55 protein-coding genes and 2 pseudogenes (1 of these 57 running past the window's edge) are annotated in these 55,508 nt (G+C 63.1%); 20 read left to right on the top strand and 37 right to left on the bottom strand.

The features are described 5' to 3' along the window. Positions 1–193 (top strand): annotated as a pseudogene (locus VF629_RS19060) (c-type cytochrome); the annotation flags it as partial. A 134-nt stretch (positions 194–327) separates the two neighbouring features. On the opposite strand, the gene VF629_RS19065 reads toward VF629_RS19060, so the two are convergent. Beyond that, positions 328–828 (bottom strand): hypothetical protein, encoded by a 501-nt coding sequence (locus tag VF629_RS19065; protein WP_331060095.1) that lies wholly within the window; start codon positions 826–828, stop codon positions 328–330. 158 nt (positions 829–986) lie between these two features. After that, positions 987–1,721 (bottom strand): phosphodiester glycosidase family protein, encoded by a 735-nt coding sequence (locus VF629_RS19070; RefSeq protein ID WP_331060096.1) that lies wholly within the window; start codon positions 1,719–1,721, stop codon positions 987–989. A 234-nt stretch (positions 1,722–1,955) separates the two neighbouring features. Here VF629_RS19070 and VF629_RS19075 point away from each other — a divergent pair, with 234 nt between their 5' ends. The 4 genes from VF629_RS19075 to VF629_RS19090 are packed head-to-tail and all read left to right on the top strand — an operon-like array spanning position 1,956 to position 5,429. After that, positions 1,956–2,288 (top strand): hypothetical protein, encoded by a 333-nt coding sequence (locus tag VF629_RS19075; protein WP_331060097.1) that lies wholly within the window; start codon positions 1,956–1,958, stop codon positions 2,286–2,288. 3 nt (positions 2,289–2,291) lie between these two features. Then, a complete protein-coding gene (locus VF629_RS19080) occupies positions 2,292–3,497 on the top strand; it encodes an ABC transporter permease (protein WP_331060098.1) in 1,206 nt (401 codons plus the stop codon). Between the two features lie 48 nt (positions 3,498–3,545). Further along, the gene (locus VF629_RS19085; protein ID WP_331060099.1) at positions 3,546–4,853 is read left to right on the top strand and encodes a PP2C family protein-serine/threonine phosphatase; all 1,308 of its coding nucleotides are present in this window, start codon (positions 3,546–3,548) and stop codon (positions 4,851–4,853) included. Between the two features lie 6 nt (positions 4,854–4,859). After that, the gene (locus VF629_RS19090) at positions 4,860–5,429 is read left to right on the top strand and encodes a DinB family protein (RefSeq protein ID WP_331060100.1); all 570 of its coding nucleotides are present in this window, start codon (positions 4,860–4,862) and stop codon (positions 5,427–5,429) included. Here the strand turns inward: VF629_RS19090 and VF629_RS19095 are convergent. Next, positions 5,426–6,901: an O-antigen ligase family protein gene (locus tag VF629_RS19095; RefSeq protein WP_331060101.1), complete on the bottom strand. Its 1,476-nt coding sequence runs from the start codon at positions 6,899–6,901 to the stop codon at positions 5,426–5,428. The two genes, VF629_RS19090 and VF629_RS19095, sit on opposite strands and share 4 nt — an antisense overlap. Continuing rightward, positions 6,898–7,980, bottom strand: coding sequence for a hypothetical protein (locus tag VF629_RS19100; protein WP_331060102.1), 1,083 nt, complete (start codon positions 7,978–7,980; stop codon positions 6,898–6,900). Before VF629_RS19100 ends, VF629_RS19095 begins: the two co-directional genes overlap by 4 nt. Before the next feature lie 129 nt (positions 7,981–8,109). Between VF629_RS19100 and VF629_RS19105 the strand changes: the two genes are divergently transcribed. From VF629_RS19105 to VF629_RS19125, 5 genes are all read left to right on the top strand, one after another. Then, positions 8,110–9,591 carry an oligosaccharide flippase family protein gene (locus tag VF629_RS19105; protein ID WP_331060103.1) on the top strand — a complete coding sequence of 494 codons (1,482 nt, stop codon included), beginning with the start codon at positions 8,110–8,112 and terminating at the stop codon, positions 9,589–9,591. A 116-nt stretch (positions 9,592–9,707) separates the two neighbouring features. After that, on the top strand, positions 9,708–10,892 hold the full coding sequence (locus VF629_RS19110) for a glycosyltransferase family 1 protein (RefSeq protein WP_331060104.1): 1,185 nt from the start codon (positions 9,708–9,710) through the stop codon (positions 10,890–10,892). 257 nt (positions 10,893–11,149) lie between these two features. Next, positions 11,150–11,695: a hypothetical protein gene (locus VF629_RS19115; protein WP_331060105.1), complete on the top strand. Its 546-nt coding sequence runs from the start codon at positions 11,150–11,152 to the stop codon at positions 11,693–11,695. Between the two features lie 5 nt (positions 11,696–11,700). Beyond that, positions 11,701–12,372, top strand: coding sequence for a polysaccharide deacetylase family protein (locus VF629_RS19120; protein ID WP_331060106.1), 672 nt, complete (start codon positions 11,701–11,703; stop codon positions 12,370–12,372). Next, a complete protein-coding gene (locus VF629_RS19125) occupies positions 12,369–13,475 on the top strand; it encodes a glycosyltransferase (RefSeq protein WP_331060107.1) in 1,107 nt (368 codons plus the stop codon). Before VF629_RS19120 ends, VF629_RS19125 begins: the two co-directional genes overlap by 4 nt. A gap of 101 nt (positions 13,476–13,576) precedes the next feature. Here the strand turns inward: VF629_RS19125 and VF629_RS19130 are convergent, their stop codons facing one another. Both VF629_RS19130 and VF629_RS19135 read right to left on the bottom strand, forming a co-directional pair. Then, positions 13,577–15,064, bottom strand: a complete 1,488-nt coding sequence (locus VF629_RS19130) for a POTRA domain-containing protein (RefSeq protein ID WP_331060108.1) — start codon at positions 15,062–15,064, stop codon at positions 13,577–13,579. Then, complete coding sequence (locus tag VF629_RS19135; protein WP_331060109.1) at positions 15,057–15,443, bottom strand: BlaI/MecI/CopY family transcriptional regulator; 387 nt, start codon at positions 15,441–15,443, stop codon at positions 15,057–15,059. Before VF629_RS19135 ends, VF629_RS19130 begins: the two co-directional genes overlap by 8 nt. Before the next feature lie 152 nt (positions 15,444–15,595). Between VF629_RS19135 and VF629_RS19140 the strand changes: the two genes are divergently transcribed. After that, entirely contained in the window at positions 15,596–16,363 is a 768-nt protein-coding gene (locus VF629_RS19140; RefSeq protein WP_331060110.1) for a TatD family hydrolase, read from the top strand. Positions 16,364–16,379: 16 nt separating this feature from the next. Here VF629_RS19140 and VF629_RS19145 read toward each other — a convergent pair whose 3' ends face one another. The 6 genes from VF629_RS19145 to VF629_RS19170 all read right to left on the bottom strand — a co-directional run bounded on the left by VF629_RS19145 (position 16,380) and on the right by VF629_RS19170 (position 21,810). Then, positions 16,380–16,739 (bottom strand): hypothetical protein, encoded by a 360-nt coding sequence (locus VF629_RS19145; RefSeq protein ID WP_331060111.1) that lies wholly within the window; start codon positions 16,737–16,739, stop codon positions 16,380–16,382. 60 nt (positions 16,740–16,799) lie between these two features. Beyond that, positions 16,800–16,982 (bottom strand): hypothetical protein, encoded by a 183-nt coding sequence (locus VF629_RS19150; RefSeq protein ID WP_331060112.1) that lies wholly within the window; start codon positions 16,980–16,982, stop codon positions 16,800–16,802. Next, a complete protein-coding gene (locus VF629_RS19155) occupies positions 16,957–17,307 on the bottom strand; it encodes a hypothetical protein (protein WP_331060113.1) in 351 nt (116 codons plus the stop codon). Before VF629_RS19155 ends, VF629_RS19150 begins: the two co-directional genes overlap by 26 nt. A gap of 146 nt (positions 17,308–17,453) precedes the next feature. Then, a complete protein-coding gene (locus tag VF629_RS19160) occupies positions 17,454–18,356 on the bottom strand; it encodes a HAMP domain-containing sensor histidine kinase (RefSeq protein WP_331060114.1) in 903 nt (300 codons plus the stop codon). Between the two features lie 250 nt (positions 18,357–18,606). Then, complete coding sequence (locus VF629_RS19165) at positions 18,607–19,287, bottom strand: response regulator transcription factor (RefSeq protein WP_331060115.1); 681 nt, start codon at positions 19,285–19,287, stop codon at positions 18,607–18,609. A 141-nt stretch (positions 19,288–19,428) separates the two neighbouring features. Then, the gene (locus VF629_RS19170; protein WP_331060116.1) at positions 19,429–21,810 is read right to left on the bottom strand and encodes a SulP family inorganic anion transporter; all 2,382 of its coding nucleotides are present in this window, start codon (positions 21,808–21,810) and stop codon (positions 19,429–19,431) included. 950 nt (positions 21,811–22,760) lie between these two features. Between VF629_RS19170 and VF629_RS19175 the strand changes: the two genes are divergently transcribed. Then, on the top strand, positions 22,761–25,016 hold the full coding sequence (locus tag VF629_RS19175) for a TonB-dependent receptor (RefSeq protein ID WP_331060117.1): 2,256 nt from the start codon (positions 22,761–22,763) through the stop codon (positions 25,014–25,016). Between the two features lie 86 nt (positions 25,017–25,102). Here VF629_RS19175 and VF629_RS19180 read toward each other — a convergent pair whose 3' ends face one another. Both VF629_RS19180 and VF629_RS19185 read right to left on the bottom strand, forming a co-directional pair. Next, positions 25,103–25,798 carry a LytTR family DNA-binding domain-containing protein gene (locus VF629_RS19180; RefSeq protein WP_331060118.1) on the bottom strand — a complete coding sequence of 232 codons (696 nt, stop codon included), beginning with the start codon at positions 25,796–25,798 and terminating at the stop codon, positions 25,103–25,105. Continuing rightward, positions 25,795–27,450, bottom strand: a complete 1,656-nt coding sequence (locus VF629_RS19185) for a histidine kinase (protein WP_331060119.1) — start codon at positions 27,448–27,450, stop codon at positions 25,795–25,797. Before VF629_RS19185 ends, VF629_RS19180 begins: the two co-directional genes overlap by 4 nt. 137 nt (positions 27,451–27,587) lie before the next feature. On the opposite strand from VF629_RS19185, the gene VF629_RS19190 reads away from it, so the two are divergent. Next, complete coding sequence (locus VF629_RS19190) at positions 27,588–29,987, top strand: TonB-dependent receptor domain-containing protein (RefSeq protein ID WP_331060120.1); 2,400 nt, start codon at positions 27,588–27,590, stop codon at positions 29,985–29,987. Positions 29,988–30,022: 35 nt separating this feature from the next. Here VF629_RS19190 and VF629_RS19195 read toward each other — a convergent pair whose 3' ends face one another. The 9 genes and pseudogenes from VF629_RS19195 to tssD (VF629_RS19235) all read right to left on the bottom strand — a co-directional run bounded on the left by VF629_RS19195 (position 30,023) and on the right by tssD (VF629_RS19235) (position 35,585). Beyond that, the gene (locus VF629_RS19195; RefSeq protein ID WP_331060121.1) at positions 30,023–30,721 is read right to left on the bottom strand and encodes an outer membrane beta-barrel protein; all 699 of its coding nucleotides are present in this window, start codon (positions 30,719–30,721) and stop codon (positions 30,023–30,025) included. A gap of 81 nt (positions 30,722–30,802) precedes the next feature. Next, a pseudogene (gene tssD, locus VF629_RS19200) lies at positions 30,803–31,147 on the bottom strand (type VI secretion system tube protein TssD); the annotation flags it as partial. 47 nt (positions 31,148–31,194) lie between these two features. Then, positions 31,195–31,686, bottom strand: coding sequence for a hypothetical protein (locus tag VF629_RS19205; RefSeq protein ID WP_331060122.1), 492 nt, complete (start codon positions 31,684–31,686; stop codon positions 31,195–31,197). Between the two features lie 23 nt (positions 31,687–31,709). After that, positions 31,710–32,246, bottom strand: a complete 537-nt coding sequence (locus tag VF629_RS19210; RefSeq protein WP_331060123.1) for a hypothetical protein — start codon at positions 32,244–32,246, stop codon at positions 31,710–31,712. Between the two features lie 95 nt (positions 32,247–32,341). Continuing rightward, positions 32,342–33,082 (bottom strand): PoNe immunity protein domain-containing protein, encoded by a 741-nt coding sequence (locus VF629_RS19215; protein WP_331060124.1) that lies wholly within the window; start codon positions 33,080–33,082, stop codon positions 32,342–32,344. Between the two features lie 2 nt (positions 33,083–33,084). After that, positions 33,085–33,282, bottom strand: coding sequence for a hypothetical protein (locus tag VF629_RS19220; protein WP_331060125.1), 198 nt, complete (start codon positions 33,280–33,282; stop codon positions 33,085–33,087). 19 nt (positions 33,283–33,301) lie between these two features. Beyond that, positions 33,302–33,799 carry a hypothetical protein gene (locus tag VF629_RS19225; protein WP_331060126.1) on the bottom strand — a complete coding sequence of 166 codons (498 nt, stop codon included), beginning with the start codon at positions 33,797–33,799 and terminating at the stop codon, positions 33,302–33,304. Positions 33,800–33,900: 101 nt separating this feature from the next. After that, positions 33,901–34,413, bottom strand: a complete 513-nt coding sequence (locus tag VF629_RS19230; protein ID WP_331060127.1) for an SMI1/KNR4 family protein — start codon at positions 34,411–34,413, stop codon at positions 33,901–33,903. 5 nt (positions 34,414–34,418) lie between these two features. Beyond that, positions 34,419–35,585 (bottom strand): type VI secretion system tube protein TssD, encoded by a 1,167-nt coding sequence (gene tssD / locus VF629_RS19235; RefSeq protein WP_331060128.1) that lies wholly within the window; start codon positions 35,583–35,585, stop codon positions 34,419–34,421. A 276-nt stretch (positions 35,586–35,861) separates the two neighbouring features. On the opposite strand from tssD (VF629_RS19235), the gene VF629_RS19240 reads away from it, so the two are divergent. The 3 genes from VF629_RS19240 to VF629_RS19250 all read left to right on the top strand — a co-directional run bounded on the left by VF629_RS19240 (position 35,862) and on the right by VF629_RS19250 (position 38,752). Further along, entirely contained in the window at positions 35,862–36,560 is a 699-nt protein-coding gene (locus VF629_RS19240; protein WP_331060129.1) for a hypothetical protein, read from the top strand. Positions 36,561–36,645: 85 nt separating this feature from the next. Further along, a complete protein-coding gene (locus tag VF629_RS19245; RefSeq protein ID WP_331060130.1) occupies positions 36,646–37,791 on the top strand; it encodes a sensor histidine kinase in 1,146 nt (381 codons plus the stop codon). Positions 37,792–37,945: 154 nt separating this feature from the next. Then, positions 37,946–38,752 (top strand): LytTR family DNA-binding domain-containing protein, encoded by an 807-nt coding sequence (locus tag VF629_RS19250; protein ID WP_331060131.1) that lies wholly within the window; start codon positions 37,946–37,948, stop codon positions 38,750–38,752. Positions 38,753–39,005: 253 nt separating this feature from the next. Here the strand turns inward: VF629_RS19250 and VF629_RS19255 are convergent, their stop codons facing one another. From VF629_RS19255 to VF629_RS19280, 6 genes are read right to left on the bottom strand one after another with little or no spacing between them, the layout of a single operon-like run. Then, positions 39,006–39,590, bottom strand: a complete 585-nt coding sequence (locus VF629_RS19255; RefSeq protein ID WP_331060132.1) for a Uma2 family endonuclease — start codon at positions 39,588–39,590, stop codon at positions 39,006–39,008. 36 nt (positions 39,591–39,626) lie between these two features. Then, a complete protein-coding gene (locus VF629_RS19260) occupies positions 39,627–40,445 on the bottom strand; it encodes a LytTR family DNA-binding domain-containing protein (RefSeq protein WP_331060133.1) in 819 nt (272 codons plus the stop codon). Between the two features lie 17 nt (positions 40,446–40,462). Then, a complete protein-coding gene (locus VF629_RS19265) occupies positions 40,463–40,930 on the bottom strand; it encodes a DoxX family protein (protein WP_331060134.1) in 468 nt (155 codons plus the stop codon). A gap of 19 nt (positions 40,931–40,949) precedes the next feature. Continuing rightward, complete coding sequence (locus tag VF629_RS19270; RefSeq protein ID WP_331060135.1) at positions 40,950–41,966, bottom strand: sensor histidine kinase; 1,017 nt, start codon at positions 41,964–41,966, stop codon at positions 40,950–40,952. Between the two features lie 19 nt (positions 41,967–41,985). Then, positions 41,986–42,828 (bottom strand): hypothetical protein, encoded by an 843-nt coding sequence (locus VF629_RS19275; protein ID WP_331060136.1) that lies wholly within the window; start codon positions 42,826–42,828, stop codon positions 41,986–41,988. 25 nt (positions 42,829–42,853) lie between these two features. Next, the gene (locus VF629_RS19280; RefSeq protein ID WP_331060137.1) at positions 42,854–43,297 is read right to left on the bottom strand and encodes an ABA4-like family protein; all 444 of its coding nucleotides are present in this window, start codon (positions 43,295–43,297) and stop codon (positions 42,854–42,856) included. 184 nt (positions 43,298–43,481) lie between these two features. Between VF629_RS19280 and VF629_RS19285 the strand changes: the two genes are divergently transcribed. After that, a complete protein-coding gene (locus VF629_RS19285) occupies positions 43,482–44,939 on the top strand; it encodes a TlpA disulfide reductase family protein (RefSeq protein WP_331060138.1) in 1,458 nt (485 codons plus the stop codon). 72 nt (positions 44,940–45,011) lie between these two features. Continuing rightward, entirely contained in the window at positions 45,012–45,713 is a 702-nt protein-coding gene (locus VF629_RS19290; RefSeq protein ID WP_331060139.1) for a hypothetical protein, read from the top strand. A gap of 60 nt (positions 45,714–45,773) precedes the next feature. On the opposite strand, the gene VF629_RS19295 is transcribed toward VF629_RS19290, so the two are convergent. The 3 genes from VF629_RS19295 to VF629_RS19305 all read right to left on the bottom strand — a co-directional run bounded on the left by VF629_RS19295 (position 45,774) and on the right by VF629_RS19305 (position 49,249). After that, complete coding sequence (locus VF629_RS19295; protein ID WP_331060140.1) at positions 45,774–46,889, bottom strand: AMP-binding protein; 1,116 nt, start codon at positions 46,887–46,889, stop codon at positions 45,774–45,776. 74 nt (positions 46,890–46,963) lie between these two features. Then, on the bottom strand, positions 46,964–48,721 hold the full coding sequence (locus VF629_RS19300) for a DUF885 domain-containing protein (RefSeq protein ID WP_331060141.1): 1,758 nt from the start codon (positions 48,719–48,721) through the stop codon (positions 46,964–46,966). Between the two features lie 78 nt (positions 48,722–48,799). Further along, positions 48,800–49,249: a hypothetical protein gene (locus VF629_RS19305; protein WP_331060142.1), complete on the bottom strand. Its 450-nt coding sequence runs from the start codon at positions 49,247–49,249 to the stop codon at positions 48,800–48,802. 195 nt (positions 49,250–49,444) lie between these two features. Between VF629_RS19305 and VF629_RS19310 the strand changes: the two genes are divergently transcribed. After that, on the top strand, positions 49,445–49,633 hold the full coding sequence (locus tag VF629_RS19310; protein ID WP_331060143.1) for a hypothetical protein: 189 nt from the start codon (positions 49,445–49,447) through the stop codon (positions 49,631–49,633). 54 nt (positions 49,634–49,687) lie between these two features. Here VF629_RS19310 and VF629_RS19315 read toward each other — a convergent pair whose 3' ends face one another. From VF629_RS19315 to VF629_RS19335, 5 genes are all read right to left on the bottom strand, one after another. Continuing rightward, entirely contained in the window at positions 49,688–50,098 is a 411-nt protein-coding gene (locus tag VF629_RS19315) for a DUF2809 domain-containing protein (protein WP_331060144.1), read from the bottom strand. Positions 50,099–50,387: 289 nt separating this feature from the next. Beyond that, a complete protein-coding gene (gene menB, locus VF629_RS19320; RefSeq protein WP_331060145.1) occupies positions 50,388–51,212 on the bottom strand; it encodes a 1,4-dihydroxy-2-naphthoyl-CoA synthase in 825 nt (274 codons plus the stop codon). A gap of 112 nt (positions 51,213–51,324) precedes the next feature. Then, positions 51,325–53,091, bottom strand: a complete 1,767-nt coding sequence (gene menD / locus VF629_RS19325; RefSeq protein WP_331060146.1) for a 2-succinyl-5-enolpyruvyl-6-hydroxy-3-cyclohexene-1-carboxylic-acid synthase — start codon at positions 53,089–53,091, stop codon at positions 51,325–51,327. 158 nt (positions 53,092–53,249) lie between these two features. Next, positions 53,250–54,491: a chorismate-binding protein gene (locus tag VF629_RS19330; RefSeq protein ID WP_331060147.1), complete on the bottom strand. Its 1,242-nt coding sequence runs from the start codon at positions 54,489–54,491 to the stop codon at positions 53,250–53,252. Continuing rightward, on the bottom strand, positions 54,491–54,925 hold the full coding sequence (locus tag VF629_RS19335; protein ID WP_331060148.1) for a hotdog fold thioesterase: 435 nt from the start codon (positions 54,923–54,925) through the stop codon (positions 54,491–54,493). Before VF629_RS19335 ends, VF629_RS19330 begins: the two co-directional genes overlap by 1 nt. Before the next feature lie 163 nt (positions 54,926–55,088). Between VF629_RS19335 and VF629_RS19340 the strand changes: the two genes are divergently transcribed. After that, positions 55,089–55,508 carry the 5' portion of a histidine phosphatase family protein gene (locus VF629_RS19340; RefSeq protein ID WP_331060149.1) on the top strand. It continues 204 nt past the right edge of the window, so only the first 420 of its 624 coding nucleotides appear in the window; its start codon is at positions 55,089–55,091; the stop codon falls past the right edge of the window.

A 55,508-nucleotide genomic window follows, 5' to 3' on the forward strand; every position in this document is an offset into this window, starting at 1 on the left:
GTGGCTGCTGCCGTGGATAAAGAACTCGAGCAAGGTGGTGGCCAGCGGGGACGAGTACGCCGTGGCCATCTACAACAAGTACAACAAGCAGCAGATGCCCTCCTTCGCCCTCTCCGACCAGGAGGTCAATTCCATCCTGGCCTACATCAAGTCCGGAGAGGGGCAGGTGGCAGCCACTGTTGCCGCGCGCTGATGCTGGTAAAAATGCCGAAATCGCCAGCCAGCCATGATTTCTGCGCCGAAAACCTGTGCAGGAGTTGGCGCAGAAACCCCGCTGACGACTGCTCCGGTAAATGAGTGCGTCAGATAGAGTTCCCGCAATACCGGTTACGCCGCGGCAGCCGTCATCATGGTGAGGTAGTAGTTGGCGCAATGAACGGCCGTTAGCAGCAGCAGCTCTTTGCGGTCCAGCTGCTCAAAGGCATCCGATGCCGTGAGCTGGTAATCGAAATTCAGCCGGGTCCATTTGAAGTCGGGTTCAATGCTCAGCAGTTCGGTTTCTTCCCGATGCACGAGCACAAAGGTGCTTTTCAGCAGCCCTTTGTGCTTGAGAATGTAATACTCCTCTGCGCCACCGAAAAGGCTGCGAATCAGGATTTGCCCCTTCCAGTTCATCTTGAAATCAAGCAGCACCTGCTCCTGGTCTTTGACTTCGATGGTGGTGCCCCAGAAGCCTTTGGGGTGTACCGCGTACCGGCAATGGTCTGCTAAAATAATTTCGGCCTTGAAAGAAAACCAGCTTTCGTACTCCAGCAAGCCTATTTCGGCGCCGGCCTGTGTCAGCTTAAAATGCTTCGTGTCGAGCGATGTTGCCTGGTACTGTTTCATGAAATGACCGCGCAAAAGAGAGGAATTTGACCGGTGGCTGCTTTCCGGCGATTTACGGGCAACGACCGGCCTAAATGTAGTCCAGTGGTTGAAATTGCCCGGGCGGGCCCGCCGTTGAGGGCCTGGCCCCGAGGCCGCTGCCGTGCCACCGGTTGGCGCTATTGCGGCGGCGCGGTAACGCCGATTATCACCCCAAAGTCACCGTCGGGCTGGAGTTGGCCGGGAGCGGGTTCGTACGTTCGCGATACAAAACCGTCGAGGTAGAGGGCCTGCCGACAGCCGGCTTTTTTGAAATAATCGGCGAAGTCATAGAAGCTGATTTTCTTCCGCGACATGGCCAGCAGCACGCGGCCATCGGGCAGGATGCCCACCCCGTTACGGATTTGCACATTGGCCGAGCCGGCGCGGAAGGCGGGGTGGATGCGGCCGTCAATCACCAGCATGGGGCCCGATTGGGTGGCGTAGGTCACGCGGCCGTCGTTGCGGAATGCCGCCGTTTGGCAAACGTGGGCGCTGGTGTCGGCCGTGAGGTAGAACACGCCGTTGGGCTTCAGGTAGAAGTTGCCCGGGCCGGAGGCGGTATCCAGGGGCACCACGGTTTTCTTTGCTTCAATGTAAAGCCCCTGCGGCGCGAAGCTGGGGTCAAACATGCCCGCGTTCATGGCAAAAACGAGCTTTTGGCCGCGGGCATCCAGCCATTTTTTCAGCCCTTGCAGGCTTCCAAACCGCTGGTTGCGCTCGTCTTTCCAGTAGAGTCTGAGGGGCGTGCGGCGCAGGTCGACGCGGCAACTGACGAAATCCGAACGGCTGACAAGAGCCCGCCCGACCACGAAGAGCACCAACAGCAGCGAAACAGTTGATGCTAGTGAAGACAGGACAATACGCTTGTTCATATAATACTATTCTGTAGCGCGACCGTGCCCGGCAGGGACTTTGTAGTTCGCGTCCTCGCGTCGTTAAAGCCGTTCGGCCGTCGTTCGGGTGTCCGCCGGGGACGCGAACTACAAAGTCCCTGCCGGGCACGGTCGCGCTACTGCTCGGCTTGATACGTGCACGGACCTGAAAGTCTATTTGGAAGACAAGGAAAAAGGCCGCTGCTGTTGCCAAGAGCCGGGATACCTGTAGCCATGATGCCTCCTTTGGGCAGCCAAGCCCGCCGCCAGGCTTACATTTGCCCAACGACCTATTTGCCCCTGTTTCCCGTGACTGACCCCGAATTCGACCTGCTCGACGAGCTGTACTTCGTCACCCCGTTTCGCACGCTGCTGCAGAAAACCGGACTGCCCGCGCCCGAGCTCGAAGCGCAGCTGCGCAACTTGCTGGAGCAGGGGCTCATCCGCAGCTACTGGCCCGACGCCGACACCGAGCTGGCCTACGAAACCACCTCGTTTGGCGCCATCGCCCGCGACGCTTCCTACCTGGCCTCCAAAGAGGGCCTTTTGCAGCACAACACCCGCTAAGGAGTGGCGACGGTAGTTTCGCCGGCGGCACCGGCCGCACCCCCCAGCGCCCGCGCGGTGGCCCGGCCGCCGGGCTACTACGTGCGCCAGCGCCTGTGGCAAAACCGCCCCGCCGTGGCCGGCCTGGCCTTCATTGCCCTGTGCACGCTGGTGGCCCTGCTCGGCTACTGGGTTCTGCCCGACAACTCGCCCAACGCCAACCACGGCTTCGTGCAGATTCAGAAGGAGCGGCCCGGGCTGCGCGTGCTGCTGCTGCGCCAGCCCCTGCCCGACTCGGCCCGCGACAACCAGGCCGCCGACAACCTGTTTGCCACCTGGCTGCACGGCCGCGAGCCCGACGTGCAGGAAACCCCCATCGGCGGCTACGAATTTTCGGGCGACTCCATCATTCTGAAGCCCCTGGGCGAACACTCGGCCGAGGCCGGCCGGCTGCGGCGCCTGGCGCTGGCCGACGTGGTGGGCCGGGCCGGTCCTCGGGCCGAATTGCAGCAAGAAGTCCAAGCAAGCCATTTAATCAAGCGCAACTACGTGCTGGGCACCGACAAAGCCGGCCGCGACGAGCTAAGCCGGCTGCTGCTGGGCACGCGCATTTCCCTGGGCATTGGGCTGGTGGCGGTGCTTATTTCGCTGGTGCTGGGCATGGCCATCGGGGCCGTGGCCGGCTTTTTTGGCGGGTGGGTCGACTCGCTGCTGCTCGGGCTGATGACCGTGGTGTGGAGCATCCCGGGCATCATGCTGGTCATTGCCATTTCGCTGGCCCTCGACAGCAAAGGCGTGTGGGTCAGCTTCGTGGCCGTGGGCCTCACCATGTGGGTCGACGTGGCCCGCGTGGTGCGCGGCCAAATGCTCAGCCTGCGCTCGGCCACGTTTGTGGAAGCCGGGCGAGTGCTGGGGCTGCCCACGTGGCGGCTCATTGCCCAGCATTTGCTGCCCAACATGCGCGGGCCGCTCATTGTGCTGGCCACCAGCAATTTTGCGTCGGCCATTTTGCTGGAAGCGGGCCTCAGCTTTTTGGGGTTGGGCGTGCAGCCGCCGGCGCCCAGCTGGGGCCTGATGGTGAAAGAAGGCTACGACCTGCTGGGCACCGAGGCCGGCCTGTGGCTCACGCTGTTGCCGGGCGCAGCCATTTCGCTGCTGGTGCTGAGCTTTAACCTCCTCGGCAACGGCTTGCGCGACGCCTACGACCCGAAAACGCCCGTTGCCGCTTAAATTTGTAGCCCCGCGCGCGTTTTCGCGCGCGTTGCTTACCTTGCTCTCATGCTCTCCGCCGTTCCCCATTCTTCTGCTGAGCTCTCGGGCTCCTCTGCTGAGAACCTGGCTGCGCTGCACGCCGACCAGCTAAAGCAGCTGCGCCGGCAGCTGCTGCTCAAGCAGTTCGAGCTGGATACGGTTCTGGGCGTGGCCCACGACATGACGGCCCGCGACCACACCGTGGAGGAGCTGTACCACATGCTGCGCCTCACCTTGCAGGGCCAGCGCAACGTGGTGCAGCTGCTGCTTTTTGCCCGCGAAGGCGAAGAGTTTCGGGTGCGGTTGGCGCTGGGCTGCGAGATGGCCGAAGCCGAAAAATTAACCCTTACGCCTTACCTCACCGAGGGCAATGCCACCCAGCCCCAAGCCGTTGAGGACCTGCACCTGAGCGAGGCCTGGGACCGGTACGAGTTGCTCATTCCCATCCTGCGCCAGCAGCAGGTAGCGGCCTACATTTTCGTGGGCGGCCTGCGCTCCGACTTCGACCGGCAGCAGCTCATTCCCTTCCTCAGCTCCCTGGCCAATACCCTGATAGGGGCCGTGGAAAACCGCCGCCTGCAAGCCCAGCGCGTGGCCGACGCGGCGGTGCGCAAGGAAATTGAAATTGCCCAGGAAGTGCAGGCCATGCTCTTCCCGCGCAAGCTGCCCAACGACTGCCACCTGGCCATCGAGCGCAGCTACGTGCCCCACACCGAAATCGGCGGCGACTACTACGACGTGGTCGAAATCGACGCCGACCGCCTGCTGCTGTGCGTGGCCGACGTGAGCGGCAAGGGCGTGCCCGCCTCGCTGTTGATGTCCAACTTCCAGGCCGGGCTGCGCACGCTGCTGCGCCAGGGCGTGGAGCTGGCCACCATCGTGCCCGAGCTCAACCACTTGCTATTTCGCAACTCGGGCGGCGAGAAGTTCATCACCGCCTTTCTGGGCATTTACGACCGCCGCACGCGCTGCCTGCACTACGTGAACGCCGGCCACAACGACCCGCTCCTCATCGCCGACGACGGCGCCGTGCAAACCCTGAAGCACGGCACCGTGATGCTGGGCATCATGGAAGAGCTGCCGCTGCTGCACGTGGGCGAAGTCCAGATTGCGCCGCATTCGCTGCTGCTGCTCTACACCGACGGCCTCACCGAAGTATTTGATGCCCAGAATAATGAGTTCGGTGAAGCTGGCGTGCTGGAGGTGCTGCACCGCAACCGCTACCTGCCCCTTCCCAAGCTGCACCAGGAATTGCTCAGCAGCATCAACGACTTCAGTGCCCACGACGCGCAGTTTGCCGACGACGTGACCATTCTGAGCTGCCGGTTTAAGTAGGCAGTCATGCATCCTGCCATCCTCGTCCCAGAAATCGAGCAAACCCTCGTTTCGGCTTTCGACCAGCTGGCCGATTGGTTTGCTGCGCCGGCGCCTTTGCGCGCCCACCGGCCAAGCAGTGGCGGCTGGAGCATCGACGAGATACTTGAGCACGTCGCCCTTACCAACCATTTCCTGCTCATCCTCATCGAGAAAGGCGCGGCCAAAGCCCTCAAAAACGCCCACAACCTGGATTTAGCGACCGAGTTAGCTGCCCAGCAGTTTGACCGGACCAAGCTTGAGCAAATCGGTCAGCACCGCTCGTTTCCTTGGGTACGCCCCGAACACATGGAGCCCACGGGGGCAAAAACCAGTGCGGAAGTCGCCGCCACGCTTCGGGAGCAGTTGCAGCAATGCCGGCAGGTGCTGCGCCGCCTGCCCAATGGCGAAGGCGTGTTGTACCGCACCACCATGTCGGTAAACGCGCTTGGCAAAATCGACGTGTATGAATTCGTGTACTTTCTCGCGAAGCATGCCGAGCGCCACCTGACGCAAATAGAGAAAGCAGCTGCTGAATACCAGAACGGTAGTCGCTAAGCGGCTTGTTGTTCCGCTTCCACAAGCCAAGTTTTGGCCCGTACCAATAAAGCCAGGCACACGAAAAACACCGGGCCAATCTTGTCCACTTCCACCAACTCATTCAATGTGAGGTGGAACACGATGATGACCAGCGACAGCGCCGCTGCCAGCACCACGCGCCGGACCTCGGGGTAGCGGCGGGAGCGGTGGTACAGGCGTTCGGATTGAAGCAGCGCCGTGGTGATGAGGATGACGAACAGCAGGAACCCCGGAATGCCCTGCTCGGCCAATTGCAGCAGGAAGTAGTTGTGCGTCGTCGATTTCTCGGGGTTGTCGCTGACGTAGGTGCGGAAGCTTTTCAGCGTGTAGCGCTTGTATTCGGGGTAGAACGTGGCCGGTCCGCTGCCCACCAGGGGCTTTTCGGCTATCATGCGGGCCGCCGCTATCCAGCGGTACACCCGCTCCATGCCCGACACGTCCTGCAGCTTGTAGGTGGCCTCCAGGTGTTTTTCGAAGTTCTGGCCGTTGAAAACGGTGCGCTCGTAGTTCGGCGCGTATTCCATGAAATTATCGTTGCTCGCAAAATAGCTCACCGTGTAAATGGTGCTGGCCGCCGTAGCCAGGAGCACCACGCGGGTCAGGCGCAGGCGCATGACCACGTAAAACAGCCCGGCGAGGGGAAGCGAGAGGATGGACGCCCGCGTGTAGGAAGTGAGCAGCCCGAACAGTAAAATGGCCAGCCCAACCCGCCAGGCCAGGCGAACGCCCGCCTTCTGGGTTGCCTGCGCCGCCAGCCAGCCAAACGGAATCAGCAGCGCCAGCATGGTGGCGTAGATGACGTGGTTGCGGAAGAAGGGGTGCAGGGCCCAGTTGATGTGCTCGAAGGAGAAGCCCTTGGTGGCGTGGCGCACGGCCACGTAAAACACGCTCAAGCAGGCGCCTGCCGCATACAGTGCCGCAAAGCGCCAGGCGTGCTCGGGCCGCCGCACAATGAGCAGCGTGCCCAGCAAAAACGGCGTGATGTACCAGAATTTGGCCAGCAGGTATTTCACCGACTTCAGCAGGTCGACCGAAAAAGTGGCATCTACGGCCGTCCACAGCAGCATGAGGCCGAGCACCACCACCAGCGGGTGCAGCCACTCGCGCCGCGGCAAGCGGCCGGTGCCCAGCAGCAGCGCCCCGCCCACGCAGGCCGTGAGCGCCAGCATCAGCGGCTCGGAGGGTACGTCCATGCTCAGCCCGCCAAACAGGCCAATTTCCTCCGTGAAGGGAAGCAGGAAAAACAGCAGGTAGTAGAGCCAGCGCCATTCCACCACGGCCACCAGCAGGCCCACCGCCAGCAAGCCCGGCAGCAGCAAGGCCGGCTGCTTGGCCAGCGCCGCCGCCGCACCTCCCGCCACCAGCACGCCCACAAACCCCATGAAGAGGAGTTGGGCGCTGTCGAAGGAGTGACGCAGCCGGTGCCAGAGGTGGATTACGGACGGGTTCACGCGGCCTGCATGGCGCGGGGCCGGTTGTAGCGGTACAATTCCAGCAGCGTGATAACCACCACCGACAGGGCAAACGTCAGCAGCACCGAACCCAGCACCAGCAGCGTGCGCACCGGCTTGGTTTTGCGCGTAGCCGGGTAGGCTTTCTGCACCAGATAGATGCTCGAAATGCGCCCTTTGATGCTGAGTTCCGCGGTTTCGTAGGCCGCGCGGGCCGCGATGAGGCGGCCTTGCAAGTCGGCCACGCGGGTCGTGAACATGCTCAGCGAGTCGGTGCCGCGCACGTAGTCTTCTAGGTTGATGAGGTTGCCGCCGTCGGCCTTGGTCAGGCCGCGGAGGCTGCGCCGCAGGCCGGCCACATCGCCGCCGCTGGCCTCAGCTTTGCGCAGGGCGGCCTCGGTTTCGATGAGCTGTTTCACCATGTAGCGGCCTTGCATTTCGAGGCCAAAAATGCCGTAGCGGTTGCGGGCCCCCACCAACTCCTGCCGGCTGCGCTCGAAACTGGTGCTCAGGTACTCGTAGCGCTGGCGGTACAAGTCGAGCACGGTGCGGCGGTTTTCCAGGGTCAGCTGCTGGTTCACCGAGTCGATGACGTGCACCATGGCGTTGGCCACGGCGGCGGCCAGGTTCTTGTCCTCGTCCAGGAAGGAAAGCTCGATGGCGTCGCGCTCGTTGTGCACAATGCCCAGGTTGCCGCTGAACTCGCTCAGCACGAAATTGTCGGTGGCGTCGTCGCCCGGCTTGCCCGCCTTGTAGTGTTTGTAGAGGTCAAACTTGCGGATAATCAGCTCGGCCACGGGCTGCGACTCGCCAATGGTAATGGCGCGGTCCAGGTCTTCGGCCCGGCCGCCCAACTCTAGCTTGTTGTTGTTCTGGGGGTTGATGTCCAGCAGCCGGTCGGGGTCGGCCGTTTGGGGGTTGGTGGGAATGAAAATGGCGGTCGACCGGTATACGTTGGGCAGCAGCAGCGCCACCACGATGCTCACAACGGCGGCCAGCGCCACCGCCCCGGCCACGAAGTATTTCCAGCGGTTGATAATGGGCCCCAGGCCCACCAGCGAGAAAGAAGGTGCAGACATACAGAGAAGAAGGCCACCCGTTCTGCCTGCTAAAATGTGGGGTGGGAGGCGGGCAGGTGGCAAGCAAAGATAGCCGGAAAATGGGCCGGCGCGGCCTCTTGTGTGGTTGCCCCGGCACGGTGCGTAGCTTTGCCGTTCCGGCGCCGGGCGCCGGTTTATGGTTCTGCTTTTAGCTCCCTCGTCGGCATCAAACGGTTTTTTGGCAATATCAGCTTCGTCGTCCTGCTCAACCTGCTGGTAAAACCCGGCTGGGTGGTGGTTGAAAACCTGGTGCAGGACCGGCTCGGGCACGCCACCTTTGGCCTCATCACGGCGCTGTCGGCCCTCACGCTGGTGGTGGCTTCCCTTGCCGACCTCGGCCTCACGCCCTACTCGGTGCAGCGCGTGGCCGCCGAGCCGAGCTTCTTGGCCGAAACGTTTCCCACGCTGCTGCCGCTGCGGGGCCTGCTCAATTTTGTGGCGCTGCCCGCCATGCTGGCCGTAGGCTGGGCGGTGGGCTACCGCGGCTCCGAGCTGCTGCTGCTCCTGGCCGTGGGCGGGGCCCTGCTGCTGACGCAGTACGGGCAGTTTTTACGCGGGACCCTGCAAGCCCACCAGAAGTTTAATGCCGACGCGGTGCTCTCCGTGGTCGAGAAATTTCTGCTGCTCGGAGCCGTGGTGGTGCTTCTGCCGATAGGCCTCACCCTGCCCAATTACGTGGGCGCCCGGCTGGGCGCGGCGGCTTTTACCACCGTCATCCTCTACGGCCTGATGACGCGTCTGTTTGGGCGGGTGAAGTACCGCTGGCAGGGCCCGGTGGCGCGCAACGCGCTGCGCGCCAGCCTGCCATTTGCCTTCATGACCCTGCTCTACGGCGTGAACGAGCGCATCGACATGGTCATGCTCGAACGCCTGGCCTCGCCCACCGAAGCGGGGTATTATTCCGGCGCCTACCGCTGGGTCGACGCAGTGATGATGTACGCTTGGACGGTGCTGCCGTTGTTTTTCGCCAAGTTCGCCAGCGTGCCGCGCGACGCGGTCGCCCAGCGCGAACTGCTCCGGTTCGGGCAACGGATAGTCACGCTGCCCATGCTGTTCATCGTGGCCTTCGTGCTGTTTCGGGGCGAGGTGCTGTTCTGGCAGTTCAGCCACAGCACGCCCACCGAAGTAGCGCGCATGACCGTGTGCGTGAAGATTCTGTTTGTCAACGTACTGGTGCACGCTTTTTTCGCCATCTACAGCACCTTGCTCACCAGCACCACCCACGAGCGGGCCGTGAGCTGGCTGGTGGCCGGCAGCATTGCCCTCAACGTGGGGCTGAACCTGATTTTTCTGCCGCGCTTCGGGGCCGTGGCGGCGTCGCTCGACACGCTGCTCTGCGCCGTGGCGGTGTCGGTGGGCTACCTGGTGCTGGTGGCGCGGCGCACCGGCGTGGGGGTGCCGGGGCGGCTGCTGGCCCGCCTGCTGCTGGCTTTTGGGCTGCTGTGCGGCACGTGGTTTATGCTGCAATTCAGCCTCTACCTCGCGTGGTGGCTGGAAGCCGGCCTGATGGCCGTGGTGTTTGGCCTGATTGTGCTCGGCACGGGCTTGGTGCAGCAGAAAGAAATTTTGAGCTTAACGGGCAGGAAGTGAGTCGTACCGGAACGTCATGTCGAGCGCAGCCGAGACATCTCGCGTGATTGACTAATTAGTTTTCCGAGCGAGATGTCTCGGCTGCGCTCGACATGACTGACGTTCTATTTTCGTTTATGCCCCCACCTGCACCACTCCACGTCGCCGTCAACACCCGTTTCCTGCTGCCGGGCGCTCATTTGGAGGGCATTGGTCGCTTCAGCTACGAAACGCTGAGCCGGCTGGTGGCGCAGCACCCGGAAGTGACGTTCCACTTTTTATTCGACCGCGCCTACGACGGGCGTTACCTGTTCGGGGCCAACGTGGTGCCGCACGTGCTGCTGCCGCCGGCGCGGCACCCGTTCCTGTTCGTGGCGTGGTTCGAGGGGGCGGTGGCGTGGTGGCTGGCCCGGCATCGGCCCGCGGCTTTCCTGAGCATGGATGGGTTTACCACCCTGGCCACGGCGGTGCCGCGCGTGACGGTATTTCATGACCTCGCTTTTGAGCATTTTCCGCTCGATGTGGAGCTGCTGCGGCGCAAGTATTACCATTTTTTTATGCCGCGCTTCGCCCGGGCGTCCGCCCGCGTGGTGGCCGTGTCGGAAGCCACCAAGGCCGACATCGTGCAGACCTATGGCCTTGCCCCGGACAAAATCAGCGTGGCCTACAACGCCCCTGCGGAGATATTTCGGCTCCAGCCCGAAGATGTCCAGCAGGAAACGCGGCGGCGGTTCAGCCAGGACAATCCGTATTTTCTATTCGTGGGGGCCCTGCAGCCGCGCAAAAACCTGGGTAATCTGCTGCGCGCTTTCGACGCGTTCAAGGTTGCGGAAGGGCCCGCCGTGGCCGCCGCCCAGCTGCTCATCGTGGGCCGCAAGGCCTGGAAAGCCGGCCCCATTCTGGACGCCTACCAGCAGATGCAGCACCAAGCGGCGGTGCACTTCACCGGCCGCGTGACCGACGACGAGCTGGCGACCCTGTATGCCGCGGCCCTGGCTACAGTGTATGTACCTTACTTCGAAGGCTTTGGTATTCCCATCGTGGAAGCCCAGGCCAGCGGCTGCCCGGTGCTCACGTCCGGCGTAAGCTCGATGCCGGAAGTGGCGGGCCCGGACGGAGCGCTGCTCGTGGACCCGCATGACGCCGCAAGCATCGCGGCGGGGCTGGCGCGGCTGTGGAACGACGAAGCCCTACGCCGCCAACTAGTCGAGCAAGGCCGGGCCAACCTGAGCCGCTTCTCCTGGGCCCGCAGCGCCGAGGTTTTGTGGGAGGCACTGCGGAAGGCAATGAGGAATGAGGATGCTTCGCTCAATGAAGAATGAGGAATGAAGAAGGAGGAATGGCGGCTGGCGCGCGTCTGCGACGCGTAACGACTGGGTTCGAGCCTCTGGCTCGCCGCGTGAACGAGGCCCGAACGGCGCGACCGGGGGCGTTGCAAACGCCGGCCCAATCAGCACGCGTCGCAGCCGCGCGCCAGCCGCCATTCCTCCTTCTTCATTCCTCGTTCTTCATTGAGCGAAGCATCCTCATTCCTCATTGTTAATTAAGCGCAGCGCCGCCGTTACTTTTGCCAGACCCTATGGCACGCTCGCACCCCTACAATTTCGCCCACGTATTGCTGCCGCAGCTGGCCTGGCGCCGCCCGGGCTCGGTGCGCCGCGAACTGAGCGACCCGTACCTGGCGCGCGAGCTGCTGCTGTACGTGTGGGAAAAAGCCGCCGAAAACCTGCCCGCGAAGGAGAAAGTGCCGCCCGCCGGCCTGCGCCTGAGCTGGCACGAAGTGGCCGGCCGGGCCGCCGCGCTGCTGCATTTGCCGCCGCCCCAGGCCACCATGGAGGCTCATTTTTCGGCCCTGGTGTACGAAGAAACCGACGAGCCCGCCGCGACCGAAGCCGAGGAAATCCGGCCCCGCTACTTCACGCTGGAAGCTACGTTGGGCCTGAGCGGCCCGGCCGGTACCCCCACCGTGGTGGGCGAATGGGCCGGCGAAGTGCACCGCCACCTGCTGCCCGGCCCGGCCGGCGGCCAGCCCAGCACCCTCGAAGGCTTTCTGAAGGCCTTGGCCGCAGTCTTGGGCCCCTTGCCCGACACCCACGCGCCGGTAATGCGCGTGGTGCGCTCCTAAAGACGATGAGGGCCCGGTTCGACGCCGCTTTGCTCACGCGCCCGCCGCGGCTGCTGCACTCCCTGCTTCCCGGCTGCGAGTGGACGGGCCCCGCCGCCACGCCCACCGGCACGCCCGTGGTCTACCTCACCTTCGACGACGGCCCCATCCCCGAAGAAACCCCCTGGGTACTGGAGCAATTGGCTAGTTTCGATGCCAAGGCCACCTTCTTCTGCGTGGGCGACAACCTGGTGCGCCACCCCGACATCGCCCGGGCAACCCTCGCGGCCGGGCACCGCTTGGGCAACCACACCCAGCACCACCGCAGCGCCTGGGCCAGCCCCAGGGCTACGTACCTCGAGGATGTGGCCGCTTGTGAGGCCCAGCTGCGGCAGGTAGGAGTAGGGGAGGCGGGTGCCAACCAGTTGCTTTTTCGGCCGCCCCACGGGCGCCTGACGTGGCCCTTGCTGCGCGCCCTGCGCCCGCAGTACCGCGTGGCCATGTGGTCGGTGCTCACGCGCGACTACGACCCGGACCTCAGCCCCGAGCTTTGCTTGCGGTTTGCCTTGGATGCCATTCGGGGGGGCGACATTGTTGTTTTCCATGACAGCCTAAAGGCCAGCCCGCGGCTGCGGTTCGTGTTGCCGCGCGTGCTGGCGCATTTGGCGGAGCAGGGCTTTCAATTTTCCACGCTATGAGTGCCGGCTTGTGGCTGTTTTTGGGGCTGTGGCTGCTGGGCATGGCCTACGCTACCTGGTGCTTCGTCACCCGGCGGGGGGCCATTCCGCCGGGCCCGCTGCCCGCGTCGCTGCCCCGCGTGAGCGTGCTCATTGCGGCGCGCGACGAAGAAATGGCGCTTCCGCGTTGCCTGGCCAGCCTGCGCGCCCTGCACTACCCCCCCGAACTGCTGGAAATACTGGTGGGCGACGACGCCAGCACCGACCGCACGGCCGCCGTCGCCGCCGCCGCCATGCAGGGCTTTGCGGGCCAGTTTCGGGTAGTTCCCATCACGGAGAATCTGGGGGCCGCGCGGGGCAAGGCCAACGTGCTGGCCCATTTGGCACGGCAGGCCACCACCGACTTTTTCTTCATCACCGACGCCGACATCAGCCTTCCGCCCACCTGGATAACGGGCCTGCTGGCCCATGCCGCCCCTGGCGTGGGCACAGTCACGGGCATTACGGCGGTGCAGGGGCCCGCGGTGTTTCATCAGCTGCAGGGCATCGACTGGCTGCTCTCGCTAGCCATGGTGCAGGTGGTGAGCGACTTGGGCCGCCCCGTGACGGCCATGGGCAACAACATGCTCGTAACGCGAGCCGCCTACGAGGCCACCGGCGGTTACGAGGCCCTGCCGTTTTCCGTGACCGAAGATTTTGCCCTGTTCCAGGCCGTTTTGGCCCGCGGCTACAGCTTTCGGCAAGTATTTAACACCGCTGTTCAGGCCGACTCATTGCCCATCCCGACGTGGGCGGCCCTGATGAAGCAGCGTCGCCGCTGGCTGCGCGGCGTGGAGTCGCTGCCGCTGCGCCTGCGTTTGGAGTTGCTGTTTTTCAGCAGCTTTTGGCCGGCTCTGCTGGCCCTGGCGTGGGTAGCGGGGCCCGGCGCGGCGCTGGCGGTGTGGGCCGGCAAAGTGCTGGTGCAAGGCGCCCTGGCCGAAGCCGCGCACCGACGCGCCGGGCTGCGCCTGCGCTGGCTGTTGCTGCCGCTGTTCGAGCTCTACACCATCGGGATGACCGTGGCCTTGGTCGGTTTCCGGCTGTTTGGCGGGGGAGTGGTGTGGAAGGGGCGGCGCTACGCTTGAAGTGCCGTGCCTGATTGCCACACAAAACTCGCCCGGCTCACCCGGCCTGAAGTAAGCGGGCGAGCCGGGCGAGCGGCGGGTAGAAATGGGGGCAGTTTGGATTACGGCTTGACTTTTTCTACCAGTGCCAACTCGATATCCACCAGGTCCGTCGGCATGTTGGGGCGCATGATGGGCTTGGGAGTAATGAGGATGTTGGCGGGGTCGAATTCGCCCTGTTGGGCTAGCAGGCGCTGTGATTCCATCAGCTGAGCCCGACTGAAGACATCGCCGGAGCGCAGGGGCAGAAGCTTGAGCAAGGCGCTGGACGACGTTTTCTTATTGCCCAGGATGGAAATGGTGCCCACTTGCGCTTTGCGTCCTTCGTTGATGGCAAACGCCAGGTCGGTGGTGCCGTCGGCCTGCCGGGTAGCGCTGGGCGTTACCGAGAAGAATAAATAGCCGTTGTTCATGTACCGCGAGGCAACGTCGCGCCCATCGGGGGCATAGTTCAGCCGCTGGGCCACGGCCGCCGAATCATAAGCGTCGCCGGATTTGAGCCCCAATACTTCGTTGAGTTCCGCCGTCGATAAGTAGGTGTTGCCCTGCCAGCTGACGCGGCCAATCCGACCCGCGGGGGCAGTGGAGCTGCTTGGGGCTGTGGTTGCTGCAGCAACGGTGGATTCCTCCGGTTCTGACGAACCGGCGCAGGCCGTCGCCAGCCAGGCAAAAGCGAACACGGGCAAAACGAGGAGAAAGCGAAGCTTTTGCATGGGCGTGGAGGTTGGTTGAGTGAGCATTCGGATGCGCATAAAAATCTGCTTGTTGGAAAAAGCATGAACCAAGGCAAATGCCGGCTGCTGCGCCGCCAGCTTTATCAGCAGCTCGCCGTAGGCAGCGGGGCTGCTTTGGGTGCGGGCCACGGCTTCATCGGCCAAGAATTCGTGCACGGCTTTGAGCTGCCGGCCGAAGTAGGGCACCAGGCCGTTGCACCAGAACAGCACGCCCAGCGCCTCCACAAAAAGCAGGTCCAGCGTGTGGCGCTGGCGCACGTGCACCTGCTCGTGCAGCAGCAGTTGCTGGCGCTCGGCAGCGCTCAAGGCCTCGTGGCGAGGCGATAGAAACACGCGCCGCCCGAAAGAAAACGCGGGCAGCCCCGGCTCCGGCAAATGCACCACGGCAAAGCGACCGTACTCGGTTTGGGGGTTGGTTCGGGCCAAGGCGATTAGCCGGCGAAGGTTGCGGGCCAGGGCAAATGCCTTGTAGAGTGCCCCCAGCGCGTACACGGCGGCCAGGCCCAGCACGAGCAGCGCGGCCACGTCGGGGCCCGCCGTTGCGGTGCGGTGGCCGCCAGCAGCGAGGCCCCCTTGCCAGTTGAGCTGGAACGGCAGCGCTGGCCCCGCCGGTCCCACGGCGCCGGTGGCCAGAAAATCGGCCAGGCCGGGAAAGTCCACGAAAGGCAGGGCCGCGCTCGCCGCCAGCGCCCCCAGCAGGTACGCCCGGTTCCAGGCGAAGTAGGTGAGGCCGGCCAGCAACAGGCGGTAAGTCAAGGCAAACACCGCCAGGCAGAAGCTGGCCTCGGCGAGGTACAGGAGCAAAGCGCTAAGCATCGGCGTCGGGCTTGGAAGTGGTTGCCGAATCGTGGAGCAGGTCCAGCAGCTGTTGCTTCTCGCGTTGGCTCAGGGTTTCTTCCACCATGAAGGACACCAGGGCCGTGGGCGAATTGTCGAAATACTGCGTGAGCATGCGCTTGAGGCTGGCCGCCCGGTACTCCGTTTTGCTGATGAGCGGGAAGTACTCGTAGGTCTTGCCATAGGCCTTGAACCCCACGTAGCCCTTGCGCTCCAGGATGCGCACCACCGAAGACACGGTGTTGTAGGGGGGCTTGGGCTCGTCGGGCAACTGCTCGATGACGTCTTTTACGAAAGCCTTCTTTAGCTTCCACAGCGCCTGCATGATGCGCTCCTCAGTCTTGGTCAATTCTTCCATGTACCAAATGTATAACTGATAAATCAGTTTCAAAACTTATTCATCAGTTTTGAAACGTATAAATGCGTTATGCCTTGATTTTGGCCTGGGAAAGAGGTTTTGTTGCTGAAAATTGTTGTTCGACCTTCCCGGGTCCCGACCTTTGCCGCACCATGCACCTCACCGATTCGCACGCCCACCTCTACTCCGAACAGTTCAAACCCGACCGGCTCGACGCGCTGCGCCGGGCCCAGGAAGCCGGGGTGCGCACCATTGTGATGCCCAACGTCGACCATTCCACCATCGACGCCATGCTGGAGCTGGAAGCGCAGGCCCCGGAAACCTGCTTCGCGATGATGGGCCTGCACCCGTGCTCGGTCACGCGCAGCTTCGAGCAGGACCTGTACGAAGTGGAAACCTGGCTGGGGCGCCGGCCCTGGGCTGCGGTGGGCGAGGCCGGCCTCGACTTGTATTGGGACAAAACCCTGCTGGCCGAGCAGCAAGCGGCGCTCAGGATTCAGCTGCGACTGGCCAAGAAGCACCAGCTGCCCATCGTGCTGCACACCCGCGAGGCCTTTGCCGAAACCGTGGCGCTGGTGGAGGAGGCCCAAGACGGCACCTTGCGCGGAGTGTTCCACTGCTTCTCGGGCACGCCCGAGGAGGCCGAGCAGGTCATCAAGCTGGGCTTTTTGCTGGGCATCGGGGGCGTGGCCACGTTCAAGAACGGCGGCGCCGACAAAGTCCTGCCCGGCATTGGCCTCGAGCACCTGCTCCTGGAAACCGACTGCCCGTACCTGGCGCCGGCGCCGCACCGCGGCAAGCGCAACGAGCCGGCTTACCTGCCGCTGGTGTTGCGCCGCGTGGCGTCGTTGCTGGGCCAGCCCGAGGCCGAAGTGGCCGCCGCCACCACCCGCAACGCCGCGGCCTTGTTCAACCTGTAGCAGGGTTGCTGCGCGGCTACGCCCTCACCACCTCCCGCTCCAGGCGGTTGAGCAAGGTTTCTATTTGGGTGGCGTAGCCGTTGATTTGGTCCAGGCCGGCGCGCGACTCCTCGATTTGACCGTGCGCGTAGCGGGTTGCCAGGCCCTGCCCGGTTTGCAGCATTTGGGCGAGCACGCGCTCAATTTCGCGCACCTCGGGGTAGGCGGCGTGCGTGAGCTTCACGGTGGTCTGCAGCCATTGCCCCAGGGGGTTGTCGCGCAGGGAGAACAGCTCCGGCTCGGCTTCGCGAACTCCGTAGAGCACCGAGCGCAGCCGCGACTTGAACAGCACCTGCTTCACGCGGGCCTGCTGAAAGTCGAAAGAGGTGAGAGGCATGCGAAGGGGAGCGGAGTAGAAAAAATAGCAGCCGGAAACAGCGGAAGCGAGCCGAAAATCTTACGCCGAAGCGTCGGCAGAACCCGGCAGGCCTTCCAGGGCTTTACGTGCCATCACCAATTCGGTGACCTCAAAGGCGAGCACCATGACGCCGGCGGGCTGGCCGCCCGCCTGGAATTGCCGGCAGATGAAATTGAAGTAGGTGCCGCGCAGCGCGCTACTGGCGTCGCGCTCCAGCTTCATGTTTCATTCGTTGCCGTAGAAAGTTTCTCCGGTCTGGTACACCTTGTCGAGTCAGGTCGTAGCGGATGACGGGCATGGCGTGGGGCGCCAGGTGGCGGCGCACGTGCTCGTGCGAAGCGGCAATGATGTCGCCCTGGTTCTGGTCGACCGACGGGTAGGCTTCGAACAAGGTGCGGCCGATGACTTCCTCCCGCGACTTCAGCGAGACGGCCACGTGGCTGTCGGTGTTGTCGGGAATGGTGGCGTCGGGCGCCATAAGGAGAAAACTGTCCGGCAGCGAGCGAAACAAGCGCTGGTAATCAACAGTCGAATCTGGGGGAGTCATGGTTGGGCGGGCAATCGTGAAACGAGAGTGAGCCGTCGAGCATGAGCGCCAGATGAAGACCGGCGTACGCGCAGACAATGCTACCGCCCGCCCGCTGCGTCCGGGCCCTGCGCCTGCCTATTTGCTCCGAACCGTAAGTTGCTGCACTATGGCCGTAAGGGCAGCGAAAGCAGTACGCAAGTGCCTGTGGGAGAAGTGGAAGCCACCGCCACTTCGCCGGAGTGCAAGTGCGCCACTCGCCGTGCCAACGCCAGGCCCAGGCCGTTGCCGGGCTCGTGGCGTGCGTTTTCTCCCCGAAAAAAAGGCTCAAAAACGTGCGGCGCATCCGCGGGTGTAATGCCCCTTCCCTGGTCGGCCACGCGGAGCTGGGCCCAAGGGCCTTCGGCGCTCAAGCGCGCTTGCACCTGCTTGTTTGCTGAAAACTTGCACCCGTTTTCGAGCAGCTGCAGGCAAGCTTGCGTCAGCAAGTCGGCGTCGCCCAGCACGGTAAGCGGGCTGTCCAGCTCTTCCAGCTCGGGGCCGAGCAGGACCTGAACCCGGTAGGTGGGCTGCTGCGCCTGCAGCGCGTGGCAGGCCTGGAAAAGCACTTCCTGCAGGTCCACTGCTTGCCGCGAAAGCTGGTAATGGTCGGCGTTGAGCTGGGCCAGCAGCTGCAAGTCGTTCGACAGCCGGTTGAGGCGCGCCATGTCTTCGCGCACCGAGTGCCAGGCCTGCTCGTGCTCGGCCACGCTGCGGGGCCGCAGCAGCAGCACGTCAACCTGCCCGTAGATGATGGCCAGCGGCGTGCGGAGCTTGTGCCAGGCCTCGGTCACAAAGCGGCGCTGCTGCTCGGACCCGGTTTGCAGCCGTTCAAGCAGTTGGTTTGCGCTACGGGCGAGGGCCGCGGCTTCGGCGGCGTGCGCTGGCACGGGCACCCTCGTGCCCAGCGCGGCGGGGCTAATGGCAGCCAGGGCCCGCGCCAGGTGGGCCACTTGCTGCCGCGCCCGGCGGCGCTGCCACCACGCGGCGGCCCCGACGAGGGCGGCGCCGGCCACAACTCCCACAAGCACCGAAATCAAGTAGTTAGTCCAGATAGGCCGTCATGCAGCGCGCCGCGAACCGAAGGTCGGCGTAGCCAAGCACCTCGCGTGCAGTAGGTAGTGGGTAATCAGCGAGTGGCGGCACGCGAGATGGTTCGCGGCGCGCTGCATGACCTTTTTGTCTCTTGTGCAGATGCGTCTTGCGTAGCCAGTTATTAAAGATGCATTGCCTCGTTAAAGACAGCGCCTGCTCTTATTCCTGAATGTCTCCCCTGCCGCCTCAGCCGGCGCGCTCTTCCAGCACGTAGCCGACGCCGTTGAGGGTGTGGATGAGCTTGGGGGAGAAGTGCTTGTCAATCTTCTTGCGGAGGTAGTTCACGTACACGTCCACCACGTTGGTGCCCGTGTCGAACGAGAGGTCCCAGACCTGGCCCACGATTTCGGCACGGGTCAGGGCCCGGCCTTGGTTGCTCATGAAGTATTCCAGGAGCGAGAGTTCGCGCACCGTGAGCTCGATGCGCTGGTCGCCGCGCTTCACAAGCTTGCTGGTGCTGTTCAGCTCTAGGTCGGCCACCTTCAGCACCCGGTCGTCGGTCACCACGGCGTAGCGGCGGTTCAGGGCCCGCAAGCGCGCCACCAGCTCTTTGAGCTCGAAGGGTTTGACGAGGTAATCGTCGGCGCCGGCTTCAAACCCCATCAGCTTGTGGTGCGTCGAGGCCAAGGCGGTGAGCATGATGATGGGCAGCCGCTCGTAGCGCGCCCGGATGAGGGCGCACAGCTCGAAACCGTTCATCTCGGGCAGGTTCACGTCGAGGATGACCGCCGAGTAGCTGGCCGTGGCCAGCAACTGCTGGGCCGAGGTGGCGTCGAGGGCTATGGTGGCTTTGATGCCGTGCTCTTCCAGTCCGTTTTTTAGAAAGGAAATAACATTCAGCTCATCTTCTACCAGTAGTATGTTCATCTTCATCCCGGGGGGCTAAGGGTGGCGTGCGGACTTGCGCACCACCGGTTAAACACTTTTCATCGGTGGGAATATTGGGAAGGAAGGACGAGGTACTGTCAGGTATAACCCGCGCCAGGGCAGCAGGTTTGGCGACAGTGCTTACGGCACGCCGATGGTGCCGTCGTTGTCGAAGGGTGGAATGGCGATGACCGAGCCGAAGCCGGGGCCGCCGCCCGCGTTCATCGAGTAGATGGAGGGCGCCTGGTGCAGCTGGCCGGGCAGCTTGCGCAGGCCGTCGGGGGCTACCTGGTAGCGGAAAATGGTGTCGTACTCTTCAAAATCCTTGCGCACGTCCACTTCCAGGTCGCGAATGATGCCGCCGTGGATGTCGTACACCCAGCCGTGCAGGTGCAGCGGCTGGCCGCGGCGGTAGGCCTGCTGCACGGTGCTGGTCTGGTGCAGGTTGTAGACCTGCTCGATGACGTTGAGCTCCACCAGGCGGCGGTAGCGCTCGGCTTCGGTTTCGAGGTTGCCGAGCTCGTGTTGGTGGCGCTGCATCACCTCGCGCACGTTGTTCAGCCAGCTGGTCACCACGCCGGCGTCGGCGTTCTGCATGGCGGTTTTTACGCCGCGGCAGCCGTAGTGCCCGCACACAATGATGTGCCGGACCTGCAGGGTTTCGATGGCGTAGTGCAGCACCGACAGCAGGTTGAGGTCGGTGCTCACCACGAGGTTGGCCACGTTGCGGTGCACGAATACTTTGCCCGGCGCGGTGCCGGTTATCTCGCTCACCGACACGTGGTTGTCGGAGCAGCCAATGAACAGGAACTTGGGGGCCTGCTCGGCCGTGGTTTCGAAGAAGCGGGGGTTGCGGCGCAGCTTTTCGGCCACCCAGTTGCGGTTGTTGTCGAAGAGCTTGTAATAGGCTTCAAAGTCGGCCTCCTTGCCGCTCACGTGGGGCTGCTGGGCCACGGTCTGGGCGTAGTCGTCGCCGCGGCGCGTAAAAATCAGCTCGATGTTGCGCTGGCGGGCCGTTTCGCGGAAGTTCTCGATGGCCGTGACCACGTCGCGGTCGATGAAAGCCGAGCTGGTGCCGTCAATTTCCACCGTGGAATCGGCCGGCACGTCTTTCAGCACCGACAGGATGCTGGCTTTGTTCAGAAACGAGACGTGCTCGCCCAGGCTAATGCGGGTGTGCTCCTGGCCCTGCACCGTGTAGCGCTGCGCGAAGTGGGCGTTGCGGTGCGTTTCGCGCAGCACGAAGAACAGGCCGGCCACGGCGCCGATGCCGATGCCAATGAGCAAGTCGGTGAGCAGAATGGCCATGATGGTGACCACGAAGGGGATGAACTCGTGCCAGCCGGCCTCGTAGGTCTCTTTGAAGATGGTGACCTTGGCCAGCTTGTAGCCCGTGATGAGCAGAATGGCTGCCAGGGCCGCCCACGGAATGAGGTTGAGCAGGCTGGGCAGCAGCACCACGCTCAGCAGCAGGAAGCTGCCGTGCATGAGGGCCGCCAGCTTGGTGCGGCCGCCGGCGTTGATGCTAACCGAGCTGCGCACGATAACCGACGTCACGGGCAGGCCGCCGAGCAGGCCGCTCACCACGTTGCCCACGCCCTGGGCCTTGAGCTCGCGGTTGGTGGGCGTTTTGCGCTGCAGCGGGTCGAGCTTGTCGGTGGCTTCTACGGACAGCAGGGCTTCCACGCTGGCTACCAGCGCAATGGCCAGGGCCGAGGTGTAGACTTTGCTGTTGGTGAGCTGCGAAAAATCGGGCAGGGTGAAGAGGCCGGCAAACTCTTCGGCGCTCTGCGGCACGGGCAGCTGCACCAAGTGCGAGCCGCTCAGGGCCCAGGCCGGGTTGAGGGCGCGCACCAGCTCGTTGAGCCCGATGCCCAGGACCACGGCTATCAGGGCCGCGGGTACTTTCGACAGCACGGGGTGCGACTTGGCAAAGGGCCGTTCCCAGGCCAGCAGCACGGTGAGGCTGGCCAGCGCAATGCCCACGGCCGTGGCGTTTACCTCGCGAATGGCGTGGTCGAGCAGGGCCACGATGTTGCCCCCGTCCCACGGGAACAGCGCCAACGATTCTACGGTGTCGCCGTCGTACCCCAGCAAGTGGGGCAATTGCTTCATAATCAGAATAATGCCGATGGCGGCCAGCATGCCTTTGATGACCGACGAGGGGAAAAAGCTGCTGATGAAGCCGGCCTTGAACACACCCAGCAGCACCTGCATCACGCCGGCCACGCAAATAGCCAACTGCACCGCCTTAAAGGAGCCCAGGGTGCTGATGCTGCTCACCACTACTAGAATCAGGCCGGCTTCGGGACCGGAGATGCTGACGGCCGAGCGGCTCAGCACGCCTATCACCAGCCCGCCGACGATGCCCGCGATGATGCCGGCAAACAGCGGCGCCCCCGAGGCCAGCGCAATGCCCAGGCACAGCGGCACGGCCACCAGGAAAGAAACCAAGCCGCCTTGCAGGTCGCTTTTGAAGTAAGAAAAATCCCACTCGCGGGGAGTGATGGGTGCAGGGTTCATAGGCTTAAGCAAAGGCATGAGGATTCCGGCGCTGCCCAAAAGCAGCGAAGTACCGGGGGACCGTGAGGTGAGGTGGGGCCGTGGCGTGTATGCCGGCCGAAGGAGGGAAGGGGGCTTCTAGCGGGGTTTCGTTAGCAAGTCAAGCTTCTAAAGCGGATAATGAGCTTTCTACGACAAAGTTATCGGGGCCGTCTAGCGGCGGAATTAAAGCCGAATTATAAGTTTATTAGAACGCCGTTAAAGAATTATTAAAAAATATTAAGAAGCTCTAATATGGGTTAAAAAGCGGTTAAAATTAAAACAAAGCCGCATTTTCAGCTTCAATGGGTGTTCGATTGCGGCAGTTTAGGCCGGTGTCCTTTCTCAGCTTCGGGTTGAGCTTTTTCAGCTTCGGGTTCGGGAGCCACTCGGCAAGGTGGGTTTCGCAATCCGCTTTACTGGGCACGTGTCGGGTGGAAAGTGGACGCGCTCCCTGGAACTGGACAGGCCAGCTTGCGCTATTCCGGGCTGATGGTCTGCCAAGTGTCAAGGTCCTGTCGAGCGCAGCCGAAACAGCACGCGTCTGGGAGTAATACAATCTGCGCTCTTGTGTTGAGCGAGGCTTCTTCTCAAGCCAGCACGAATCGTTCAGTGGGAAGGAGATGCTTGGCTCCGCTGGCCTGCGGCTCGCTGCGCGGACGCCAGATGAGCAGGACAGACGCCGCGGGCAGTGCCTTGGCGCCACTCGACAGCACTCTGCTCTAACCTGACAGTTAAACTGAGTAGGTACAAACCTCGCTTCGATAAGAGGCAATCTTGGCATTGCCGAGGCACCTATGCTGAGCGAGGGGCGGCCGGTAATCCCGCCAGGCCCACGGTTCATCCGGAGCATTCGACGCTTCGGGAACACAAAGTTGAGGCGGGATGGGGCCGGCCGACACCTTTGGACCACTACTTAACTGCTGGTCCCGATGAAAACTCTGCTACTCCCGCTGCTCCTGATGCTGAGCACCGCCCGCCTCACCGCCCAGGCGCAAACCGCGCCGACCGAAACCCACCAACCCACGACTTCGCCAACCCAGCTCTCGGGTACGGTGCGCGACGGCAGCGGCCAGCCGCTGCCGGGGGTGAACGTGTTTCTGAAAAGCACCTTCGACGGGGCCAGCACCGACTCGCTGGGGCGGTTTCAATTCAGCACCGCGCAGGCCGGCAGCTTGCCGCTGGTGGTCGCCTTCATCGGCTACGAGCCCTTGGAGCTGCCCGTGACCCTCGGCCAGGGCGCCGTGGCGCTGCCCAACATCAAGTTGAAGGCCAGCCGCGCCGCCCTGGGCGACGTGGTGGTGACGGCCGGCGCCTTCGAGGCCAGCGACGAAAAGCGCAGCAGCGTGCTCAAGCCCCTGGACATCCTGACCACGGCCGGCGCCCTGGCCGACGTGGCCGGCGCCCTCAACACCCTGCCCGGCACCAGCCGCAACGGCGAGGAAGGCAAGCTGTTTGTGCGCGGCGGCGCGGCCGGCGAAACCAAGCAGTTTCTGGACGGCGTGCCCCTGCAAAGCCCGTATTCGGCCAACGTGGGCGGCTCGCCGGCCCGGGGGCGGTTTGCACCCACCTTGTTCAAGGGCACCGTTTTCAGCACCGGCGGCTACTCGGCCGAGTACGGGCAGGCGTTGTCGGCGGCGGTTATCCTGAACTCGACCGACCTGGCGCCGGAAACCCAAACGGGCATCACGCTGCTGTCGCTGGGCCAGGTGGGCCTGTCGCGAACCCAGCGTTGGGAGCGCGCCTCGGTGGCCGTGACCGGCGACTACATGAACATGCGGCCCTACTTCGGGGTGATTCCGCAGCAGCTGCTCACGGCCCACGAGACGATGAACAGCTCCGTGGCCTACCGGCAGCGCACCGGCGAGGGCGGCATGTTTAAGGTCTACGGCGCGGTGAACCGCTCGACCACCGGCGTGCGCACGCCGGCCGTGGGCTGGGAAAACGGCCAGCCGGTGGACCTGCGCAACACCAACGCTTACCTGAACACCAGCTTCCGCAGCCACCTGCGCGGCGGCTGGAGCGTAAACACGGGCCTGGCCGCCACCCGCGACGTTCAGAACTTGGACCTGGGCGTGCAAGGCGGAGCCCCAACCGTCAACAAAGTGGCCGACGTGGAGCAGTCGGTAGTGGGCCGGGTGGTGCTCACCAACGACTCGGTCGGCACGTACTGGAACCTGAAAATGGGCGCCGAGGGCCTGGGCCAGCACGTATCCCAGCAAGCGCAGCTGAGCACCGAAGGCCAGGAAACCGACCTGCCCCGCCGCGCTTTCGAGGAACAGCGCGCCGCCGGCTTTGCCGAGGCCAACATTTCCTTTACTAGCAAGCTGGCCGGCCGGGTAGGGGCCCGCACCGAATATTCGGCCCTGCTCAGCCGCTGGAACGCCGCCCCCCGCCTGGCCCTGGCCTACCAGCTCAACGAAGACAACCAGGTGTCGGCCGCCTACGGCCACTTCTACCAAACCCCCGCCAACGACCTGCTGCTCTCCGGGCAGTACAGCAAGGCCCTGCGCTTCGAGCGGGCCGACCACTACCTGCTCACCTACCAGCGCGTCACCAGCCTCCGCACGCTGCGGGTGGAGGGCTACTATAAGGACTACCGCAATCTGCTGCGCTTCGACGCCGCCCAGCCCTACCGCCCGGGCTCGTACCAGAGCACCGGCAGTGGCTACGCCCGTGGCCTGGACGCGTTCTTCCGCGACCGCAAGACAGTGCCCAAGCTCGACTACTGGGTGAGCTACGGCCTGCTCGACACCAAGCGCCAGCAGCGCACCGACCCAACCCTGGCCATGCCCACCTTCGCCTCGCGGCACAACGTGTCGGTAGTGGGAAAATACTGGTTCAGCAAGCTGCACACGCTGGTGGGCGCTACCTTCAACTACAGCAGCCCGCGCCTTTCGTACGACCCCAGCTTCCAGGCCATCCGCACGCCCAACTACCAAGAGTTTAGCATGAACCTGAGCTACGTGACCACCATCCGGAAGAACTACACCATCGTGCACGTGTCGTGCTCCAACCTGCTGGGCCGCAACAACGTGTTCGGCTACCGCTACGGCGCGGCGCCCAGCGACCAGGGTACTTACGAGCGAGTGAGCGTGATGCCCTCGGCCCCGCGCATGCTGTTCGTGGTGCTGATGATTTCGATTAACAAAGCCCGCCCGGCCGACACGAGCGTGGCGCCGGAGTAGGGGCGGGGCCATCCCCGGTCTTCCACCTGCTATCCCAGGTGGAAGACCGGGGAGCCCCGAAACTTGGCCTAGCCGTGACGAAGCTGCTACAGCAACCGGCCTCTAAGCTCCTTGTACCGTGCCCTGCCAATGGGAACAAGCTCGCCATTCTTCAGCTGAAGCTGGTACTTGCCGCCTTCCTGCACCAGGATTTTCTGGGCTTGGGCAATGGGCACGAGATAGGACTTGTGGATGCGCTCAAAGGAGCTGGGCAGCAGCTGCTCCAGCTTTTCCAGCGACTTGTCGTGGAGCTCCCGCTGGCCGTTCTGCAGGTGCAGCTCCGTGTAGATGCCCGCGCCCTTGATGTAGCGCAAGTCGTTGATGTCGATGAGGATAATGTTGCCCTGCTTCTTCACGGCCAGGAATTTCAGTCCGCTTTCGGGCTTTCGTAAGGTTGCCGATACCCGGGCAAAGGCCTGGTTCAGGCGTTCCTCGGCAAAGGGCTTGGGCACAAAATCGAGCACGCCGTGGGCAAAAGCGGTGATGGCCTTGTCGGCGTAGGCGGAGATGATGATGGTGTGGAAGGCGCCGGCGCTGACGCTTTCCAGCAGGCCAAAGCCGTCGCGGCCGTTCAGGTTCAGGTCGAGCAGGAGCAGGTCGGGCGGGGCGGTTTCCAGCGCGTGCAGGCCCTGGGTTATTGAGTCGCAGGTGGTCAGGTCCAACTCCGAGCCGAAGAAGGCCCGGGTCAGGCGTTCGATGCGGCGGGCAATGCGCGCTTCGTCTTCAACGATGACTATTCTCATGGCGCGTGGGCGATGGTGATGCAGGTGAGCCAGCCCTCCGGCACGGCGGCCGAGTGGAGCTCCCAGCCGTTGCCGTAGCTTTCTTTCAGGCGGGCCGCGATGTAGCTAAAGCCCGTGCCACCGCCCACTTTGCGGCCTTTTTCCTCGGGCCGGGCCGGGGCGCAGGTCAGCAGGCGGTAGTGCTTGTGCTTGCCGGAGCGCTCGAAGCTGAGGTGGAAGCGGATGCGGCCGTCGGCCGGGGGCAGGCTGTGGGTGATGCCGTTTTCGAGCACGGTGTGAAAGATGGCGGGCGGCACCAGGTCGGTGGGGTCGATGCCCGAGTGTTCGAGCTCGTAGCTGATTTCCTTGCGGAACTGCATCACCTGCAGGTGCTGCCGGCACAGCTCCAGCTCCTGGCTCACCGGAATGAGGGTGGCCTCGGCCATCTCGTTGAGCAAGTCAAACTCCTTGGCCAGCGCCTGAATGAAGACCGCGCCCTGGGAGGGAGATTCCTCGACCCAGTCCAGCATGGAGGTGAGGGTGTTCTTGATGAAGTGGGGCTGGATGTTCTTCTTGAGCAGCTCCAGCTTCAGCCGGGCCGAGAGCAGCAGCGCGGCCTCGCGTTCGTGGTCCAGGGCCCGCACCCGGCTGGTGTGCAGGTAAAGCATGCACAGCACGATGATGGTGTAGGTAATGAACAATGTGTAGTCGTAGTGCAAAAAGAAGCTGCTCACGGCGCTGGCCAGCAGCCCGGCCAGTACCAAGGCGCTGCCCTTGGCCCGGCGCCGCAGGGCCAGCCCCACCACGAGCAGGGCCGCCACCCACATGGTCCAGCTCAGGCGCTCCGCCGTGAGGTCGTACTCGGTGTAATAGGCAATGGAAATGGCGACGAGCACTGCCAGCAGCCCGCCGATGAACAAGCCCTTGCGCCGCAGCTCAAACTGGATGGCAAAATACAGGGGCACCAGCAGGGCAATGGCAAACGTGAGCCAGCCAATGATTTCCAGGCGCACGTTGAAATGGCTGTAGGGAATTTCCAGGTACACCCGGGCGTACTCGGCCATCAGCAGCGCGAAGCAGAGCAGGCAGATGACGCTGAAAACCAGCGTGCCGGGTTCTCGCCGGCGGCTGTTGCCGAACAGAAACGCGTAATACAGGGCCGCCGTGAGCAAGGCGCCCGCCATCAGGTTGACGAAGGCCGTGGCGATGAGCGGCTCGCGCAACAGCCGCGGGTAGCTCCGCAGCTCCACCCCGACAAAGTGCAGGTCGTCGCGCAAATAGGCCTGCGTGGCCCGGAGGGCCAGTTGATGCAAGCCCGGCCCGGCCAAGGAATCGGGTACCAGATGGTAGCTGATTTCGGTGCCGGGCACTTCGGGCCGCGCGGAGGAGCCCAGCTGCCCGTTTCGGCTAATGAGCGTGCCGTCCCAGTACACCTCGAACGCGCCGAAGGCCCGGAGCTGCAAGCCCAAGGGCTGCGTGGTGTCGCACTGCATCAACATTACTTTGCGGCGCACCCAGAACACGCCGCGGTGGGTGGTGTCGCGGGCGGCGTGCCAGCCAGCATCGTTGTACTGCCGAGTGGCCCAGCGCGGGTCGTCGCCGGTGCGGTAAAGCACGTCATCCAAATCGTACAACGTATCGCTGGGCCGACAAGACGCCATTGCGAGCAGCAAAAGCAGAAAGGAAAAGAGCCGGTACATGACCCTAAAGGTAGGACCACCAGCGCCGGGCCAAGTGCCGTTCGCGAGGCCGTGGAGCCGTTGGCATGTATTTGCTAAAGAGCGCGCTGAGGCCCCCGTAACCTTGGGCCATGAAATCATGGATTTACCTCTGTTTGTCAGTGCTGCTGAGCCACGGGGCCGCAGCCCAGCAACCCGCCCCTGGCCCGGGCGGCACCGTGAGCGGCAAGGTGCAGGACCGGGCGTCCGGCGCACCGGTGCCCTACGCCACCGTCAACGTGAAGGACGCGGCTGCCCAGCTGGTGGGCGGCGGCATCAGCGACGAGCAGGGCGGCTTTCGCCTGGAGGGAATTCCGGCGGGCGAGCTCGTCATTGAGTTCCGGTTTATGGGCTACCAAACCGTGAGCCAGCCGCTGGTGGTGGGCGCGGCCGGCAGCAAGCTCGACGTGGGCACGGTGCTGCTCCAGCCCGATGCCACCCAGCTGGACGAAGTGACGGTGACCGGCGAAAAGCCCGGCATCAGCCTGCAGTTCGACAAGAAGGTGTTCGAGGTAGGCAAGGACGTGATGTCGCAAAGCGGCTTGGCCAACGACGTGCTGGGCGGGGTGCCGTCGGTGGCGGTGAGCCCGACCGGGGCCATCAGCCTGCGCGGCAATTCCAACGTGACCGTCCTCATCAACGGCCGGCGCTCCGGCCTGACGCAAACCAACAGCCTGGACCAGATTCCGGCCGGGCAGATTGAACGGGTGGAGGTCATCACCAACCCCTCGTCGCGCTACGACGCCGCGGGCACCGCCGGCATCATTAACGTCATCCTGAAAAAGAACAAAACGGCAGGCCTGGGAGGGCAGCTGCGGGCCGTGGGCGGCCTGCCCAACGACACCCGCCTGAACGCGGGACTCACGTACAAGTCCGAGAAAGTCAACGTGTTTGCCAACGCGGGCCTGCGCTTTTCCGACTACCTCGGCCGCTACCGCACCAGCCAAATTACCGGCTTGAACGGCCGCGCCGCCACCCTGGACCAGCGGCAACTGGATAACCGGCACGACGACAGCCGCGTGCTCTACGCGGGGGCCGACTATTACCTCAACGAGCGCAACACCCTCACGGCCGCCTTCTTCAAAGACGAAACCCGCGACCGCGACAAAACGGCACTGCAGTACGACTACGCCCGCCCGGGAGGGCCGCCAGATAGCACCTTACTGCGCAACGGAAACTCGCGGGAAAATCGCAGCTACAACCAGCTGGAATTCAACTACACCCGGCTTTTTGCGCAGGACGGCCGTAAATACACGGTGGACGTGCAGTACGATTTCTGGAACAGCGGCAAAGACTGGGACTTGGCCACGCGCCGCCTCTACCCCGACGCGGCCACGCTCCCCGGCATCCGCACGCGCTCGGTGGGGGGCAGCCGGGACCTGCTGGTGCAAACCGATTTGGTGCAGCCCCTCAACGAGCGGGCCACGCTGGAGTTTGGCCTGAAAGCCGAAAGCCGGCAAGTGACCAGCGACTTTCTGGCCGAAGAGCAGCAGGGCGCGGCCTGGGCGGTGTTCCGGGACATCGACAACCAACTGCAGTACGACGAGCTGATTAGCAGCGGCTATGCGCAGTTTGGCAGCAAGTGGAGCAAGCTGTCGTACCTGCTGGGGTTGCGGGCCGAGCTGACTCGCATCACCATCGCCGACCGCGAGGGCGCCTACAACAACAAAAAGAACTACAACCGCCTCTTTCCCACGCTGAACCTGAGCTACCAACTCCGCGAGGGCCTGACCAGCCAGCTCAATTACAGCCGGCGCATCAACCGCCCCTCGCTGTGGTCGCTCTTCCCCTTCAACGAGCTCACCGACCTGAACGCGCAGTCCGTGGGCAATCCCGACCTGAACCCGTCCTACGGCGACGCCCTGGAGTGGGGCCTGTTGCGGAATTGGGCTAAAGTGACCTTCAACCCGTCGGTGTACTACCAGCGCACTACCGGCTTTATTCAACCTTATACCTACCGCGACCCTACGGGCACGTTCATCAGCACGCCGGTCAACCTGAGCCGCGAAACCCGCCGGGGCCTGGAGCTGTCGGTGCTCTACAACCCGGCGAAGTGGCTGAATTTCAATGCCGAATTGAACGCCTTCAGCTTTAGCCAGCAGGGCCAGTACCGGGAGCAGAACTTCGACTTCGCCGGCCAAACCGTGACCGGGCGTTTCAGCACGCAGCTCAATTTGCCGGCAAATCTCCGCGTGCAAGTGCGGTACAACTTCACCGGCGCCCGAGACAACGCCCAAACCCGCACCCGCGCCATTCATTACGCGGACATCGGCCTGAGCAAAAGATGTTTGCACGACAAAGCCACCCTGGCACTCGACGGGTCCAACATCTTCAACTCGAACCAGATTCGCACCCAGACCCTCGGCGAAAACTACGTGTTCAACCAGGTGAGCAACCGCAACGCGGCCCGCTACCGGCTGAGCTTCACGTACCGCTTCAACCTGAAAGACGGGCAAACCATTCGGCAGGCCAAAGGCAGCAACCGGGAATAATGTGGCGCCGCTTTTGCGGCTACCGCCTCGTGCGTTTAGCGCGTGCCAAACCGGTAGCGCAGGCCCAGCGCGAGGCTGGAGGTAAGGCCCTCGGTGCGGTTGGAAGGGCTGTTGAGCGGCGTTGTGTGGTTAGCCAGCAGGTCCAGATTCAACTCAAAGCGCGGGCTGAGGCGATAGCGGACGCCAACGCCCAGCGTTGCCACAACGATATTTTGGGTGCCACGAGAGGAGTTGCTCTTGGTTTGCAGGCTGCCCGCGAGGCTGTCAGACTGCGTGGTGCTGTAAGAACCGCGGCCGTGCTCTAAGCCGAAACCGCCCACCGCATCGAACTGGACGCGGTGGGCCACTTTGCGGGTGAGGGTGTAGCGCGACAGCAACGACACCGACGTAACGCGGACCCTGCCGCTGCTCTGGTACCGGGAGTAGGCCGGGGAAGAGTTGCTTCCGGAGTAGTAGGAGTACTCATTGTCGTAAGAATACCGGGCCCCGCTGTAGGCCACGCCCACCTGCAGGGCCAGGCGCGGGCGTACCTGGTAGCCGGCCGTGAACTGCACGGGCGCGCGGAACGTGCCCGTGCCGCCGTAGGGCTGGGCTCCAAACTCTTGGTAATAGCTGCTGTAGGCGGCCAGGCCCATGTAGTAGCGGGGCGCGGGGGCCGGTTCGGTGGCTTGGGCGCGGCCCAGCAGGGGCGAACCGAGTAGCACAGTACCCAGGAAAAGTCGTGGTAGAAGCATGGGGCAGGAGGCAAGGGAAAGGTGACTAACAGCAAGGTGCTTGTGGCCAACGAAGCGTTGCAAGAGGCGGCCAGTATATTACTAATGCTGCCCCGGCATCTTCAGAGGTAGGCGGCGCCCCGTGCTCGCGGGCGGCCGGGGCCACAAACGCGGCGGCCCGCCGGCCTGAATGGTGAAGCCGTCGGGGTCAGACAAAACCAGGTGGTAGACATAGGCGCCGTCCGTGCCGCTGCCGCTGGCGAACTCCTCGTGGTAGCTCACGCAGTAGGCCGCGCCCAGGGCCAGCGTTTCGCGTGGGGCGCCGCCGCGGGCGTCGCGGAACACGACGTGCGCGGCGTGGCGTTTGCGCGGGTCGGCGGCCCAGGCCAGCAGCGCGTCCCCGTCGGGCACGGACAGGGTCAGGTGCACCCGCGCGTGGCGCGGCTGGGTGCGTACTCTATTTTGCTACAATCAGCCAGCACACGGCCGAATCATCAGGCGTCGTCTTCGGCCAAATCGCTGAGGTCGGTGGGTACGAATCGGACCTGCACCTCCAGTGAACGGCGAAGGCTGCCCGGCTGGCCACGTAGTAGGTAGCCTTGCATGGTGCGAAGCGGGTCGAACTCCACTCCCGCTTCATCAAACCCAGAAATCACCCACTTGCCATAATTGATGCTAGAGGGGTCATCTAAGCTGACATTCCAGCCGCCTCCAAACACCTTGCGGAAGGTTTCGCCCAAATAACTCCAGACCGGTAGCCTGAGCGCCGCAGCATCTTCTGATGTATTGCGCCAAGCAATTTGTTCGCCTTTGTCTTTGATATAACGCTCAAGCTCACCCAGACTGTGCAAGGTGTAGTCCAGGGTGTAGCCTTCGTCTCTCGTGCGCGCTACAAAACTCTCCTGATTGTCGGCTAAGTGGAACAAGAATAGCTGCAATTCTTCATTTGCAGCTTCGGCATCAATCAATTGTTTGGGTGTTGCCATGGTAGTACGAAAAAAATGAGGTTTTAAGGAATTTGGGGGCCTATTTTATACGTGGCACCTATTCGTTCGAGGGCAGCTAAAAATTGCTTTGATGCCCCTTTTTCCAAAATATATTCTACCTGAAAGTTACTCTGTACCAACTGTTCGTCTTTGGGCAAATCGAAGAGCCGCGCCTGTTTGTTCAGGCTCATTTTGCCCGTTTTGAGTTGCCCGCAGTATTGTTCATCCTCTTTGTACAGGTCGATTTGGCGGTAAGTAAGTGGTGTTTTGAGCGTTTTGCTCGTGGCGTTCATAGCTGTACGATATTCTCCCTCCCGTGCCAGGCCGCCGCTGGCGTTGCGCATGTTCACCTCATATTGTTTTTCCCAGCGCTCTAGGGGCCACGCTTTCGGGTTGGTGGCGGTGGCCGCTTGGTATTCTGCCCAACGCGTAGCCTTGTGTTCGGGGCTGCCTGCTTGCAATCCGTCCTTTCTCTGTGAGGCGCTCACCGCTCCCCCAATGGCCGTTCCCACCAGCGCCGCCACTCCCGGCACCCCGTGCTCGCGGGCGGCCAGGGCCACAAACGCGGCGGCCGGCCCGCCGGCCTGCAGGGTGAAGCCGTCGGGGTCGGACAAAACCAGGTGGCAGACGTAGGCCCCGTAGCGGGTCGCGCGGGTTAGCTTCGGGTGCGGGCGAAGTCGGCCAGGTCTTTGGGATAATACGGCAGGTCGCGGAAGCTGCTGTCATCGATGCCAAAGGCGAGGGCCACCCCCGCCGCTTCCCAGCACCAATAGCCCTTAAAGCCACCTCCTTTAGGGCCTTTATGGGCATCGTGCCAGCCTACGTTCTTAATGCGTTTATACCAATGAGCCAAAAACTGGTGTATCAATTCCGGCTGCTCTTTTGCGGGAGCTTCTGATGCATCGTAGAGCGCTTGGTACACCTTCGGATACAAAAGTTTTTTGGCTGGCTTGCGCTGTTGCGGCCCCAGCACCCTTGCAACGAACCGCTCAAACAGAAGGTCTTGTCCTTCATTGCGGATGCAAACCAATAAGCGGTAAATTACTGATGAGTCGAATTGCAACAATACCGAGAGCGAGAGCAATCCGACGCTTTCTACATAATTTGTCAAGTCATTCTTAAACGAATTAGTGTACACATCATCCACGTCTGCATCGCGCAAGGCCTCCCAAGCTTCGAGCACGTGCATGAAATCGCTCTTTAGTGATGTTATTGGGTAACCACGTGAATACCGTGCATATAATAATGACAAGCAGTCCCGAAGTACATCAAATTTGGCACCTGCTTGGTCAGTATAGGTATCCATATTTGCTAGCGTCTTTTGAAGAAATTGGTCCACTGTAATCAGGTGGTGGTCGAAATATTCTTTACTCATGAGGGGCTCGCGTTTAGTCATGTCTATAATCCGCTTAAAGGTTTGATTTTGCCCTTTGCATCAATAGTATATTGATGCAAATTTCCATCTGAGTCGACGTGCAGCAAACGTTTTCCAACGCCCTTGTTATTATCTCGCATTGCTTCCCGCACTTCGTTTGCTTTGGTAATGCCCAATGATTTAGCCAGTCGGTCACCTCCTTTTACCCATTCATCGCTCATCTGCCCCCCACTGGAAAGCTCAACTGCTTTTTCTGGCGTGCTGGTGTATTTGGTTTCGGTGATGATGTATTCGGGCGGAGGCGTGGCGTTTTTCCACACCCCCATCCAATCCGCGACCTCTAGGCGGGTCTAGCAGGCCGATGAGTTTGCCTTCGTGGTTTAGTTTCGTGTGCCCCTGGGCGGCAAATAGCTTGTCGGCTTGGTACTCGCCCAGGCAGCCCTCCACGGTAAAACGCGCCCCGCCGCGTTTGCCCTCTACGCCCCACCAGTCTTCTTGGCTGCGAGGTTGTTGTTTCTGGCGCTCCTTCTCGGCCTTATAGGCGGCGTACATGTCGGCGATTCGCGTCGGGGCAAGGGCGGCGGCCCACGCGGCGGCCTGCGCGTCAGGAGCCATCCGGGCCGTTCCCACCAGCGCCGCCGCTCCCGGTACTCCGTGCTCGCGGGCGGCCGGGGCCACAAACGCAACGGCCGGCCCGCCGGTCTGCAGGGTGAAGCCGTCGGGGTCGGACAAGACCAAGTGGCAGACATAGGCGCCGTCCGTCCCGCTGCCGCTGACGAACTCCTCGTGGTAGCTCACGCAGTAGGCCGCCCCCAGGGCCAGCGTTTCACGCGGGGCGCCTACGCCGGGGTGCTGGACACCAGCCCGTCTAAAAAAGCGGTGAACGAGGGGGCCAGGAAATGCACCCCCGAGCCGTAGTCGAGTGGAGCGGGCGGGGTCGATTCGTCGGTTTCCTCGTCGTAGTCGTACTCGGGCGGCGTATAAAATTCGTGGGCAATGTAGTAAACCGCGCCGTAGTCTTGGGGGCCTATGCTTAGCACGAATACGTCACCCCCAGTTTCGTCTCCAAACGGCACCAAGTCGGGGTGCAATTGGTCGTATAGGAGCTCCACGCTGCGTTCTAGTGTGTTCTTGCCGTGACCAACCGAGTAAAAGTCGCTGATTTTGCGCTTTACCTCGCGTCCGCTTGGCTGGCGTTCTATGAACGTTCGTCGCGCTGGCCGGCCACCGTTATGTTGTAAAAGGTGTGCTTTGTAATCGGTGGGCAATGTGAACTGATATTTTTGCTCAACAGCGACGAGGTCGGCAGGCGTAGCTGGTTCTTGCGTATTGGTAAACGGATTGGGTTCCATGACAATTAATCATAAAGTGTAATACCCAAGTGCTTATTGCACTGGTCGCACGAGCCGAAATGGACGAAAGTTGCTTTGTGGGCGTCGCGTTCCACCAGCTCCATTGTGCAGGTGCCGTAAGGTGGTGGGGTGCCTGTGGTCGGGATGAAGTCGTCGCGGTGGTGCCAGGTGTATCCCTCGGGGGCTTCGTCGGCATCCAGCCCTTGTAATTTCAGCAGGTCGGTCAGCCCTGCTTCTTTGTTGGCAGCCCTGAAATCGCCCTCGCGGTTGCCAGCCATCTTGATTTGTACCACATTCTTCTGCCCAAGCCCCACAGGCATCATGTACTCGGTGCCCGCAAAAGTGGGTTCACCGTTAAGCGAAAGCGGAATACGCGTTAGTCCCTTTCTGGTGCCCGTGACGTTGAACGCTTGCTGCGTTGCTGCGTCGTAGACGGCTACCACCTTGCCTTTGTCGTCCACGCGGTACGTGAATGGGTCACCAGCCACGTGAAATTCGGTCATGTGATGCTGCTTTAGCAGCGTAAACTTTTTATTCTTGGCACTTCGGGAATCGTCCCAGCGGCCCTGAATAAGCGCTTGCCACTCCGCGGCCGTCAACTGCACCTGGGCGTGGTCAGGCGAAGGGTTGGGATGCGGGGCGGCCAGATGCGAAGGCACGTCGGCTGGGGATACGAGCTTGCGGAGGCCATTGGAAGAAGATGCCGCCGCTCCCCCAATCGCCGTTCCCACCAGCGCCGCCACTCCCGGCACCCCGTGCTCGCGGGCGGCCGGGGCCACAAACGCCGCCACCGGCCCACCGGCCTGGATGGTGAAGCCGTCGGGGTCGGACAAGACCAAGTGGCAGACATAGGCGCCGTCCGTCCCGCTGCCGCTGACGAACTCCTCGTGGTAGCTCACGCAGTAGGCCGCCCCCAGGGCCAGCGTTTCCACCGGCGAGCCCCCGCGGGCGTCGCGGAACACAACGTGCGCCGCCTGGCGCTTTTGCGGGTCGGCGGCCCAGGCCAGCAGCGCGTCCCCGTCGGGCACGGACAAGGTCAGGTGCACCGGTTCGTGGCGCGCCTTCGCGCTCACCCGGCCCCGTTGGTGGGTGGCCTGGTGCACGCCGTAGGCGCAATGCAGCACGGGAAATGCGTGGCCGGCCACGCGCAATTCAGCGGAGAAAGACGCCATGGGCAGAACAGTGTAGAGGACAGAAGCGAAGCCCAAAGCTAAGCTGTAACAAGAAGACTGCGGTGGCGCTGGCGTGGCGGGCTCGCAAGCGGAGGCCCTTGTAAAGAGGGCGCTGCCGCGGCGCTCGGCGTCGTCGGAAGTTTCCTGCGCTTCATCGGTCTTATCCGACGCTTCGGTCAGAGAAAATTTCAGCCGCTGGGGCGAGCCGCCACCTTTGAATCATCAACCACGGCAAGCGCCACCATCACCACTTCTCACCCTCTTTTTTCAAGCGTTATGAAAAAGCACCTCATTCTCCTCGTTCTGGCCGCCACTTCTTATTCGGCCGCTGCCCAGGCCCCAGCGGCCTCTGCTCCGGCTGCTACTGCCACGGCTGCACCCACCGGCTACCCCGAGATGATGGCCGCGACCATTAAGGAGCTGCTCAGCACCGGCGACCCGGCCCAGCTCAAGCAGATTGCCAGCAAGTTTGAGCGGGCCAGCTCCGTGGCGCCCACCGACTGGTTGCCCCAATACTATCAGGCCTATGCGTTGCTGATTAACTGCTTTCAGAGCAAGGAGAGCGACGACGCCAAAGACAAAACCCTCGACCAGGCCGAAGCTGCCCTGGGCCGCGCCCGCAAGCTGCGCGGCGACGAATCGGAGCTGCTCGTGCTGCAAGCCTACGTCTACCAGGCCCGGTTGGGCATCTCGCCCATGATGCGCTCGGCCAAGTATTCGGGGATGGTGAACGAGGCGCTGGCCCAGGCCAAAAAGCTGAACCCCGCCAACCCCCGCATCTACCTGGTGCAAGCCAACAACCTGTACTTCACGCCCAAGATGTTCGGGGGCGGCGCCGACGCAGCCAAGCCGGTGTACGACGAAGCCAAAACCCGCTACGCTGCCTTCAAGCCCAGCACCCCGCTGATGCCCAACTGGGGCGAGCGGCAGCTGCTGGGCCGCCTAAAGGCCTACGAGGGCACCGCCGCCAAATAACCCTTTCTTCTGCAATGGTGCCCGGGGCCAGTGGCTGGCTTCGGGCCCCTTTTTTCATAGCTTTAACCCGCTGTTCCATTTCGCCGTGTCCGCTGTCGTGTCTGCCGCTCCCAAAACTTATGCCGCCCCGCCCGCAGCCCGGACGGCACCACCCCTTGCCGCCGAGCGCCAGCCACTGGCCGGGGGCTACCTGCCCACTGGCTCGAAGCACAGCATTCTGAAGGCGGTGCGCATCATGCTGGTGCTTTCGGTGGTCATCAGCGTGCTGGTCAACCCCCACGCCCTGCGCAGCTGGTCGAATTTTGCCATCACCTACGGGTACACCCTCATGTACAGCATGGGCCTGTGGCTGACCAACGGCTACGTGGTGGAGTGGCTGAACCGCCGCTACACCTGGACGGTGCAGCCCGCCCGCCGCCTGCTGCTCACCCTGACCGTGTCGCTGGGGGGCTCCATGCTGGTGATACTGCTGATGAACGCCGTGATGCTGCTCTTGCGGGGCAAGCCCGTGAGCCAGCTTTTCACGCGGGAGATGTACTGGCCGCTCATGCTGCCGCTCATCGTCACGGTCATCATTTCGCTGTTCAACCACAGCCGGGCGTTTTTCTTTCAGTGGCGCGAAGCCGCCGTGCGCGCCGAGCGGCTGGAAAAAGAAACCGCCGTGGCCCGGCTCGACTCCCTACGCCGGCAGGTAGACCCGCATTTCCTGTTTAACTCGCTGAATGCGCTGACTTCGCTGGTGGAGGAAAACGACCCGCCGCGGGCCGTGCGCTTCATCCGGCAGCTCAGCCAGGTGTACCGCTACGTGCTCGACAGCGAAAGCCAGGAGCTGGTGCCGTTGGCCGACGAGCTGAAGTTTGCCGAGAGCTACTTGTTCCTGCAGAAAACCCGCCTGGGCGATGCCCTGGCCGTGGAAATGGAGGTGGCCCCCGCCGACGTAGCCCCGTATTTCGTGCCGCCCCTGGCCCTGCAGCTGCTCCTCGAAAACGTCATCAAGCACAACACCGCCTTTCAGGCCGACCCGTTGCACCTGCGCGTGACGCTGGATGCGGAAGCGGGTACGCTCACTGTGCGCAACACCCTGCGCCCGCGGCGCCTGGCACCAGGCGAGGTGTCGGGGCTGGGCCTAAAAAACCTGGCCGCCCGCTATGCCTTCCTCACCGACAAGCCCGTGGTGGCCGAGAAGCAGGGCAACGAGTTTGTGGTTTCGTTGCCGCTGCTGGTGCTGTAATATCAACACGTCATGCCGAGCGCAGCCGAGGCATCTCGCGTGCCACCACTAACTCTTTTCGCCGATTGGATTACTCCCCCACGCGAGATGCCTCGGCTGCGCTCGGCATGACGTTCTTTTGTGTTTCGTGCTTTATTGCCTCTGATATCCGCCCATGCCCCTCCGCGCCCTCATTGTTGAAGACGAACCCCTCGCGGCCCGCCGCCTGGCCGATATGCTGGCCCGCCAGCCCGACCCCGTGCAAGTGCTCGGCACGCCCGAGTCGGTGGCGCAGGCCGTGGCGCTGCTGGCAAGCACCCAGCCTGGACCGGATGTGCTGTTTCTCGACATTCACCTCGCCGACGGCCTGAGCTTTGAGCTGTTTGAGCGCGTGCAGGTGCGGTGCCCGGTCATCTTCACCACCGCCTACGACCAGTACGCGCTGCAAGCTTTCAAGGTGAACAGCGTGGATTACCTGCTCAAACCCATTGACGAAGAAGAACTAACGGCGGCTGTGCGTAAGCTGCGCGAGCGAATGCCGGCAGCCCCGCAGCCTGCCACCGCCGCCCCGGCCTTCGACCCCACGCTGCTGGCTCAACTCATGCAGCAGATGCAGCAGACAACGCCCGCGGCCACCAGCTACAAAACACAGTTTGTGGTGCGGGTGGGCGAACACCTCAAAGTGGTGCCCCTCGACCAGATTGCCTATTTCTTCAGCCTCGAAAAGGCCACCTTTCTGCAAACCACCGAAGGCCGCAAGTTTGTGGTGGACTACACCATGGACCAGCTCGAAGGCCTGCTCGACCCGCGCCGCTTCTTCCGCCTCAACCGCGCCTACCTGGCCCAGCAAACCGCCATCCAGGACATCATCCACTACACGAACTCCCGCCTGCAAACCGTGCTCAAGCCCACCGCCCCCGACGCCCAGGTGCTGGTGAGCCGCGAGAAAGTGAACGTGTTCAAGAGCTGGCTGGATAGGTGAGATGGTGAGTTGTGAAATGGTGAGGCGGAGCGGCAGGAGCGCGTCATTGCGAGGGCGCAGGCCGTGGCAATCCGTCCTCTTGTAGCGACTAACCTTGAGATGTGAAAAGCCCCGGCACTGCGCAGTACCGGGGCTTTTCTATTATTTATGTTTGGAAGATTAAGTGTGCCACATCTCATTGGCTAGTCGCACGGAGAGAAAGGATTGCCTCGCTTCGCTCGCAATGACGCACGCATTCTCACCACCTCGCACCTCACCGACTCCGCAGCTCGCGCAAATGCAGCACAAACCCTGGCAGTACCGGCTCGCCACTGAGCTCTTGGTCGAACCCCTGGCTGGGCCGCATGGGCTGGCCGGGCGCAAACACGTACACCGATTCGGTGGCGGGCACCAGCAGCCACGCCAGTTGCGCCCCGGCTTCAAGCCAGGCGTCCATCTTGTTCAGCAAGTCGGCCAGCCGGTCGGTGGGCGACGCCAACTCCACAACAAAGTCAGGGCACACGCGGGCAAATCCGCGCCGGTCTGCTTCCGACAGGGCATTCCACCGGGCGTGGCTCAGCCAGGAAGCATCGGGCGAGAGCATGGCCCCGGTGGGCAGTGTGTAGCCGGTGGAGGAGTCGCCGGTGCGCCCTAGCCGGTGTTCTCGGTTCCACAAAGCTAATTGCATGGTTAGCTCGCTGTTGGCAAAGCCACTTTCGGTGCTGGCGGGAGGCATGATGGTAATTTGGTGGTTGGCATCACGTTCGATGCGCAGGTCGCGGTGGTCTTGGCAGAACTGGTAGAATTCCTCGTCCGTAAGGCGGTCGAGCACAGCAGACTTTAGTCTCAAAATGTCCATGGCGGTGGCGGTTGTGGCTCCAAGATACGCAGAAAGCTACCCCTCCAGCCAGGCTTTGACGGCACTGGCTTTCTCGCGGCTCACCAGCACTTCCTCGCTGGGGGCGGGGTGCAGCTCCACCAGCAGCTTGCCGTTGAAGTGGGGGTGCAGGCGGCGCACGGCGGGTAGTTGGGCAATAATTTGGCGGTTGAGCCGGAAAAACTGGGCGGGGTCCAGCAGGCCTTCGAGCTGCTCCAGCGTGTAGTCGACCACGAAGCGGCGGCCGTCGGACGCCACGAGCGTGGTCAGCTCGTTGCGGCTTTGGAACCACGCCACCTCGCCCACCGGCAGGGGCAGGAGCTGCTCGCCCTGCCGCACCAGGAAACGCGTTTTGTGCGGGCGAGCCAATGCATCGAGCAAACGCTCGATGCTTAATGAAGAATGAGGAATGACGAATGAGGAATTCTCAGACGAACCCAATTCTTCGCTCCTCATTCTCAATTCTTCATTCAGCCAAGCTGCACGCGTCGCGTGCAGCTTGGCGATGGCGGCTTGCAGCTCCGGGAGCTTGATGGGTTTCAGCAGGTACGCCACGCTGTTGGCCTGGAAGGCGCGGATGGCAAAGGCATCGAAGGCCGTGGTGAAAATGACGGGACTGGGCACCACGGCCTGCTCCCAGATTTCCAGACTCAGCCCATCGGCCAGCTGAATGTCGCTGAGAATGAGGTCGGGGGCGGGGTGCGTGGCCAGCCACGCCAGGGCGCCACTCACGGTGTCGAGCACGGCCAGGACCTGGCTGTCGGGCGCGGCCTGAGCCAGCAGGCGCTGCATGCGCTCGGCGGCGGGGTATTCATCTTCGAGCAGCAAAACGGTCATGCCGGGCAGGAGAGAGGTTAGCGGGAAAGGCTCCCGAGGTGCAAGCCAAAATACCAGGTCCAGGCCATGAACAGCAGCTGCAGCGGCACCCGAAACCACAGGTAGCGCGGCCCGGGCCCGGTGAGCTGGCCGGTTTGGTAGTCCAGGCCGATGCGCGCGGCGTGGACGTTGGCGGGCAATATTGCCGCAAAAAAAGCCAGCAGTGCCCACGCGGTGGAGGGCCGCGCCGCCGGCCACAGCAGCCCAGCCGCCGCGGCCAGCTCGAGCACCCCCGTCAGGTACACCCAGCCGCGCCGAAACGGCAGCCACTCGGGCAGCATCTGCATCATGCCCGGCGTGAAGGCGAAGTGGCCCACGGCCGTGAACAGCAGCATGACGACCATGGCGCCGTTGCCGGCCCAGCGGAAATTCGGCTGGCCGGCCAGCAGCCACGTGCCGCCGCCAATCAGCGCGAAAGCGACCAGTAACACAACCAGAGGTTTCATGACGACAACGTATTGAGGACTACATCAGGGGCAGCTTCACCACAAATCGGTCGGTGGCTTCCTGTATTTCCACGGCGTGCTCGGTGGCCAGCAGCTCGTAGCGGCGGCGCACGTTGGCCAGGCCCTTGCCGGTGCCCGGCGCCAGGCCCACCGTGCGGGTACGCCGGGTATTTTCCACGGTCAGAAACCCGTCGTTCGCGTTGGCCGCAATGCGCAAGTGCAAGGGGTGTTGCCGGGATGCTTCGTTGTGCTTCAGCGCATTCTCCACCAGCAGCTGCACGCTGAGCGGGGCCACGCGCCGGGCCAGGGCTGGGGGCTCCACGGCCATTTCCACCACCAGGTTTTCCCGAAAGCGGGCTTTGTGCAGCGCCAGGTAGGTGTCGACAAACGCCAGCTCGTCCGCCAGCGGGACGGTGGGCTGGCCCTGGGCCAGCAGCACGTAGCGGTACACGTCGGCCAGCTGTTCCACAAACTGCTGGGCGGGCTGGTTGTCGGGCTCGATGAGGGCCGCCAGGGTGTTGAGGTTGTTGAAGAGGAAGTGGGGGTCGAGCTGGCTTTGCAGGGAATCGAGCTGGGCCTGGGTGCTGGCCCGGGCCAGTTGGTCGACGCGCCGCAGGTTCTGCTCCCACTGCTGGAAGAAATACATGGTTTCGTAGAGCGTTTGCACCAGCAAAGTGGGCAGCAAGTTGAACCCGAATTGCCGGAATAAGTCGCGGGGTGCCATCGAAAACCACTCTGGCTTAAGCAGGTGCAGCGGCAAGGTGAAGAGCGCCGTGCCCACGCCCGTGAACACCACCGAGGCCGCGGCCAGCGTCCACAGGCGGCGGCTGGTTTGCTCCACGCGGGGCAGGCGGCGCAGCAGCCAGGCCCACAGCGCCCGGTTGCCCAGCCAAAACCCCGCGGTGAAATACAGCGAGAAAAGCCAGGTGACGAGGAAGCGGACCGGCACGTTTTCTCCTTCGTAGTGCCCGCCGAGCAGGGCGATGATGAAGGCCAGCAGGGGCATGCCCCAGAGGCGAAACCGACGGTCGTTCATGCCGCAAAGATGCGCAGGCCTATTGCGCCCACACCGGCCGGCCCGCCATGGCCAGCGCAAACAGCCCGCCCACGGCCAGGGCGTAGATGGCCGCGCCCACCCACGTGAGCAGCACCGCCCGCCGGGGCACCCACTGGGCCAGCACCCAGCCCAGCAGCGGCACCACCTGCAAGGCGTGCATGCCCAGGAAATGGGCGGTGCGCAGGTCGCCGGCGCGGGTGCTCCAGCCCAGGCCGGGCAGGCCGGGGCCACCGTCGGGGGCGCCCACCGTGTGCTGGTTGAGGCGAATCATGAGGCCGCCCAGCACGCTGCCTACCAGGAACAGCAGCACCCCCAGGCGCACGCCCCACACGTAGCCCGCGGGCCCGTGCGGCCGGTGCCGCCACACCAGGTACAGGGCCCACACGGTCATGAGCGTATTCACCAAAATGAAGACGCCCATGAGGCCAAACAACGCACCATCGAACGCCGAGCGAACGTTGTAGTGCGAGGTAGTGCCGCGCGCGGCTTGCAGAAAAATGGCGACCTGCTCCACCACCATGCTCAGGGCCACGCCCCAGCTCAGGCGGCGCACGCTGCGCTGGGCGGCGGGCGGCAAGTCAGCCAGCAGCCAGGCCAGCGTCCAGGTGAAGGCAATAACGGAAAGGGCGAACTTCAGCGGCTTCACCCAAACCAGCGCGCCGGTCACCAGGCGCTGGTCGAGGGGCAGCAGCGCCAGGGCCAGCACCGCCAGGCCCACGTTCAGCCAGCCGGTCCAGGACAGGACGGGGTTGGCGCGGTGCAGCACCGTCAGGGCCGTGCGCAGCGCCGACGGCGCCGACGCATCAACCGAAAATGAACCCGAAAGGAAGGCAGTTTTCATGGCAGTAAAGCTTGAGGGTGAACAATCAGGCAAGGGCAGCCGCGGGCCGGGCAACCCAGCGCCGCACGCCGCTGTACAGCAGCAGCCCCAGCGGGCCCAGCATGAACGTGGCCAGCAGGCAGGGCACCAGCGCCCAGTGCGGCACGCCGCGCCGTTGGGCATCGCGGGTTTCCCAGGCACCCACCACCAAGTCGAAACACAGGTAGTGCACCCAGCCAGCCAGCAGCGCCCACGGCTGTTTAAACAGTGCCGCTACTTCGCCCAACGACCCGAAGCCCGCCCCCGGCGCAGGATGCACCAGGGTCTGGTAGCCGATGAGTACCACGTAGGTAGCGGCCAGCAGCAGGGGCAAGGCGCCGCTTAGTACCACGGCGCGGGTAACGCGCCACCGCGGAGCCAATATGAGCAGGCCCCAGCCCACCATGGCAAGGGGGTTGGCCAGCGAAAACAGAGCGTCAGGGGTGAGCATAGGCCGTTGATGAATAGCAATATTTGATTCGAATTTACGTTTCAGCGGCCCGGGTTCGCCAGCCCAATCGCGGTGAAGCGTCGGTTGGCCGGGACGAAACCGCAAGGCTTTGAGGCGAAGCGGACCCTTTGCGGGGCTCTGGTTTCCTCCCTTTCCCACGCCATTTACTTCATTCTACCCGCTTATGGCCTTGTTGCTCCCCGCGCTCGTTCTGAGTGCTTCGCTCCGTTTGCTGGCCGGTTCGGCCGCGCCAGTCGCCGCGCCTCCAGCCCCGGCCGTGCTCAGCGGCCACCTCGACCACGCCCCGGCCGGCGACAGCGTGCGGGTGTCCTACGGAAGAAAGCAGGCCAAAGCCCCGCTCAGCCCCAGTGGCGATTTCAAGCTAGTGGTGCCGGACCTGAAGGCGGGCACCCCGGCCGAGCTCTCCTATGCCCGGCAGCGCACCAGGGTGTACCTGAGCCCCGGCGACCAACTCCACCTCACGCTCGACTTCCCGCGCTTCGACGAAACCCTGCGCTACACCGGCCGCGGCGCCGACGTGAACAACTACCTGGCCCAGTCGCTGTGGAAATTTGAGTACGGCCCGCCCAGCGGCGTGCCGCGCCCCAAGGTGGAGCCCACCACCACGCCCGCCCAAATCCGCCAGATGGCCGACGCCTACCGCGCCGAGCGCAAGGGGTTCCTCGCCACCTACGCCAAGGCGCACCCGCTACCGGCCGACTTCCAGCGCAATGCCATTCTCACCCTGGATTTGCAGTGGGCCACCTCCTTGCTCGACTACCCGGCTTACTACCGCTATGCCAACAAGCAGCCTCCCGTGCTGCCGGCTGCTTACTACGACTTCATGGCCCAGCTGCCGCTCAAAAAGCTGGACCAGTACCTGAAGGTTGACCGCGGCATTGAGGCCAACTCCGCCCTGCTGCATTTCCTCACGGTGTACTCCGGGCGCCTGTTGCCAGCCGGCACCCTGAGCACCGACCCCGCCGAAGCCCCTCGCATCTACGCCCAAGCCACCGCCGACTTTGGCACCACCGCCACCCGCGACCGGGCCATGTACCAGCTGTTCAGCTGGAAGCTCGACGATAACCTCGAGGGCGTACTGGCCGCATACCCCACCTTCCGCACCCAAAACCGCGACTCCACCTTCGCCCGCGACCTGCGCCAGATGCTGAGCAAGCGCTTGCTCATCCGGCCGGGGCTGCCCGCGCCTGCCTTCACTTTAGTAAATAACGAAGGCAAACAGGTGTCCTTAAGCGACTTCAAAGGCAAAGTGGTGTACCTCGATTTCTGGGGCACGTGGTGCGGGCCCTGCATGAAGGAAATGCCTGCCAGCCTGGCGTTGCGGAAAAGGTTCGAGGGCCAGGATGTGGTGTTCGTCTACATAGCCGTAGGCGATAAGGAAGACAAGTGGCAGCAGGTACTGGCCGCCGAAAAACTCACCGGTGTGGGCAGCGCGCACCTGCGCGTTCCAAACTCCGAAAGCACCAGGGGCCTGACCGGAATTACCAGCGACTACCAGGTCAACAAATACCCAACGTACTGGCTCATTGGGCGCGATGGCCGCATCGTGACCAGCAATGCCCCGCGGCCCAGCGACCCCGACGCCGTGGGGGCTGCCCTAACCGCCGCCCTGGCCCGCTAACACCGCGCCTCGCCAACGGTTGTGTGCAAGGCGGGCAACACCGGCCGGCTGTTTGTACGTATCCCGTGTAGTATGTCTCCCATCGTCCCGTTACTGGGGGGGCTGTTGCTGGCGCAAGCCAGTCCGGCAGCCCCCCTGCGCGCGCCCATTCCGTCCGACACGGTGGTGGGGCGCCGGGCCGTGCCGCGCATCGAGCACCGCCGCGTGGTGGTACAGTACGACTCGCGCTACTCCATCCTCAACTACAAGTTCACCACCATCAACGGGCTCAAGCTGGGGGTGGAGTTTAAAAACCGTTTTCGGACCGGTGCAGCTATTTATTTCCTCAGCAGCGGGGTGCCCACCCGGCAGGCTCGGCCCGAAAACGCCGCTCCCAGCGCCGTGGCCGAGTTGCGCTTCCGCTACCTAGCGGGCTACGGCGAATACGTCCTGCTGGAAACGCCCCGCTGGGAACTCAGCAGCAACTTGCAACTGGCCTTGGGTTCCGTCTACGTGCTCTACCGGACGCCGGGCGCGGGCTCCTTCAAAACGCCGCGCGAATTTATGGGCGTGGTCGAGCCCACGGTGGCCGCCCACGTGCGTGTGTTCCGCTGGGCGGGCTTTGGGGCTGGGGCGGGGTGGCGGCAGCCCGTGCTGGTGGCCGCGCCCATTCAGCGCGAACTCAACGGGCCGGTGTTCTACGTGCGCGCCAAGCTTTTCCTCGGCGATTTCATCAAAGTGTTGCGCCAAAAAGAGCCCCTGTTTACCCAAGACGGCCTGCGCAAAGAAGGCTAGCCGAAGCAGCGCTTCGCGCCTAAGCAGCACTTTAGCTGGCGAAATGCCCACACGACTGGCTTACCGGTGGGTTTCCTGCAGTCCGCGGAGTGTGGTGGCGCGGTCCAGCTTGCCGTTTGCCGTGGCGGCGAATTCGGGCACGTACACCAGCTGCTTGGGCTGCTCGTAGCGGCTCAGGCGCTCGGCCAGCAAGGCTTGCAGCTGCTTCTCAACCTCCTCAGAAAGCGGGCTGCCTTCGATGAAAGCGGTTACGGCCTGGCCCAGCCGCTCGTTGGGCTGGCCGGCCACGAAGCAGCGGCGCGACTCGCCAATTTCGGCCAGTGCCACGTCGAGCACCAGCTCTACTTTTTCGGCCGGCACCTTCACGCCGCCCGAGTTAATCACGAAGTCGGCCCGGCCCAGCCACTCGAAGGTGTGGGCGTCGAGCAGGTTCACCTGGTCGTTGGTGATGATGAGCTGGTCGTCGGTCACGTCGCCGCGCAACGTGAGGCAGCCGCGCTCGTCCTGCCCGGCGGCAATGCCGCTGAGCACTCGGTAGGCCGTGTTGGTCTGCGGGCCGTTGAGGCGGCGCAGGGCCACGTGCGAGCAGGTTTCGGTCATGCCGTAGGTGTGGTACACCGGCGCCCGCAGCCCCTGGATGGCAGTGCCCAAGGTGGCATCGACGGTGGCGCCGCCCACCAAAATGGCCTTCATGGCGTTGAGGCGCGGGACTTGGCCGGCGGCTAACAGGGCCCGGAGCTGCAAGGGCACGAAGGCCGCAAAATCGAACTCGGCGTCGGCCGGCACCAGGTCCAGAGGGTTGCCCTGGGGCTCCACCACAGTGAGGTGCATGTTGCGCTCGAGGCCGCGCACCAGCATCATCATGCCGCCAATGTATTCGCAGTTGAGGCAGACCAGCGCGCGGTCGCCGGGGCCGAGGTCGAAAAAGTCGGCCGTGCGGCGGGCCGAGGCTTCCAGCTGCCGCCGCCGCAGGGTAATGGGCTGCGGCGTGCCCGTCGAGCCCGAGGTGGTGAGGCCAAACTCCTGGGTGCCGTTGAGCCACTGCCGCACAAAGTCCAGCACCTTGGCCTCGTAGCCGTTGACGGGCGCGTCCAGCTGCGCCGGGTATTCACGAATGGCTGCGTAGGTGAATTCGCGGCCGTTGAGCAGGAGGGAGGTGGGCAGAGCAGTGGGCATGGGGGCAAAACTACGGGCAAGGGCCCGGCCGCCACTGATACCGCCGCGCCGCCCCCCGGGTTGTACGCCGCAGGCTAGGTTTTCTTCTTTTTGGCTAACTCCTGCTGCTCGGCAATAAACCGGTCGGTCATTTTTTCGAGGATGGCCAGCGTGACCGTGCCGTTCGAGAGCACCATGTCGTGGAAGGCGCGCACGTCGAAGTCGGCTTGCAAGGCATCCTCGGCCTTTTTGCGCATCTCCTTGATTTTCAGCTCGCCCATTTTGTAAGAGAGCGCCTGCCCCGGCCACGAGATGTACCGGTTGATTTCGGTGTTGACCTCGTGCAGCGACAAAGCCGTGTTGGCGGCCAGGTAGTCCACGGCTTGCTGCCGCGTCCACCCTTTGGCGTGAATGCCCACGTCAATCACCAAGCGGCAGGCCCGCCACATGTCATAAGTCAGCCGCCCAAACAAGCTGTACGGGTCTTGGTAGAAGCCCATTTCGTGCCCCAGGTACTCGCAATACAAGCCCCAGCCCTCGCCAAAGGCGTTGATGTACAGGCTGCGGCGAAACGGCGGCAGGGTGGTCAGTTCCTGCGTGAGGGCAATTTGCAGATGGTGCCCCGGCACGGCCTCGTGCAGCGTCAACGACTCCAGGGTGTACAGGGTGCGGTTGGGTAGGTTGTAGGTGTTCACCCAATACTCGCCGGCCCGCTTGCTGGCAATGGGCGCCTGCGAATAGCGGCCCGACGTGTAGGTGGGCGCCAGGTAGGCCGGCACCGGCGCCACCGTAAACGGCTGGCGCGGCAGCTTGCCAAACAGCGCCGGCAGCTTGCCCTCCGACTTTTTGGCAATGTAGGCGGCCTCTTTCAACAACTGCTCGGCCGAGGTGGGCTGAAACTTCTTGTCGTTGCGCAGCTCCGTCACAAAAGCCTTGAAGTCGCCCTTGAACTGCACTTGCTGAATCACTTTGTCCATCTCCGCCCGTATCCGGGCCACTTCCTTCAAGCCAATCTGGTAGACTTCTTCCGAGGCGAGGGCCGTGGTGGTGTAGTGCCGCACCCGGTCCTCGTAGTAGGCTTTGCCATCGGGAAAGGCCGCGGCGCCCAACGTGACGCGCGCCTTGGGCAAGTATTCCTGGTCGAAAAACGTGTTGATTTTGCGGTAGCTGCCCACTACGTCCTGCTGGATGATGCTGGCCGCCGTGGCCTGAAAAGCCGCCCAGTCGGCCGTCGAAATCGCAGCCGGCTTCACTGCCAGCGGTTTCCAGAACACCGACTGCTCGGGCTGGCCCACGATGTGCTGGGTGTAGGTGTTTTCGTAGCCGGTCAGAATGGCCTTGGGCTGGCTGATGCCCAGGGCCAGCCCCTTGCGCATGAGCTGCAGGTGCTCGTCGACGTACCGGGGCACGTCGCGCAGCACTTTTAGGTACTGCTCGGCGTCTTTGGCCGATGAAATGACCGTGTTGGCCCGGCCGGCCAGCGAGGTGTGAAAACCGGCATCGGATAAGATGGGGTTCAGGTATTCTTTGAACTGATATTCCGCCACTTCGCCCCGCACCTCGTGCTGCAACAGCGCCAGGTTGATTTCATCGTCGAAGCTCAGGCTCTTCGGGTTGATTTTCGCGAGGTCGGCCGCAATCTTCTTGTAGACGACGTGCTTGGCCAAGTAGTCACTCTCGGTGGCGGAGCGCAGCGGCTTGTTGCTGGCGCTGTCCTTGTGCCACGCCTGCTTATCGAAGGTTTTTATGGCATCCAGCGCGGCCACGATGCCCTTGTGCATGGGCGCCTGTTGGGCATGCAGCGCACCGGGCAGACACAACAACGGCAGCACGAACAGTAGGTGTTTTTTCATTTTAAGAGTAGTGAACACTGGCCCGCAAACGTCGCGAATTGCCGAAGAAATCAGGCCTCGTGCCAGGCCGGCGCGGCGCTAGCTCAGGAGCCAGTGCTGGTACGTTTTGGGCGAAGGCGCCAGCCGCCAGCACAACGCCAGCAGCACCCCGGCCCCGGCCACTAAATCGAAGGGCTTGTGCGTGACGACGTACGACGCCAGCAGCGGCAGGCTCAGCAAACTAAGCAGGCTGTTGCGAAGAAAAATGCGGCCTGTGTAAATGCGCAGGTTTTCCTCGGCGGGGCGGCGCAAGCTGGGCCGCATGCGCCGGAACAGAGCAAAAAGGAGCAGGCTCGCCACTGGCACCAGGGCCAGAAGCAGGAGCAGCAAGGGCCAGGTGGCCAGGCTGGGTTCGAGGGTGCCGCCCACGGCCACGCGGCGGCCTGCGGCTAGCACGGCGCCCGCCATCAGCAGCCCTTGCAGGGGGTAGTGCAGCCAGTGCAGCACGCGAATACGGCGGATGGCGCGATGAAATTCAGCGTCCGTCATGACCAGGTCTACTCCTCAAAACGTTTGGGTGAAAGGGAAGGAACGGCGAAAGTAGGGTGCGTGGCTGTCAGGCGCTTCGGGTAGCGCGCCAACCACGCCCGATTCTGGCCCCGCTCTGCCGGGCTTGCCACGCCAGAGCTTGCTTTTTGTACGGAAAATGACGAATATTAAGTACCCACTCCTGCACGCTGCGCCATGAATCCTGCCCCGCAACTCCCGACCCAGGCCCCCGCGCTCCCCGACCGCGAAGCACCCCTCAGCCCCGGCCCCGAAGCGCACGTTCGCGCCCAGGCCAAAGCCCGAAAAAAGGAGCGCAAAGCCGAGCGGTTGCGGTTCTTCTTTGGGTGGTGTGAAGGCTGCCGGGCCTTTGGCGAAGGGTTTTAAGCAAGCTTTCTCGGCATGTTCCGCAGGTATTGCCCCGTAGGGTTCCGGTGCGGGCTACGCTCTTGCGCGCAAACGGGTAGAGGCAGAAAGAGCGTAGAAGTCTGGCCGGCGCCGCTCAGCTGCCAGAACCAGCCCAATGCCGACCGTATAGGTCAGCAAGTCCCACCCCGAGAAGGTGCTTCCCAGCACCGTGCGGGCCCACGCTACGTCCTGCAAACCCAAGTAGTGCAGCAACCGCACGAACTGCAGGGCCTCAATCAGGTAGGTGCCCGCCAACGCGACCATGGCAAGCGCAAAGGCCGGCAAGGCCACGAAGCTCCTCAGAAGCGTGTAGAGAAAAATAGCCGCCAACACGTCGCCGATATAGGGTCGCACCACCTGGTCGTGCACGAAAACGGCAATGATACTTTCAACGGCAAACAACCCGAGGGCGACCAGAAAGTACCCTTTTCGAAAGGTCAGCATGCGCGCAGAGTTGGCTTGATTTCGGCGACAAGTTAGAGCCAACCCGCGGCAATAGTGCCGTACAAAAAGTCGGTTAAAAGAAGCTTCGCAGACGGCGTCTGTGCCGGTCCGACGCCCGAGGCGTCCGACCGGTTGTCGGCAGGGCTTTTGGGGGGATTGTGCTACCAACAACCGGTCGGACGCCTCGGGCGTCGGACCGGAACCCATACCCCGAATGCTGCAAAACGCGACAAAACGGAAAAGGCCCGCAGCAACTGCGGGCCCTTTCGGGACAATGCTTGGGCCTTAATTACGGGAATTTCGGAAACTTCGAAAAGTCGGGCTGCCGCTTTTCCATGTAGGCATTGCGGCCTTCCTTGGCTTCGTCGGAGAGGTAGTAGAGCAGGGTGGCGTTGCCGGCCAACTCCTGAATGCCGGCCTGCCCATCAAGCTCAGCGTTGAACGATGACTTGAGCATCCGCAGCGACAACGGGCTCTTCTGCAGGATTTTGTGGCACCAGGCTACGGTGGTTTCTTCCAACTGGTCGAGCGGCACTACTTTGTTTACCAGGCCCATGTCGAGGGCTTCCTGGGCGTCGTACTGGTCGCAGAGAAACCAGATTTCGCGGGCCTTCTTCTGGCCCACAATGCGGGCCAGGTAGGAAGCGCCAAAGCCGCCATCGAACGAGCCCACATTCGGCCCTGTCTGGCCGAAGCGGGCATTGTCGGCCGCCACGGTCAGGTCGCACACCACGTGCAGCACGTGGCCGCCGCCAATGGCCCAGCCCGCCACCATGGCAATCACGGGCTTGGGAATGGAGCGGATGATGCGCTGCAAGTCGAGCACGTTGAGGCGGGGCACGGCGTCGTCGCCCACGTAGCCGCCGTGGCCGCGCACGCTCTGGTCGCCGCCCGAGCAAAACGCCCGGCCGCCCTCGCCGGTCAGGATGATGACGCCGATGTCGGTCCGGTCGCGGCAAATGTTCATGGCCTCAATCATCTCCTGCACCGTGAGCGGCGTGAAGGCGTTGTGCACCTGTGGCCGGTTGATGCTGATTTTGGCAATGCCGCCAAATTGGGAGAAGAGAATTTCTTTGAACTCCTTGATGGGCGTCCAGCTGATGGGTTCAGTCATAAACAGATAGGGTTTGTCATGCAGAGCGCAGCGAAGCATCTCGCGTGCACCAGTAAATCAATCGTTCAACAATTGCGAGCGAGATGCTTCGCTGCGCGCTGCATGACAGGTTTTAAGCGAAAGCTGTTTTCACAGCCGCGCGGTATTCTTCAAAAAAGGCGGCGTTGGTCTTGCTGTCGGTAAACACCTCCAGAATGGCCGCGCCGGTTTCGGCTGCAAAGAAAACCGGTAAGGCGGCTTTGAGTTCGTCAAAAGATGAAACCGGAAAATAGCGGAGGTGAAAATCGCGCGCCGTGTTCTCGGCCGTCAGCAGCTGGCGCGTCTCAAAAAACTCTTCTAACTCCGGCTGCTGCCGTGGCCCATCAATGAGCCGGAAAATGCCGCCGCCGTGGTTGTTGAACAGCACCACCCGCAGGTTGGGCGTGGGGTAGTTGTGCCAGAAGGCGTTGCGGTCGTAGAAAAACGCTACGTCGCCGGTGAGCAGCACCACCGGCCGGCCGGGCTGGGCCAGCGCCGCGCCCACGGCAGTGGAGTTGCAGCCGTCGATGCCGCTGGTGCCGCGGTTGGCAAAAACCTCAAGTTGCCGGCCCGTGGGCAGGCCCAAAATGTTGGCGTAGCGCACGGCCATGCTATTGGCCAGGTGCAGCGCCGTGTAAGCCGGCAAGGCCTCCATAGCCAAGTGAAAGGCCGAAAATTCGTTGAACGCAGGCGCGGGTTGGGTAAAAAAATTTTCTAAAAAGGTTACCGCTTGCGCTTCCAGTTTCTGCAAGGGCAGAAGGTTCTCACGTGCTGGTAATGCAGCTTGAGCCCAATGGGTGAAAAATGCTTCTGGCGTGTCATGAATAATTCGAGTTAAGCTGCGGAACGTGTCCGCAACTGGGCCAGTGGGTTGCACATGCCAGTGTTGCACCGGCGCCACGTCACGCAGAAACAGCTTCAAACTTTTAGATACCAATGACTGGCCGCAGGTGATGAGAATGTCTGGGCGAAGCGCCTCTTTCTCTGATTTTGATAATCCGGCTAAGAAGACATCATGTTTGCCAACAAACTGCGCTGAAGGTTTCGGCAATAAGCTAGAGGTGTCCGGATAATAACTGCCGTAGGTTGGCAACGGCACGGGGCTTGACAGATTGGCGATGACATCCCCAATAACTGGCGCGCCAAAGACGGCGGCAAAGTGCGACACAGCAGTAGTCAGCTTTGCGTTGGCTGGTTGCTGACCCAAAACCACCAATATTCTTCGCGCTTCTTTTAGCTCGTAATAAGTGCCTTGATGTTTTTCGGCTCGTAATGAGGTGGGGAGAGTCTGAATGATTTTTACGTCCTTATCGTACCGGACAGCCTCGCCCGCTTTCGGGTAAAACGGCTCGCGCAAAGGCACGTTCACTTGCACGGGCCCGGCCGGGTAGGCGCCGGCCAGGTTGATGGCCTCGTTCATCATTCGTTCGGCGTGCCACTTCGCATCGGGATGGGCGGTGTCCACCGGAAATTCAAACGCACCCTTGGCGTGCCGGCCGTACAGGTTTTGCTGGCGAATGGTTTGCCCATCCAACTGGTCAATCCACTCCGGCGGACGGTCGGCGGTGAGCACAACCAGCGGAATTTGCTGAAAAAAAGCCTCCGCCACCGCCGGCGCATAGTTCAGCCCCGCCGAGCCCGACGTGCACACCAGCACCACCGGCCGCCGGGTAGCCTGCGCAATGCCCAGACCAATGAAGGCCGCCGCCCGCTCATCGGGCACTACTTTCAGCCTGCCCTGAAATGCCGGATGACGGGCAAACGCCAGCGTGAGCGGCGCCGAGCGCGACCCCGGCGACAGCACCACGTCGGTAACGCCGTGCTGGGCGCAGATTTCGGCAATGTTGTAAACGGCTTGCATAGAGTAGGAAAATCAAAAAAAATAATTCGACCGTCCTGCTCATCTGGCATCCGCGCTGCCGAAGTATCTCGTGTGCCACTAATTAGATTTACTGAGGCGGTAGAGATGCTTCGGCTACGCGGACGCCAGATGAGCAGGACGGTCATCAATGGGACGGCTCAATGGTCATGGTTCAGCACCGCCGCCACGGTTTGCAATTTTAGTTGGGTTTCCTGCCATTCCCGCTCCGGGTCCGAGTCCACGGTGAGGCCGGTGCCGGCGTAGAGAATGGCTTCGTCGGGCCGCAGCTGCAGGCAGCGCAGGTTTACGTAGAGGCGGGCCACGCCGGGAGCCGACACGTTCACCGGGCCCAAAAAGCCGCTGTAGTAGGCGCGGTCGTAGCCCTCGTGGGTGTGGATGAACTGCATGGCCGCGCCTTTGGGCATGCCGCCCACCGCCGACGTGGGGTGCAGCAGGCGCAGCATGTCGGTGCCCAGGTTGGGGAAAGGCACCTGTTTTAGGTTCACCGCAAAGTCGGTGCGCAGGTGCAGCAACTGGCCAGCTATGACGGTGCGTGGGCCCGTTTCGTGGTACTCGCGCAGCCGCAACTGCTTGAAGCAGTTCACGATGTAGCGGGCCACCAGCGCCTGTTCCTCGATTTCCTTTTGCCGCCAGATGGCCGTGCGGGGCGTCACTTCGGCCGTGAGGGGCTGGGTAGCGGCCAGGGCCATGGTGTGAAACATGCCGTCGGCGGTGACTTCGGCCAGGATTTCCGGGGTGGCCCCCAGCCAGGTGCCCACGCCCGGGGCGCTCACCAGCGACACGAACGCCCGCGGGTACTTCTCGCTCAGGTCTTCAAACGCCGCGAGCGGGTCGAAGCCCGGCGGGAGCGGGCGGCAGGCGGCCCGGGAAGTCACCACTTTCACCACTTCCTCGGCCTCAATGGCCGCCACCCCGGTGCGCACCAGCGCGGTGTACTCGGCCTCGGTGGCGCCGCGTGGCGCGGGCTGTGGGCTGTAGTTCCAGGCCAATTCTTCTACCTGCGGGGTCGCCAGCCAAGCCGCCAGACCCGGTATTACTTCGCGGGCCTCGGCGGCCACGGCCACGGTTTCAGGCTCAGCCAAGTCGTACCGAAAGTCGGCGGGCAAGAACAGCGCCGGGTTGTGGTCGGAGTCGCGGAAAGGGAAAAAGGCAAAGCCGGCGGGCGCTTTTGCATCAAGCGCCGGCGGCAAGCCGGTGTAAGACGCCTCCAGGGAGCGGGCCACCAGCAGGCGCGGGTGGTCGGCGCCGGGCTCGCGCCACACGGCTAGCGGCCGGCCTGTGCGCAACGCGCCCGCCGCCAAATGCCGCAGCCGGGCCGAGGAGTCGAGGCCCGCCGCGGCCGCGGGCCAGCGAATCTGCCGGAGGTCGTCGGCGTACATCAGGTCCTGGGGGCGCCGGCCGCCGGCAAGTCAATCACGGCCATGGTAATGCGGCTGATGCACACCAGGGCGCCGGTTTCTTCGTGCGTGATGCGGATTTCCCACACCTGCGTGCTGCGGCCAATGTGCACCGGCGTGGCCCGGCCGCGCACCCAGCCGTCGCGCACGCCCTTCAAGTGGTTGGCGTTGATTTCCAGGCCCACGCAGGCTTGCTTGGTGCGGTCTACGTGCAGGCTGGCGGCAATGCTGCCCAGCGTTTCGGCCAGGGCCACGGAGGCACCGCCGTGCAGCAGGCCCATGGGCTGGTGGGTGCGGCCGTCAACGGGCATGCGGCCTTCGAGGTAGTCGTCGGCCACGCCCACGATTTCCATGCCGAGGGCATCGGCCAGGGTGGGACGCGACGCGGTCCAGCTCTTGATGTCTTCCAGGGTCATGCGGTTAGTTGTCAGTTGTTGGTTGTCCGTTGTCAGTCATAGAATGAGGGTTGCCGGACTGCGTGGTTGAGCTAACAACCGACAACTAGCAACGAACAACTAAAAATCAACTCCGTACTTCGATGTATTGTTGAAGCAACGTTACGCAAAACTACTACCCAACGTGAGCCCCCGGACCATCTTTCTACTGCGCCACGGCCAGACCGATTTCAACGTGCGCGGCATCGTGCAAGGCAGCGGCGTCGATTCGAGCCTGAACGACACCGGCCGCCGCCAGGCCGCCCAGTTTTTTGCGGCCTACGGCCACGTGCCCTTCGACAAAGTCTATACCTCGGCCCTGCGCCGCACCCAGGAGTCGGTGCAGCAGTTCCTTGACCTGGGCCTGCCCCACGAGTCTCACTCCGGCCTCAACGAAATCAGCTGGGGCGTGCGCGAGGGCACCCGCATTACCATGGAGGAAGACGCCGAATACTGCCACGTGCTGGCCGATTGGGCGGCCGGCCGCACCCACGCCAGCCTGCAAGGCGGCGAAAGCCCCGACGAAGTGGCCGCCCGCCAGCGCCCCTTCATCGAGCTTCTCAAG

It is taken from the genome of Hymenobacter sp., assembly GCF_036388155.1.
Lineage (GTDB): Bacteria > Bacteroidota > Bacteroidia > Cytophagales > Hymenobacteraceae > Hymenobacter.

Coding starts and splice junctions, on each gene's coding strand:
- VF629_RS19065 (WP_331060095.1), bottom strand. CDS start 828: ATGAAACAGTACCAGGCAACATCGCTCGACACGAAGCATTTTAAGCTG.
- VF629_RS19070 (WP_331060096.1), bottom strand. CDS start 1,721: ATGAACAAGCGTATTGTCCTGTCTTCACTAGCATCAACTGTTTCGCTG.
- VF629_RS19075 (WP_331060097.1), top strand. CDS start 1,956: ATGATGCCTCCTTTGGGCAGCCAAGCCCGCCGCCAGGCTTACATTTGC.
- VF629_RS19085 (WP_331060099.1), top strand. CDS start 3,546: ATGCTCTCCGCCGTTCCCCATTCTTCTGCTGAGCTCTCGGGCTCCTCT.
- VF629_RS19090 (WP_331060100.1), top strand. CDS start 4,860: ATGCATCCTGCCATCCTCGTCCCAGAAATCGAGCAAACCCTCGTTTCG.
- VF629_RS19100 (WP_331060102.1), bottom strand. CDS start 7,980: ATGTCTGCACCTTCTTTCTCGCTGGTGGGCCTGGGGCCCATTATCAAC.
- VF629_RS19110 (WP_331060104.1), top strand. CDS start 9,708: ATGCCCCCACCTGCACCACTCCACGTCGCCGTCAACACCCGTTTCCTG.
- VF629_RS19115 (WP_331060105.1), top strand. CDS start 11,150: ATGGCACGCTCGCACCCCTACAATTTCGCCCACGTATTGCTGCCGCAG.
- VF629_RS19120 (WP_331060106.1), top strand. CDS start 11,701: ATGAGGGCCCGGTTCGACGCCGCTTTGCTCACGCGCCCGCCGCGGCTG.
- VF629_RS19125 (WP_331060107.1), top strand. CDS start 12,369: ATGAGTGCCGGCTTGTGGCTGTTTTTGGGGCTGTGGCTGCTGGGCATG.
- VF629_RS19130 (WP_331060108.1), bottom strand. CDS start 15,064: ATGCTTAGCGCTTTGCTCCTGTACCTCGCCGAGGCCAGCTTCTGCCTG.
- VF629_RS19135 (WP_331060109.1), bottom strand. CDS start 15,443: ATGGAAGAATTGACCAAGACTGAGGAGCGCATCATGCAGGCGCTGTGG.
- VF629_RS19140 (WP_331060110.1), top strand. CDS start 15,596: ATGCACCTCACCGATTCGCACGCCCACCTCTACTCCGAACAGTTCAAA.
- VF629_RS19145 (WP_331060111.1), bottom strand. CDS start 16,739: ATGCCTCTCACCTCTTTCGACTTTCAGCAGGCCCGCGTGAAGCAGGTG.
- VF629_RS19150 (WP_331060112.1), bottom strand. CDS start 16,982: ATGAAGCTGGAGCGCGACGCCAGTAGCGCGCTGCGCGGCACCTACTTC.
- VF629_RS19155 (WP_331060113.1), bottom strand. CDS start 17,307: ATGACTCCCCCAGATTCGACTGTTGATTACCAGCGCTTGTTTCGCTCG.
- VF629_RS19165 (WP_331060115.1), bottom strand. CDS start 19,287: ATGAACATACTACTGGTAGAAGATGAGCTGAATGTTATTTCCTTTCTA.
- VF629_RS19170 (WP_331060116.1), bottom strand. CDS start 21,810: ATGAACCCTGCACCCATCACTCCCCGCGAGTGGGATTTTTCTTACTTC.
- VF629_RS19175 (WP_331060117.1), top strand. CDS start 22,761: ATGAAAACTCTGCTACTCCCGCTGCTCCTGATGCTGAGCACCGCCCGC.
- VF629_RS19180 (WP_331060118.1), bottom strand. CDS start 25,798: ATGAGAATAGTCATCGTTGAAGACGAAGCGCGCATTGCCCGCCGCATC.
- VF629_RS19190 (WP_331060120.1), top strand. CDS start 27,588: ATGAAATCATGGATTTACCTCTGTTTGTCAGTGCTGCTGAGCCACGGG.
- VF629_RS19195 (WP_331060121.1), bottom strand. CDS start 30,721: ATGCTTCTACCACGACTTTTCCTGGGTACTGTGCTACTCGGTTCGCCC.
- VF629_RS19205 (WP_331060122.1), bottom strand. CDS start 31,686: ATGGCAACACCCAAACAATTGATTGATGCCGAAGCTGCAAATGAAGAA.
- VF629_RS19215 (WP_331060124.1), bottom strand. CDS start 33,082: ATGACTAAACGCGAGCCCCTCATGAGTAAAGAATATTTCGACCACCAC.
- VF629_RS19220 (WP_331060125.1), bottom strand. CDS start 33,282: ATGAGCGATGAATGGGTAAAAGGAGGTGACCGACTGGCTAAATCATTG.
- VF629_RS19230 (WP_331060127.1), bottom strand. CDS start 34,413: ATGGAACCCAATCCGTTTACCAATACGCAAGAACCAGCTACGCCTGCC.
- tssD (WP_331060128.1), bottom strand. CDS start 35,585: ATGGCGTCTTTCTCCGCTGAATTGCGCGTGGCCGGCCACGCATTTCCC.
- VF629_RS19240 (WP_331060129.1), top strand. CDS start 35,862: ATGAAAAAGCACCTCATTCTCCTCGTTCTGGCCGCCACTTCTTATTCG.
- VF629_RS19250 (WP_331060131.1), top strand. CDS start 37,946: ATGCCCCTCCGCGCCCTCATTGTTGAAGACGAACCCCTCGCGGCCCGC.
- VF629_RS19255 (WP_331060132.1), bottom strand. CDS start 39,590: ATGGACATTTTGAGACTAAAGTCTGCTGTGCTCGACCGCCTTACGGAC.
- VF629_RS19260 (WP_331060133.1), bottom strand. CDS start 40,445: ATGACCGTTTTGCTGCTCGAAGATGAATACCCCGCCGCCGAGCGCATG.
- VF629_RS19265 (WP_331060134.1), bottom strand. CDS start 40,930: ATGAAACCTCTGGTTGTGTTACTGGTCGCTTTCGCGCTGATTGGCGGC.
- VF629_RS19270 (WP_331060135.1), bottom strand. CDS start 41,966: ATGAACGACCGTCGGTTTCGCCTCTGGGGCATGCCCCTGCTGGCCTTC.
- VF629_RS19275 (WP_331060136.1), bottom strand. CDS start 42,828: ATGAAAACTGCCTTCCTTTCGGGTTCATTTTCGGTTGATGCGTCGGCG.
- VF629_RS19280 (WP_331060137.1), bottom strand. CDS start 43,297: ATGCTCACCCCTGACGCTCTGTTTTCGCTGGCCAACCCCCTTGCCATG.
- VF629_RS19285 (WP_331060138.1), top strand. CDS start 43,482: ATGGCCTTGTTGCTCCCCGCGCTCGTTCTGAGTGCTTCGCTCCGTTTG.
- VF629_RS19290 (WP_331060139.1), top strand. CDS start 45,012: ATGTCTCCCATCGTCCCGTTACTGGGGGGGCTGTTGCTGGCGCAAGCC.
- VF629_RS19295 (WP_331060140.1), bottom strand. CDS start 46,889: ATGCCCACTGCTCTGCCCACCTCCCTCCTGCTCAACGGCCGCGAATTC.
- VF629_RS19300 (WP_331060141.1), bottom strand. CDS start 48,721: ATGAAAAAACACCTACTGTTCGTGCTGCCGTTGTTGTGTCTGCCCGGT.
- VF629_RS19305 (WP_331060142.1), bottom strand. CDS start 49,249: ATGACGGACGCTGAATTTCATCGCGCCATCCGCCGTATTCGCGTGCTG.
- VF629_RS19310 (WP_331060143.1), top strand. CDS start 49,445: ATGAATCCTGCCCCGCAACTCCCGACCCAGGCCCCCGCGCTCCCCGAC.
- VF629_RS19315 (WP_331060144.1), bottom strand. CDS start 50,098: ATGCTGACCTTTCGAAAAGGGTACTTTCTGGTCGCCCTCGGGTTGTTT.
- menB (WP_331060145.1), bottom strand. CDS start 51,212: ATGACTGAACCCATCAGCTGGACGCCCATCAAGGAGTTCAAAGAAATT.
- menD (WP_331060146.1), bottom strand. CDS start 53,091: ATGCAAGCCGTTTACAACATTGCCGAAATCTGCGCCCAGCACGGCGTT.
- VF629_RS19330 (WP_331060147.1), bottom strand. CDS start 54,491: ATGTACGCCGACGACCTCCGGCAGATTCGCTGGCCCGCGGCCGCGGCG.
- VF629_RS19335 (WP_331060148.1), bottom strand. CDS start 54,925: ATGACCCTGGAAGACATCAAGAGCTGGACCGCGTCGCGTCCCACCCTG.